This is a genomic window from uncultured Mailhella sp. (assembly GCF_944324995.1).
Taxonomy (GTDB): domain Bacteria; phylum Desulfobacterota; class Desulfovibrionia; order Desulfovibrionales; family Desulfovibrionaceae; genus Mailhella.
The window spans coordinates 1-57,671 of sequence record NZ_CALUYL010000016.1 but is presented as its reverse complement, the minus strand read 5'-3'; the positions used below and the strand labels follow the sequence as shown (position 1 = coordinate 57,671).

42 protein-coding genes and 1 tRNA gene (1 of these 43 running past the window's edge) are annotated in these 57,671 nt (G+C 63.4%); 21 read left to right on the top strand and 22 right to left on the bottom strand.

Going from position 1 to position 57,671, the window contains the following annotated elements; genetic code table 11:
• The 9 genes from dsrK to Q0K02_RS07840 all read left to right on the top strand — a co-directional run.
• Window positions 1–621: the end of a sulfate reduction electron transfer complex DsrMKJOP subunit DsrK gene (gene dsrK, locus Q0K02_RS07880; RefSeq protein WP_294487086.1), read on the top strand. The gene continues 1,014 nt to the left of window position 1, outside the view; the window shows 621 of its 1,635 coding nt (coding positions 1,015–1,635); its start codon lies off the left edge, out of view; it ends in the stop codon at window positions 619–621.
• A complete protein-coding gene (dsrJ, locus tag Q0K02_RS07875) occupies window positions 622–1,038 on the top strand; it encodes a sulfate reduction electron transfer complex DsrMKJOP subunit DsrJ (RefSeq protein WP_294487083.1) in 417 nt (138 codons plus the stop codon).
• A complete protein-coding gene (gene dsrO, locus Q0K02_RS07870) occupies window positions 1,025–1,783 on the top strand; it encodes a sulfate reduction electron transfer complex DsrMKJOP subunit DsrO (protein WP_294487080.1) in 759 nt (252 codons plus the stop codon). Before dsrJ ends, dsrO begins: the two co-directional genes overlap by 14 nt.
• A gap of 9 nt (window positions 1,784–1,792) precedes the next feature.
• Window positions 1,793–2,971: a sulfate reduction electron transfer complex DsrMKJOP subunit DsrP gene (gene dsrP, locus Q0K02_RS07865; protein ID WP_294487077.1), complete on the top strand. Its 1,179-nt coding sequence runs from the start codon at window positions 1,793–1,795 to the stop codon at window positions 2,969–2,971.
• An 801-nt stretch (window positions 2,972–3,772) separates the two neighbouring features.
• The gene (upp, locus tag Q0K02_RS07860) at window positions 3,773–4,399 is read left to right on the top strand and encodes a uracil phosphoribosyltransferase (RefSeq protein WP_294487073.1); all 627 of its coding nucleotides are present in this window, start codon (window positions 3,773–3,775) and stop codon (window positions 4,397–4,399) included.
• 516 nt (window positions 4,400–4,915) lie between these two features.
• Complete coding sequence (locus tag Q0K02_RS07855) at window positions 4,916–5,944, top strand: glycosyltransferase family 9 protein (RefSeq protein WP_294487071.1); 1,029 nt, start codon at window positions 4,916–4,918, stop codon at window positions 5,942–5,944.
• Between the two features lie 571 nt (window positions 5,945–6,515).
• Window positions 6,516–7,466, top strand: coding sequence for a hydrogenase small subunit (locus tag Q0K02_RS07850; RefSeq protein ID WP_294487067.1), 951 nt, complete (start codon window positions 6,516–6,518; stop codon window positions 7,464–7,466).
• 14 nt (window positions 7,467–7,480) lie between these two features.
• The gene (locus tag Q0K02_RS07845) at window positions 7,481–9,160 is read left to right on the top strand and encodes a nickel-dependent hydrogenase large subunit (protein WP_294487065.1); all 1,680 of its coding nucleotides are present in this window, start codon (window positions 7,481–7,483) and stop codon (window positions 9,158–9,160) included.
• A 680-nt stretch (window positions 9,161–9,840) separates the two neighbouring features.
• Window positions 9,841–10,320 carry a HyaD/HybD family hydrogenase maturation endopeptidase gene (locus Q0K02_RS07840; protein WP_294487064.1) on the top strand — a complete coding sequence of 160 codons (480 nt, stop codon included), beginning with the start codon at window positions 9,841–9,843 and terminating at the stop codon, window positions 10,318–10,320.
• A 762-nt stretch (window positions 10,321–11,082) separates the two neighbouring features.
• Here Q0K02_RS07840 and Q0K02_RS07835 read toward each other — a convergent pair.
• On the bottom strand, window positions 11,083–13,755 hold the full coding sequence (locus Q0K02_RS07835; protein ID WP_294487062.1) for a ComEC/Rec2 family competence protein: 2,673 nt from the start codon (window positions 13,753–13,755) through the stop codon (window positions 11,083–11,085).
• A gap of 128 nt (window positions 13,756–13,883) precedes the next feature.
• Window positions 13,884–15,146, bottom strand: coding sequence for a UDP-N-acetylglucosamine 1-carboxyvinyltransferase (gene murA, locus Q0K02_RS07830; RefSeq protein WP_294487059.1), 1,263 nt, complete (start codon window positions 15,144–15,146; stop codon window positions 13,884–13,886).
• 74 nt (window positions 15,147–15,220) lie between these two features.
• Between murA and Q0K02_RS07825 the strand changes: the two genes are divergently transcribed.
• Window positions 15,221–15,296: transfer RNA gene (locus Q0K02_RS07825), tRNA-His, on the top strand.
• A 228-nt stretch (window positions 15,297–15,524) separates the two neighbouring features.
• Here the strand turns inward: Q0K02_RS07825 and xth are convergent.
• The 6 genes from xth to lptD form a co-directional block, all read right to left on the bottom strand.
• Entirely contained in the window at window positions 15,525–16,316 is a 792-nt protein-coding gene (xth, locus tag Q0K02_RS07820) for an exodeoxyribonuclease III (RefSeq protein WP_294487057.1), read from the bottom strand.
• Between the two features lie 167 nt (window positions 16,317–16,483).
• A complete protein-coding gene (locus Q0K02_RS07815) occupies window positions 16,484–16,759 on the bottom strand; it encodes an HU family DNA-binding protein (protein ID WP_294447199.1) in 276 nt (91 codons plus the stop codon).
• Window positions 16,760–16,907: 148 nt separating this feature from the next.
• Window positions 16,908–18,021 (bottom strand): peptide chain release factor 2 gene (gene prfB / locus Q0K02_RS07810; protein ID WP_294487054.1). Its coding sequence is split into 2 segments (ribosomal slippage): window positions 16,908–17,945 and window positions 17,947–18,021, totalling 1,113 coding nucleotides; the frame shifts between segments, so codons are not numbered across the junction.
• A 50-nt stretch (window positions 18,022–18,071) separates the two neighbouring features.
• Window positions 18,072–19,760 carry an apolipoprotein N-acyltransferase gene (lnt, locus tag Q0K02_RS07805; RefSeq protein ID WP_294487051.1) on the bottom strand — a complete coding sequence of 563 codons (1,689 nt, stop codon included), beginning with the start codon at window positions 19,758–19,760 and terminating at the stop codon, window positions 18,072–18,074.
• Complete coding sequence (locus Q0K02_RS07800; RefSeq protein ID WP_294487047.1) at window positions 19,757–21,277, bottom strand: YifB family Mg chelatase-like AAA ATPase; 1,521 nt, start codon at window positions 21,275–21,277, stop codon at window positions 19,757–19,759. Before Q0K02_RS07800 ends, lnt begins: the two co-directional genes overlap by 4 nt.
• Before the next feature lie 7 nt (window positions 21,278–21,284).
• Window positions 21,285–23,600: an LPS assembly protein LptD gene (gene lptD / locus Q0K02_RS07795; RefSeq protein ID WP_294487042.1), complete on the bottom strand. Its 2,316-nt coding sequence runs from the start codon at window positions 23,598–23,600 to the stop codon at window positions 21,285–21,287.
• A 228-nt stretch (window positions 23,601–23,828) separates the two neighbouring features.
• Between lptD and alr the strand changes: the two genes are divergently transcribed.
• Window positions 23,829–24,944, top strand: a complete 1,116-nt coding sequence (gene alr / locus Q0K02_RS07790) for an alanine racemase (RefSeq protein ID WP_294487040.1) — start codon at window positions 23,829–23,831, stop codon at window positions 24,942–24,944.
• Between the two features lie 247 nt (window positions 24,945–25,191).
• Here alr and Q0K02_RS07785 read toward each other — a convergent pair whose 3' ends face one another.
• From Q0K02_RS07785 to Q0K02_RS07775, 3 genes are all read right to left on the bottom strand, one after another.
• The gene (locus tag Q0K02_RS07785; protein ID WP_294487038.1) at window positions 25,192–26,109 is read right to left on the bottom strand and encodes a dihydroorotate dehydrogenase; all 918 of its coding nucleotides are present in this window, start codon (window positions 26,107–26,109) and stop codon (window positions 25,192–25,194) included.
• Complete coding sequence (locus tag Q0K02_RS07780; protein WP_294487035.1) at window positions 26,109–26,960, bottom strand: dihydroorotate dehydrogenase electron transfer subunit; 852 nt, start codon at window positions 26,958–26,960, stop codon at window positions 26,109–26,111. The genes Q0K02_RS07785 and Q0K02_RS07780 overlap by 1 nt, the downstream gene beginning before the upstream one ends.
• A gap of 88 nt (window positions 26,961–27,048) precedes the next feature.
• Entirely contained in the window at window positions 27,049–27,654 is a 606-nt protein-coding gene (locus tag Q0K02_RS07775) for a manganese efflux pump MntP family protein (protein ID WP_294487032.1), read from the bottom strand.
• 87 nt (window positions 27,655–27,741) lie between these two features.
• Between Q0K02_RS07775 and Q0K02_RS07770 the strand changes: the two genes are divergently transcribed.
• The 3 genes from Q0K02_RS07770 (at window position 27,742) to Q0K02_RS07760 (ending at window position 32,499) form a co-directional block, all read left to right on the top strand.
• A complete protein-coding gene (locus Q0K02_RS07770; RefSeq protein WP_294487027.1) occupies window positions 27,742–29,424 on the top strand; it encodes a ribonuclease J in 1,683 nt (560 codons plus the stop codon).
• Window positions 29,425–29,630: 206 nt separating this feature from the next.
• A complete protein-coding gene (locus Q0K02_RS07765) occupies window positions 29,631–30,953 on the top strand; it encodes an alkyl/aryl-sulfatase (protein WP_294487024.1) in 1,323 nt (440 codons plus the stop codon).
• Window positions 30,954–31,086: 133 nt separating this feature from the next.
• A complete protein-coding gene (locus tag Q0K02_RS07760) occupies window positions 31,087–32,499 on the top strand; it encodes an alkyl/aryl-sulfatase (RefSeq protein WP_294487022.1) in 1,413 nt (470 codons plus the stop codon).
• A gap of 175 nt (window positions 32,500–32,674) precedes the next feature.
• On the opposite strand, the gene Q0K02_RS07755 is transcribed toward Q0K02_RS07760, so the two are convergent.
• The 3 genes from Q0K02_RS07755 to Q0K02_RS07745 all read right to left on the bottom strand — a co-directional run bounded on the left by Q0K02_RS07755 (window position 32,675) and on the right by Q0K02_RS07745 (window position 36,578).
• On the bottom strand, window positions 32,675–34,120 hold the full coding sequence (locus Q0K02_RS07755) for an aryl-sulfate sulfotransferase (protein WP_294487019.1): 1,446 nt from the start codon (window positions 34,118–34,120) through the stop codon (window positions 32,675–32,677).
• An 809-nt stretch (window positions 34,121–34,929) separates the two neighbouring features.
• A complete protein-coding gene (gene dctP / locus Q0K02_RS07750; protein WP_294487016.1) occupies window positions 34,930–36,018 on the bottom strand; it encodes a TRAP transporter substrate-binding protein DctP in 1,089 nt (362 codons plus the stop codon).
• A 383-nt stretch (window positions 36,019–36,401) separates the two neighbouring features.
• Entirely contained in the window at window positions 36,402–36,578 is a 177-nt protein-coding gene (locus tag Q0K02_RS07745) for a transcriptional regulator (protein WP_294487013.1), read from the bottom strand.
• A gap of 304 nt (window positions 36,579–36,882) precedes the next feature.
• Here Q0K02_RS07745 and Q0K02_RS07740 point away from each other — a divergent pair, with 304 nt between their 5' ends.
• The 7 genes from Q0K02_RS07740 (at window position 36,883) to Q0K02_RS07710 (ending at window position 50,541) form a co-directional block, all read left to right on the top strand.
• Window positions 36,883–38,730 (top strand): hypothetical protein, encoded by a 1,848-nt coding sequence (locus Q0K02_RS07740; RefSeq protein ID WP_294487011.1) that lies wholly within the window; start codon window positions 36,883–36,885, stop codon window positions 38,728–38,730.
• Window positions 38,731–38,868: 138 nt separating this feature from the next.
• Window positions 38,869–41,232, top strand: a complete 2,364-nt coding sequence (locus Q0K02_RS07735; RefSeq protein ID WP_294487008.1) for a glycosyltransferase family 39 protein — start codon at window positions 38,869–38,871, stop codon at window positions 41,230–41,232.
• Between the two features lie 78 nt (window positions 41,233–41,310).
• The gene (plsY, locus tag Q0K02_RS07730; RefSeq protein ID WP_294487005.1) at window positions 41,311–41,913 is read left to right on the top strand and encodes a glycerol-3-phosphate 1-O-acyltransferase PlsY; all 603 of its coding nucleotides are present in this window, start codon (window positions 41,311–41,313) and stop codon (window positions 41,911–41,913) included.
• A 164-nt stretch (window positions 41,914–42,077) separates the two neighbouring features.
• Window positions 42,078–42,413, top strand: a complete 336-nt coding sequence (raiA, locus tag Q0K02_RS07725; protein ID WP_294487002.1) for a ribosome-associated translation inhibitor RaiA — start codon at window positions 42,078–42,080, stop codon at window positions 42,411–42,413.
• 150 nt (window positions 42,414–42,563) lie between these two features.
• A complete protein-coding gene (locus Q0K02_RS07720; protein WP_294486999.1) occupies window positions 42,564–43,850 on the top strand; it encodes an ATP-dependent 6-phosphofructokinase in 1,287 nt (428 codons plus the stop codon).
• Between the two features lie 234 nt (window positions 43,851–44,084).
• On the top strand, window positions 44,085–47,555 hold the full coding sequence (locus Q0K02_RS07715; protein ID WP_294486997.1) for a UvrD-helicase domain-containing protein: 3,471 nt from the start codon (window positions 44,085–44,087) through the stop codon (window positions 47,553–47,555).
• Window positions 47,548–50,541 carry a PD-(D/E)XK nuclease family protein gene (locus Q0K02_RS07710; RefSeq protein ID WP_294486994.1) on the top strand — a complete coding sequence of 998 codons (2,994 nt, stop codon included), beginning with the start codon at window positions 47,548–47,550 and terminating at the stop codon, window positions 50,539–50,541. The genes Q0K02_RS07715 and Q0K02_RS07710 overlap by 8 nt, the downstream gene beginning before the upstream one ends.
• 132 nt (window positions 50,542–50,673) lie before the next feature.
• Here Q0K02_RS07710 and Q0K02_RS07705 read toward each other — a convergent pair whose 3' ends face one another.
• The 8 genes from Q0K02_RS07705 to rpsF form a co-directional block, all read right to left on the bottom strand.
• Window positions 50,674–51,120 carry a C-GCAxxG-C-C family protein gene (locus Q0K02_RS07705; protein ID WP_294486989.1) on the bottom strand — a complete coding sequence of 149 codons (447 nt, stop codon included), beginning with the start codon at window positions 51,118–51,120 and terminating at the stop codon, window positions 50,674–50,676.
• A gap of 119 nt (window positions 51,121–51,239) precedes the next feature.
• Window positions 51,240–52,610 (bottom strand): helix-turn-helix transcriptional regulator, encoded by a 1,371-nt coding sequence (locus Q0K02_RS07700; RefSeq protein WP_294486986.1) that lies wholly within the window; start codon window positions 52,608–52,610, stop codon window positions 51,240–51,242.
• A gap of 132 nt (window positions 52,611–52,742) precedes the next feature.
• On the bottom strand, window positions 52,743–53,393 hold the full coding sequence (locus Q0K02_RS07695; protein WP_294486983.1) for a TrkA family potassium uptake protein: 651 nt from the start codon (window positions 53,391–53,393) through the stop codon (window positions 52,743–52,745).
• A gap of 14 nt (window positions 53,394–53,407) precedes the next feature.
• Window positions 53,408–54,751 carry a potassium transporter TrkG gene (locus Q0K02_RS07690; protein ID WP_294486980.1) on the bottom strand — a complete coding sequence of 448 codons (1,344 nt, stop codon included), beginning with the start codon at window positions 54,749–54,751 and terminating at the stop codon, window positions 53,408–53,410.
• Between the two features lie 284 nt (window positions 54,752–55,035).
• Window positions 55,036–56,475: a replicative DNA helicase gene (dnaB, locus tag Q0K02_RS07685; protein WP_294486977.1), complete on the bottom strand. Its 1,440-nt coding sequence runs from the start codon at window positions 56,473–56,475 to the stop codon at window positions 55,036–55,038.
• Window positions 56,476–56,523: 48 nt separating this feature from the next.
• Window positions 56,524–57,042, bottom strand: a complete 519-nt coding sequence (rplI, locus tag Q0K02_RS07680) for a 50S ribosomal protein L9 (protein WP_294486974.1) — start codon at window positions 57,040–57,042, stop codon at window positions 56,524–56,526.
• A gap of 16 nt (window positions 57,043–57,058) precedes the next feature.
• Window positions 57,059–57,322 carry a 30S ribosomal protein S18 gene (rpsR, locus tag Q0K02_RS07675; RefSeq protein WP_294446488.1) on the bottom strand — a complete coding sequence of 88 codons (264 nt, stop codon included), beginning with the start codon at window positions 57,320–57,322 and terminating at the stop codon, window positions 57,059–57,061.
• On the bottom strand, window positions 57,322–57,636 hold the full coding sequence (gene rpsF, locus Q0K02_RS07670; protein WP_294486971.1) for a 30S ribosomal protein S6: 315 nt from the start codon (window positions 57,634–57,636) through the stop codon (window positions 57,322–57,324). The genes rpsR and rpsF overlap by 1 nt, the downstream gene beginning before the upstream one ends.
• Window positions 57,637–57,671: the final 35 nt, after the last annotated feature.

Genomic DNA, 57,671 nt, shown 5'->3' with positions numbered 1-57,671 from the left:
GCCACCTACAACGGCCCCACCCCGCCCAACATGGAAGTGCCCGTCTCCCCCATCACCGGCACGGTGTTCAAGAACGCCGCCGCCACCAAGATGGTGCACATCGCCGAATTCACGGCCGACCTCATCAAGCACAACAAGCTCAATCTGCGCCCCGAGCGCAACAACCACATCATCACCACCTGGCACGACTCCTGCAACCCGGCCCGCGCCATGGGTCTTCTGGAAGAGCCCCGCTACATCCTGAAGCACGTCTGCAACAACTTCGTGGAAATGCCCGAGCACACCATCCGTGAGGAAACCTTCTGCTGCGGTTCCGGCTCCGGTCTGAACGCCGAAGAAATCATGGATCAGCGTCTGCGCGGCGGCTTCCCCCGCGCCAACGCCCTGCGCTACGTTCACGACACCAAGGGCGTGAACTGGATGGGCTGCGTCTGCGCCCTCGACCGCGCGGCTCTGCCTCCGCTCGTCGACTACTGGGTTCCCGGCGTCACGGTGAGCGGCCTGCACGAACTCGTGGCCAACGCCCTGGTGATGAAGGGCGAAATTCCCCGCACCATGGACCTGCGTCAGGAAGATCTGCCCTTCCCCGATGAAGATCCCGCCGCCTCGGAGGAAGCATAAATGTACAACGCAAAATTCGTCATCCCCGGCATCATCGTATTTGCCGGGCTGTTCACCGCGCCCTTCTGGATCAATATGCTTTCTTCCGGTCACGAAGAGGTCAAGGTGGAGCTCCCCACGGAACCCGTCACCTTCTTCGGCGAAGAACGCACCCAGTGCATCGAGCCCAGAGAATGGATGGCCGCCAACCATATGGAGCTGCTCCTTGAGTGGCGCGACAAGGCCCTGCGCGAAAACAAGCGCATCTACGTCGCTTCCGACGGCAAGAAATGGGAAACCAGTCTGCAGAACACCTGCATGGCCTGCCACAGCAACAAGGCCGAATTCTGCGACAAGTGCCACAACGCCAACAGCGTGAACCCGTACTGCTGGGACTGCCACGTCGTACCCCAGGGGAACAATCATGAATTCGAGTAGACGTTATTTTCTCAAGGTCGCAGGCCTGTCCACCTTCGCCCTGGCTGCGGGAGCGGCCCGCGCGGAAGCGGCCAAGGCCTCCTATGAAGCCTATCCCGAGGAACGGAAGGCAAAGCGCTGGGCCATGGTCATCGACACCCGCCGCATTCAGACGGTGGAAGACATGCGCCCCATCGTGGAAGCCTGCCACAAGGTGCACAACGTGCCCACCATTCCCGGCAAGCACGAAGTGAAGTGGATCTGGGACGACACCTTTGAACACGCCTTCGCCAACGATCCCGCCCCGATGCTTCCCGAAAACATCGAGGACCGCCGCTTCTTCCTGCTGTGCAACCACTGCACCAATCCTTCCTGCGTGCGCGTCTGCCCCGCCGGCGCCACCTACAAGACGGAAGGCGGCCTCGTGGCCATCGACTATCACCGCTGCGTGGGCTGCCGCTTCTGCATGGCCGCCTGCCCCTACGGCTCCAGAAGCTTCAACTTCCAGGATCCGCGTCCCTTCATCAAGGACCTGAATCCCGCCTACCCCACCCGCATGCGCGGCGTGGTGGAAAAGTGCACCTTCTGCGCCGAACGCCTGGAAAAGGGACTCATGCCCGCCTGTGTCGAGGCTTCCAACGGCGCCATCATGTTCGGCGACCTCAACGACCCGAACTCCATCGTCCGTCGTGTCCTCGCCAAGAACTTCAGCATGCGCCGCAAGCCCGATCTGGGCACCGATCCCGGCGTTTACTACATCATCTAGGAGGGAACCATGGTTGAAAAAGTTCTCAAGGGTTCTCCCAAGTATTATCTGTGGATTCTCTTCCTGCTGGCCATCATAGGCTATGCCTTCATCGTCTATGTGTTCCAGCTCATCTACGGTCTGCAGATGACCGGTCTTACCCGCAACACCTCGTGGGGCTTCTACATCGCCCAGTTCACCTATCTGGTGGGCGTGGCCGCCGCGGCCGTGATGCTGGTTCTGCCCGCCACCTTCCATCACTATCACCCCTATCACCGCGTGATCGTGTTCGCAGAATTCCTCGCCATCGGCGCGGTCATCATGTGCATGCTCTTCATCGTGGTGGATATGGGCCAGCCGCAGCGCGTGCTGAACATCATTCTGCATCCCACGCCGAACTCGGTCATGTTCTGGGACGCCACGGTGCTTTGCGGCTACCTGCTGCTCAACGCCGTCATCGGCTGGACCTCCCTCGAACATGAAAGCCGTCACGTGCCCGTGCCCCGCTGGGTCAAGGTGCTCGTGGTCGTGTCCATCTTCTGGGCCTTCTCCATCCACACCGTGACCGCCTTCCTGTACGCAGGTCTGCCCGGACGCCACTACTGGCTCTCCGCCATCATGGCCGCCCGCTTCCTGGCTTCCGCATTCTGCGCCGGTCCTTCCATCCTGCTGCTCGCCCTGCTGCTCCTGAAGCGCCTCACCGGCTTCAATCCCGGCAAGGACGTGGTGAAGTCCCTGTCCCTCACCATCGCCTACGCCATGGGCCTGAACATGTTCTTCTACGTGCTCGAACTGTTCACCGCCTTCTACAGCGGCATTCCCGGCCATCAGCACCCCATCACCTTCATCTTCAACGGTCATGAAGGCCTCAACGTGTGGCTCAACGGCTGGATGTGGGTGGCCGTGGTGCTCGCCTTCGTGAGCATCTTCCTGCTGGCCATTCCCAAGTTCCGCAACAACATGAAGATTCTGCCCTGGGCGCTCGTGATGCTCGTCATCGCCTCCTGGATCGACAAGGGCCTCGGCCTGCTCATCGGCGGTTTCGCTCCCACCCCCTACGAGACCTATGAAGTCTATACTCCCACCTTCTGGGAAGTCTCCATCGGCCTCGGCATCTTCGCCGTGGGCGCCCTTGTGGTCACCCTGCTGTGGAAGATCGCCATTGAAATGAAGCGCGAGGGCGGCGAGCCCTTCGAACTCGCCGAATAGCGGGTCGTCGGGCAACCGGCCGCCTCATCTCTGCGGTTTCAAACGCCCGGACGGTTCGCCGTCCGGGCGTTTTTGCGCTCCGGGGAAAAATCCGCCCTGCTGCCTCTCTGCCGAGAATTCCGGGAAACGACTTTCCCCGTTCTCTCGCGCCTGCCGAATGCTCCAGAGAAAAACGGCCTTTCTCCCCGCTTGTCCGCCGCCCTGCCCCATGCGCCGAAGAAACAACGTTCCCCACTGCCGTCCGATGCAGAGCGAGGGGCGCGACGTGAATTCATGCCGAGGAGCCTTCGCCGATCTTCCATACTGCGCCGTGGGATGCAGGGATGGAACGTTTCCGGAGCGACGGGCGTCGAAGCGCGGGCAAAGTTCGCAAGGTCAGCTTCCCACAGGGAAGACATCAGAGGGCGCATTCAGCAAGGCGAGCCACGCAAGGAGCCTCTCGCAGGGAAAGAGCTCCTGATGGGGTCGGCTTTTCGCGAAGAACACGCGCGAGAGCTGCTTGCCGATGATTCTTCCGGGCGAGACTTCGCGGCGATGCTTCCGCCCCGACGAACGGCCTCTGAAAAAAACGCCGCCTCCGTGAAAACGCCCTGCCATTGAACGCCGACCGGCCTCCGAAACGGCCGCCTTGTCCCGGAACAAAGCACGAGAACAAGCCCTCAGCCCTTGCCCCGCAACGACATTCCCGAAGGCGTCGGCAGAAAAACGTCCGCCTTGACGGCGCGGGGAAGCCCCGGCTATAACGAGAAAATAATCTGTGTACCCTGCGCATCCGCGCTCCTTCAACAAAGGATTCACGCCATGGCTCTTCATATCGTCGATCATCCTCTCATCCGGCACAAGCTCGGTCTGCTCCGCAAGGAAAGCACGTCCACCAGCGAATTCCGCATGCTCTCCAAGGAAGTGGCCCGCCTTCTCACCTACGAGGCCACGAAAAACCTCCCCACGGAAAAGAAGACGGTCAAAGGCTGGGCCGGACAGGTGGAAGTCGATTACCTCGCCGGCAAGATGATCACCATCGTGCCCATTCTCCGCGCAGGACTCGGCCTCATGGACGGCGTGCTCGACATGGTTCCCGGCGCGAAGATCAGCGTGCTCGGCATGTACCGCAACGAAGAAACCCTGGAACCCGTGGAATACTACAAGAAGCTGGCCCGCCGCATCGATCAGCGCGTGGCCATCATTCTTGATCCCATGCTGGCCACCGGCGGCTCGCTCATCGCCGCCATCGACGTGCTCAAAAAGGAAGGCTGCAAGCATATCTGCTCCCTCAACCTCGTGGCCGCTCCCGAAGGCGTGAAGGCCGTGCTCGACAAGCATCCCGATGTGGAAATCTACGCCGCCGCCCTCGACGATCACCTCAACGAAAACGGCTACATCATTCCCGGTCTCGGCGACGCCGGCGACCGCATCTTCGGCACCAAGTAGCGCCGATTCCCGGCGCCGATGTTCTCATCGTCCGCTCGTCAGGCCCGAAGGGTTCGCCCTCCGGGCCTTTTTTCGGCGCGGCAAACAACGATCCGCCGCGCCGACTCCGACAGGTGTCCGATGTCATCAACTCCCCGACGGCGGCGCACGGGAACCCGCCGTTTCCAGCGGCCCCACCGCGTTTTCCGGGAGCACCCCTCCGCGCCGCTGCGGAAAAAGCGTTTTCCCTGCGGTTATTCCCGGCGCAGAACAGCCCCGCAACCTGCGCACGCCTCGACCGACTCGACCTCTTCTGCGCCCGCAGGCTTCGGCCCTTCCAGGGACGCGCCCTTTCTGCGGCCGGAGCAAGGCAGCCACCCGTTGCCGCGCCCGCGGTTGACGCGCGCGCCCCTGAAAACTACAAAGAAGTCACGGCGTCCGAAATGTTCGGGAAGCGCCCGACGTTCGCGCGAGCCGCGTCCGCCGACCGCATCCTTCGCCCGGCGGACGGAAGTCTCATTCCACAGGCAGGTCAGTATGGCACGTTATTCTTCCAAAATAAGCAACAAGCACATGGTGGCCGTGCGCTTCAGCTCCCTGGGCGACGTGGCACTCACCACGGGCGTTCTCCTCGACTGGCACGAAAAGCACGGAACCATGTTCACCGTCATCACCAAAGAAGCCTTCGAGCCGCTGTTCGATCACAATCCCGCCGTGCTCAACGTCATCGGCTTCGACGACAACGATCTGCACGGGCAGACGCAGGCCGTCATCTTCCGCGGCATCATGGAAAAATATCGCGACTCCCCGCTGCTTGACCTGCATCGCAATCTGCGTTCCGCCATGCTGGCGCGCATTTGGCGCGACGCCATCATCTGCTACAACAAGATGGCGCTGGCCCGCCGCATCTTTCTGTGGAGCAAGGGGCGCTTCTTCGGCGAAGCGCTGCGCCGCTACAACGTGCCCCAGCGCTACGCCATCGGCCTGTACGACAAGGAAAACGTGCCCTCCGCCGCGGAACTCCGTCCCCGCGTCTTTCTTACGCAGGACGAAATCACCCATGCGGAAGAACTGCTCGCCCCCCTTCAGGCCGAAGGCGCGCCCATCGTGGCGCTGCACCCCTTTGCCACCCACGAGGCAAAAACCTGGCCCATGGAGACCTGGCTGCGCTTTGCCGCGCTGCTCCGCAGCGAGGGCATCAGCTACTTCTGGGTGGGCCAGGGCGACGACATGCCCGAAGAGGAACACCCCCGCAGCTTCGTCAACAAGACCGGCCTGCGCGAACTGTGCGCCCTGACGTCCGTTGCCGACGTGCTCGTGACCGGCGATTCCGGCCCCATGCACCTCGCCACCGCCGTGGGCACGCCCGCGCTTGCCATGTTCGGCCCCACCTGCAGGGAATGGGGATTCTTCCCCTCCGGCGAGCACGACCGCGTGGTGCAGCTCGACATGCCCTGCCGCCCCTGCTCGCTGCACGGCTCCGGCACCTGCCCCAAAGGCAACGCCTGCATCACGGGCATTCTGCCGGAACGCATGCTCGAAGAACTGAAAACCATGCTCGCCTAGCGTGATTCCTGCGGCGGGCGGGAATAAAGACCATCACGGACGCGGCCTTGCCCCCCGGATTGTCTTTTCCGTGCGCGGGCGTGAAAGCGCAGCGCTGATGACGACGCGCGCCCGTGCGGTCCGTTCTGCGGACGGAGGCGGCGTTCAAAGACCGGCGGCCGCCGCTTTCGGGCATGGACTCTTCTGCGGGCGAAGACAGGAGCTTCCGCGCCGCCCTTCGTTTTCGCGGAGCGCGGCCTGCGGCGAGGCAGACGCGGCAGGGCGCGACACGCGCGAATTTTCCTTCCGCTCTTCCCTTCGGCTGGCGGGAAAAAGGCTGTCATCTCCCACACTTGCCGAACTCGCCGGGCAAAAGACGGAACCATGTGATTTTTATGTCATTTCTTCAAAGAAAAGATTCTCGTCGGTTGACCTGCCCCTTCTCTGATGTTAGAGTCGGATATAAAGTAATATCAGAAGAAGATCATGCCTCAGCGCATGACTTGTTCCCTTATCGGCAAAAGCCGCGACCTTCCCGCCGCCATGGAAGCCTTCGCGGAAAATTCCTGTCTATCAGCGCCAGGAGGGCCTTATGCAAATCTCCATTGGTCTGGGGAAAGAAGGCGCGGAAGAACGCCTTGAAAAACGAGGCGTGTCGCGCCGCGAGTTTCTGAAATTCTGTTCCACTGTGGCTGTGGCCATGGGCCTGGGCCCCACGTTCGCGCCCACCATGGCAAAGGCTCTCACGTCTGCCGCGCGTCCTGCCGTCATCTACCTGCACGACGCGGAATGCACCGGATGCACGGAAGCGCTGCTGCGCTCGAGCAAGCCGTTCATCGACGAGCTCATTCTCGACACCATTTCCCTCGACTATCAGGAAACCATCATGGCCGCCGCCGGCGAAGCCGCGGAAGACGCTCTGCACCTGGCCATGAAGAATCCCAACGGCTACGTGTGCGTCGTGGAAGGCGCCATTCCCACCGCCATGGACGGCCTCTACGGCACCATCGGCGGCAAGACCATGTACGCCATCAACAAGGAAGTACTGCCCGGCGCCAAGGCCGTCATTTCCTACGGCACCTGCGCCTGCTTCGGCGGCATCCCTTCCGCCGCGCCCAATCCTTCCGGCTGCAAGGGCGTCAACGACTGCTTCGCCGATCTCGGCGTCAAGGCCGTCAACGTGCCCGGCTGCCCGCCCAATCCCCTGAATCTCATCGGCACCATCGCCGCCGTGCTTTCCGGCGTCAAGCTGGAACTCGACGCCCTCAATCGTCCTCTGGCCTTCTACGGCCACACCGTTCACGAACTGTGCGAACGTCTGCCCCACTTTGAAGCCGGTGAATTCGCTCCCTCCTTCGATTCCGAAGAGGCCCGCAAGGGCTGGTGCCTCTACAAGCTCGGCTGCAAGGGCCCGGTGACCTACAACAACTGCCCCAAGGCACTGTTCAACGACGTGAACTGGCCCGTCGCCGCCGGACATCCCTGCATAGGCTGTTCCGAACCGAACTTCTGGGACAAGCTGACCCCCTTCTATGAAAACTAGCGAGTAATGCCACCATGAGCGAAGCAAAAACCACTCCCCAGAGTTCCTTTACCGGGCCCATCGTGGTGGACCCGCTTACCCGTATCGAGGGCCATCTCCGCATCGAGGTGGAAGTCGAAAACGGACGCGTCAAAGACGCCAGAAGCTGCTCCACCCTGTTCCGCGGGCTGGAAACCATCCTCAAGGGCCGCGATCCGCGCGACGCCCAGTTCTTCACCGGCCGCACCTGCGGCGTGTGCACCTACACGCACTCGCTCGCGTCCACCCGCGCGCTCGAAGACGCCATGAAGATCGAGATTCCCGTGAACGCCACGCTGATCCGCAATCTCGTGCTCGGCATGCAGAATCTGCACGATCATGTGGTGCATTTCTATCACCTGCACGCCCTCGACTTCGTGGACGTGGCCGCCGCCCTCAAGGCCGATCCGGCCAAGGCCGCCAAGCTCAACGCCTCCATTTCGCCCCGTCCCACCAGCGAGGACGAACTGCGCGCCGTGCAGGCCAAGGTGAAGGCCCTCGTGGAAAGCGGCCAGCTCGGCCCCTTCACCAACGCCTACTTCCTCGGCGGACATCCTTCCTACTATCTCGATCCCGAAGCCAACCTCGTGGCCACGGCCCACTATCTGGAAGCCCTGCGCGTTCAGGTGGAAATCGCCCGCGCCACGGCCGTGTTCGGCGCCAAGAATCCGCATCCGCAGTTCCTCATTGCGGGCGGCGTCACCTGCTACAACGCCCTGCGCCCCGACACCATCGCCCAGTTCAAGGCCCTGTATCAGAAGGCCCGCGCCTTCGTGGAACAGGTGTACATTCCCGATCTGCTGCTCGTGGCCGGCGCCTACAAGGACTGGGCCGCCATCGGCGGCGGCGTTTCCGACTACATGGACTTCGGCGAATTCCCGGGCAAGGAACGCGATCTCACCACCCGCTGGCTCAAGCCGGGCGTCATCTACAACCGCGACCTCAGCACCGTGCTGCCCTTCGATCCCTCGAAGATTTCCGAACACGTGCGTCACAGCTGGTTTGAAGGCGACGAGGCCCGCGCTCCCTATCAGGGCGTGACCGATCCGCGCTTCACCCGCATCGGCGATCCCGACCGCTACTCCTGGATGAAGGCCCCCCGCTACGACGGTCACGCCGTGGAAACCGGCCCCCTCGCCCAGATGCTCATTTCCTACGCGCAGGGCGACAAGCTGGTCACCGACACCGTGAACACGGTGCTGAAGGCCCTGAGCGTCGGCCCCGAAGCCCTCTTCTCCACCCTCGGCCGCACCGCCGCCCGCGGCGTGGAAGCCGTGGTGGTGGCCAACGGCATCGGCGAATGGATTCAGCAGCTTGAAGACAACATCGCCAAGGGCGACAACAAGATCTGCATCAACACCGAAGTGCCCAAGAACGCCGAAGGCGTGGGCTTCGTTCACGCGCCCCGCGGCGGCCTGTCGCACTGGCTCGTCATTGAAAACGGCAAAATCGCCAACTTCCAGCTCGTGGTGCCCTCCACCTGGAACCTCGGTCCCCGCTGCGCCGAAGGCAAGATGAGCGCCGTGGAAGCCGCCCTCGTCGGCACGCCCGTGGCCGATCCCAAGCGCCCCGTGGAAATCCTGCGCACCGTGCATTCCTTCGATCCGTGCATCGCCTGCGGCGTTCACGTCATCGACGGCCGCACCAATCAGGGTTACGACTTCAAGGTTCTGTAATCCGTCATGACGACAAGGGGGGAGGATGTCCGATCCTCCCCCTTTTTTTCATGGTCGAACATGGACGCCGAAAACGCTGCGCCGGACGGCAACGCGCGTTGCGGCTCCTGCCGCATCTGACGCCAGCCCCGCACGAGCGGTTTGAACTCCGGTGCTGCCGCCTTTGCAGGGCCGGCTCCCGACCGATGCTGCCGGAGGCAGAGGGCGATATTTCGCCGGACGGGACAGGCAAAACGGCGTTCGTCCGCAAGGGCAAACACCTGCGCGGCGGCGATGTTCACCCGGCCCGCGGGTACGGGGTACGGCATGCCCCCGGCCCGCCTCTGCGCCGCGAAAACAGACAGGGGAAACTTGCCTCGCGTGCTTTGAGCATGTTCCGCGCCGGGCGGCGAGCCTCTCCAGCGCTCCGCCGGGGGAGACCAGGCCGGGCACAGACGCAGCGTCGCCCTCTTCCGCATTCCGGCGCAGGACATGAACTCGCCCTGCCGCAGCAGGCCGCGCCTTCCCCGACGCTTCCGGCGCAGCCGCGGACGATAAAAAATGTGTTTGGGCTTCCCGCAGACGTTCCGCGTCAACACGTCTCCTTCCGCAGCATCTTCCGATCACCATTCCGGGAAACACGCGCCGCACTGTGGCGGCCCGCCGATTTCCCCGCCACCTTTCCCGATTTTGAGATCACCATGGACCGCATTCTCATTCTTGGCGTAGGCAACATTCTTTTCACCGACGAAGGCATCGGCGTGCGCGCGCTCGAATGGCTTCAGGAACATTACGCCTTTCCCGAAAACGTCACGCTTGTGGACGGCGGCACGCTGGGCATGGGTCTCATGGACGCCCTTCTGCAGTGCGACCGCGTCTATGTGCTCGACGCCGTGCTCGGCGGCGACGCGCCCGGCAGCATCTACCGCCTCACGGACAACGATCTGCGCAAGAGCATGAGCTTCCGCGACTCGCTGCATCAGACCGACCTCGTGGACACGCTCATTTACTGCGACATTCTCGGCCATCGCCCGGAAGGCGTGGTGTTCGGCATGGAACCCGCCGACTACAACACCATGGAACTCGGTCTCTCCCCCGTGTGCCGCGACGCCGTGCCCGCGCTGGCGCAAAAGCTCGTGGATGAACTGCGCGAACTGGGCATTGCCGTGAGCGACCGTTGACGCGCCTTCGCGAACATTCTCCTCACCGACAGTCGATGCGCTGATGATGCGCGGGCAGGCGCGGCGGATGCGCAGCAGATGAGCTCTTCCCGCCATGCGTTGCCTGCGCCCGGCGCTCCCTTGCGTTGCGCCCTTGCCGACTCCGCCGAATCTTTGCCGAGGATGCCTGACCGCACACGCAGCGCATCGGACAACGGTTCTGCGGGGCAACGCCGATGACACGCCTCTCTTGCGCCCCGCGCACAACTCCCCGCCGCAGGCCTTGCCGACAACGGCAAGCCGATGCATCCCCGCAACAAAGACAGGAAGCCGCCCCGGCCTCGTCAGGCCGCGCTTCCCCGACGCTCCTATGCAGGCCCGCCGCCTTGCCCTTCAAAAGGCTGACGCTCCTAGAAAAGCCGATCCGCATCCGCGCGGCGTTCCATGCTCAAGTATTCCCGCTCGCGCAACGCCCGCAACACCCCGGAATCTCAAAAGAAAACGTGCATGCTGCGGCGGACCGCTGTGCCGCGCGAAAAGCGCTCCTCTTTTCTCCATCTCTGAAAAATTTTTGCGTCAAACACGCCCGGGGCCGATTGCTCTCCCGCCGAGCTGTCGGCAACCCTGATTAAACGTCTCTCTCAGGCGTTGTGAGGCTCTTTTCTTCTAAATCCTACAGAACTGCTCGGAATTGTCCTTTTTCGCAGCCGACGACAGTCTCAAGCCTCTTTTCCGCCGTATCGCATGGCACTGTTCCGCGCTGCCCTCCGACCGGCGCGAAGTTCAGGGCAGCGTCATGCGCCCGTCCTTTCCCGACCACGTCACGGTGAAGCCTCCGAGCATCGTGGTGCTGTACAGAGGAATCAGCCGCCGGGCCATCTCCGCACGCACCTTTCGTCCGGGAAAGCCGTAATGATTGAACGCCGCCGCCGAAGCCGCGGCCGCTTCCGGCGACACGGCATCGTAAAACTTCCGCTGAAGGCTCGACGTTGCGCCGTGATGCGGCAGCACAAGCAGTTCGGCCCGCAGATCCTGTCCGCTCTCTGCAAGACGCCGCAGCGCCGGAGCCGTCATGTCGCCGCACAGAATGGCCAGAGGCACCTCGTCGCGAATCACGCGAAACGAGAGCGACGCATCGTTGGGCGACGTTTTTCTGCCCGGCCGGGGCGCTGCCTTGTCCGGCCAGACCATTTCCAGCCGTATGCCCTCGGCAAGCTCCATCACGTCGCCGCGGCCCAGAATCCGCTCGGGAATACCCCGCCGCGCCGCTATCTCGCGCAGCGCCCTGCCGTCGGCGGAATCATCCCGCGCTGACAGCGACGACCAGCAGAGGCTTCCCACCTCGAAATGTTCCAGTATCCAGCGAAGGCCGCGCGCGTGATCCATGTCCGTGTGACTCACGATGACCGCGTCAAGGCGCGGCATGCGTCCGTATGTCAGGGCCGGAGCAAGGATGCTGCGCCCGCAGTCGAACGTCGGCGAGGCGCTGCCGCCGCCGTCCACAAGCACGCGTCCGCCGGGATAGCTCAAAAGCACCGCCTGCCCCTGTCCCACGTCGAACACGGTCAGCGCCACTTCCCGCTCCCGCGCCGCCCGCCAGTCGTCGAGCCAGACGGGAATCTGCCCTGCCGGCATCATCAGAAGCCCGAGGCACAGCAGCCTGCGCGCCGCCTCTCCCGCCGGAAGGCCGTTCAGCTTCCGGCCCATCATCAGCATGCCGCCCGTGAGCGCCGCTCCGTAGCCGAGCGCGCTCAAGGACAGGGGGCGCATAAACTGCACGAGCGGCAGGGCTCCGGCTTCGGCCATGCGCTCCAGAATATCGAGCATGATGTCGGCAGGGAGCGTAGCCGCGGCGAAAAGCAGCGTGGAGCAGCTCTGCGGCCCCAGACACGCCAGAAGCAGCATGCCGAGCGCCGCCGCTGGAAGCGTGACAAAGGTGAGCGGCGGCAGCCAGATAAGATTCGTCCAGACCTGCACGCTCGTTGCCCCGAACACGGAAACGATCACGGGCAGCACGGCGAGCTGCGCAGCAAGCGAAAGAATGAGCATGGCGCCGCTCCAGCGTATCGCCGCATGAACTGCGCGACGAAACCGGGAGCGGGAGTCGCCGCCCGGACGACGGGCAGGAGGAAAGCGCCTGCGCAGCGCCGAAACCAGCGGCATGGAAAGCAGTATGCCCGCCACGGCAAGCACGGAAAGCTGTGCGGAAAGATCGAAGGCCGCGCGCGGCCAGCCGATAAAGAGCAGAAGGCACGCGGCAAACAAGGCGTCCAGCGGAGCCGTGCTGCGGCGCAGGCACAGGTACACGGAACCGGCCAGCATCATGCACGCCGCGCGGATGAGGGAAAACGGCGCGCCGCCGAGAAAAAGATAGGCCAGCGCAAAGGGAACGCCTGCCGAAACCACGAGCACGCGCCTCGGCATCACGAGGAACAGGCCGCGAAACGCCCGCGACGCAAGAAAAATCAGCGCCGCGCCCGCCATGGCCGCAAGCGCCAGATGCTGACCGGAAAGAGCCAGCGAATGCACAAGTCCCGCCCGGTTGAAAAGATCCACGGTGTGCGGACTGAGAAAGGAACGATCGCCGAAAAGCAGCGCCGGAAGCATGGCCCTGCCCTGCGGCGGGACTTCCTCCGCCCGCGAGTCCGACGCTCGCCTGCCGCCGGACTTCCCGTCCGCGGGCTCGTCTTTGAAAAGTTCTGCGGAGAGCGCCTCGCGCCAGCTCTCCCTCAGAAGCTGCGCCCGGTACGCCAGGCCTTCGCCCTCGGCAAGCTCGAGATACAGCGGCCCCGCGGCAGTTCTGTTCAGCCGCGCATTATGCCAGACGTCGCGATCCGCCCAGTACCTGCCGAGATCGGAAACGCCGGGATTCACGCTGCCCACGGTGGGATACAGGCGCATGAGGGCCCGCAGCGTTTCTCCGGCCACCGGCCTGCCCGTGTGCGCCATGTCCCGCTTCTGCAGCGTCAGGCTCACGAGCCCCGGCACGGGAGAGGCGTCGTCCTCCACGATGCGGCCGGGATACCCCTTTCTGCCGCCGGAAAGCTCGGGGCCGATCTTTCTGTCCAGCGCCTTGCGCACCCGCGCTTTCGTCTCTTCCGCAAGCGGCGGCATGTCTTCCATCGGACGCACGTCTTCCAGCAGCACGCGCACGCGGCCTCCGGGAAGTCCGGTCACGGACGCCACGCGCCCCTCGACAAGCACGCTTTTGCGCGGAACCGACGCCCACGAGGGACAATCCGGCGCATTCGGCGAAGCAAGAAAGGTAAGTCCCAGACCGAGCAGGAAAAACACGGCCGCCGTCAGCGCCCGACGCGCGCCCGCGAACCGCGGAACGATAATCACAAGAACGAACAGCGCCACGCCGAGCACCGCATCGCGAAGCGACACGGAACCGGCCAGCACGGCAAGAAGAAGCCGCTGGCGGAAAAGAAGCGACGGAAGTTCGCCCGGCATGGCGCGATCCGAAATTTCCGGCGCGGCGTTTTCCGCGCCTGTCCGCTGTTGCAAACAAGGCGCGCCGACTCCTGCCGAAACACTCCGGCGGCGACGACGCGCCTTCCCTTTCCGAAAAGAAAAAAAGTCTAGTCGGGATCCTTCACTCGGCGGATATTGGCTCCCACGGCCGAAAGCTTGTCCGCCAGATGCTCATAGCCTCTGTCCACGTGATAGATGCGCTGCACGCGGGTCTCCCCTTCCGCCGCAAGGCCGGCCAGCACCAGCGCCGCGCCCGCGCGAAGATCCGAGGCCATGACCGGCGCGCCGGTCAGTCTGCGGCCGCCGCGCACCAGCGCCGAAGAGCCCGTCACGTGGATGTCCGCGCCCATGCGCACCAGTTCCTGCACGTGCATGAAGCGGTTCTCGAAAATGTTTTCTTCCACGAGGCCCGAGCCCTGCGCGCAGCACAAAAGCACCATGAACTGCGCCTGCATGTCCGTGGGGAATCCCGGGTGCGGCCGGGTGCTCACGTCCACGCCCGCAAGTCCGCCTTCGCCCACGCGGGCCAGCACGCCTTCCGGCGTTTCCTCAATGACCATGCCCGCCGCGCGCAGCTTGTCCACCACGGCGGCCATGTCGCCGATGGGGCAGTTCTTCAGCAGAAGCTCGCCGCCGGTCACGCCCGCGGCAATGAGAAAGGTGCCCGCTTCAATGCGGTCGGGCATGATGGCGTACGTGCAGCCGTGCAGTCGCTCCACCCCCTGCACGCGGATCATGGTGCTGCCGTGCCCCTCGATGCGCGCGCCGCAGCGGATGAGAAAATTGGCAAGATCCACGATTTCCGGCTCGCGCGCCACGTTTTCCAGCACCGTTTCGCCCCTGGCGAGGCAGGCGGCCATGAGCACGTTTTCCGTGCCGCCCACGGTGGGGAAGTCGAAACGGATGTGCGCGCCCTTCAGCCCGTCGGGGCAGCGGCCGTGAATGTAGCCGCTTTCCAGATCGAACACCGCGCCCATCTTTTCGAGCGCGGAGAGGTGCTGATCCACGGGGCGCGCGCCGATGGCGCAGCCGCCGGGCAGAGACACCTTGGCCTCGCCGAGTCTCGCCAGAAGCGGGCCCAGGCAGAGCACGGACGCGCGCATGGTCTTCACAAGATCGTACGGAGCCTCCATGCCGAGCTTGCCGTTCTTCACGCGGACCACGCCGTTTTCCAGCGAGGATTCGCGTCCCAGAATATTGAGCAGCTTGATGGTGGTGTGAATGTCCCGCAGATCGGGGACGTTGGTGTAGGTCACTTCGTCGTCCACGGCGATGGATGCCATGATGATGGGAAGCGCGGCATTCTTGGAGCCGCTGACCTCTATGACGCCCTTGAGCGGCGTGCCGCCCTCTATGATGAAACTGTCCAAACTCTTCCTCCGCAGGGATGACAAAAAAATGCTTGACTATTCCCCGGCTATCGAATAATAACTCTTTCTGCACGGCGAATATAGCTCAGTTGGCAGAGCACCTGGTTGTGGCCCAGGGGGTCGCAGGTTCAAACCCTGTTATTCGCCCCATATTTTAGCCCCGATTTCATCGGGGCTTTTTTTGTGGCCAACGTGCCGATTCCGCTTTCGCTTCTCTTCATTTCCGTACCGCTCACACAAGAAACGGGCTCCGGCGCGCCGGATCTTTCCCGACGCCTCCGCGCCCCGTTCCCTCTTTTTTCTTACAGGCGAAGAGCCGGAATTTCCCGGCTTCCGCTTTCACCTTGCCCATTCAGCACCGCATCGCGGCCTTTTCTTCTACAGCTCCAGCGCCAGCCCCACGGGGCAGTGATCGGAACCGTACACGTCGCTTTCTATCCACGCGTCGCGGATATTGTTGCGAAGTTCGGACGACACGAAGAAGTAGTCCAGCCGCCACCCGATGTTCCTCTCCCGCGCGCGGGTCTTGTAGGACCACCAGCTGTAGGCCCCCTCTTCGTCGCCGTGTACGTGCCGGAACGTGTCCACGTATCCGGCCTGCACGAAATTATCCATCCAGGCGCGCTCTTCCAGAAGAAAGCCCGTGTTGCACACGTTCTCCTTCGGACGGGCCAGGTCTATTTCCCGGTGGGAAATGTTGAAGTCGCCGCACACCACGATGGGCTTTTCCTGCCTGAGCTCTTCGGCGTAGTCCAGAAAGGCGTTGAAGAATCCCATCTTGTACGGCACCCGGCGGAACACGCCCTTCGATATCTCCTCGCCCCCGTTGGGAAAGTAGATGTTGAAGAAATGCAGCTCGGGAAATTCCAGATGCAGCACCCGCCCCTCCCCGTGATAATCGGGATCGGGCAGTTCGTGCTCCACGTTGATCGGCTGCCGGCGGCTGAACACCGCCACGCCGGAATATCCCTTCTTCACCGTGGACGCCGACCACCAGGAATGCCAGCCTTCCGGCTCGCGCTGCGCCTCGGGAATCTGCTCGGGAGAGGCCTTGGTCTCCTGAAGTCCCACCACGTCGGCCTGCGTTCTGGAAAACCATTCCCAGTCCGCCTTTTTGCTGACGGCGCGAAAGCCGTTCACGTTCCACGATACAAAACGCATGAGTGACATAAATAATTCCGTCCTTCTTCCGGGGGAGAAGTTACGCGACAACTCCCGCAATCTCAAGAAAAAAAGCCGATTCTCCGCAAGCGGCGGACTGTCTCCCCGTCGGGCATAAAAAAGGCAGGTTCGCTGAACCTGCCTTTGTCCGTGCATGAAGCATGCCGGAGATGTCGCTAGTCGTTGAGGAATTCCTTGAGTTCCTTGCCCGCGCGGAAGAACGGAAGACGCTTGGGGCTCACTTCCACTCTGTCTCCGGTGCGGGGATTGCGGCCGGCATAGGAACCGTACTCTTTAACCTTGAAACTGCCGAAACCGCGGATCTCCACGCGATCGCCAGCAAGAAGCGCCTCTTTCATGCAATCCACAAAAGTGTTGACCACAAGGGTGGCTTCATCCAGCGACACATTGGACTGTTCGGCAAGATTCTTGATCAGTTCACTCTTGTTCATGACATCTCCGTCATACGGTGTAGCCTGCCATGGCCTCGCAGGCAGGGAGAAGGATTATCGACGGGGGTATTCCCCCTGAAAGCTCACAACGTGTCAAGTAAGACATCTATAACCCTAAATCCGTTGCCTTGCAAGGAAAAACGGCCTCCTATCCCCGACTGTGCTCGTGCTGCCAGAGAAGATAGTCCCGCAGGAAGGAATCAATGCGACCGTTGAGCACGGCGTCCACATCGCCGCATTCGGAACCGGTGCGATGATCCTTGACCAGCCGGTAGGGCTGAAGCGTGTAGGTGCGTATCTGACTGCCGAAGGCAATGGCGTCCTTGCCGGCGTAGTCGGCCTGACGGGCGGCGTCGCGTCTGCTCTGTTCCAGAGCGTACAGACGCGCCTTGAGCACGCGCATGGCGCTCTCGCGGTTGCTCTGCTGCGAACGCTCGTTCTGGCACTGCGCCACGATGCCCGTGGGAATGTGCGTGATGCGCACGGCCGATTCCGTCTTGTTGACGTGCTGGCCGCCCGCGCCGGACGCGCGGTACACGTCGATGCGCAGATCGCTTTCCTTGATCTCGATGTTCGAGATCTCGCCCGCGTCGGGAATGAGATCCACCGAGGCGAACGACGTGTGCCGACGTCCGGAGGCGTCGAAGGGCGAAATGCGGATGAGCCGGTGAATGCCCTTCTCGCCCTTGAGCAGTCCGTAGGCGTTCTCGCCCTGCAACCGGATGGTCACGGCCTTGATGCCCGCTTCTTCGCCGGGCAGAAAGTCCACGATTTCGGCCTTGATGTGATGCGATTCGGCCCAGCGCAGATACATGCGTTCCAGCATTTCCGCCCAGTCCTGGGCCTCGGTGCCGCCCGCGCCGGGATGGATGTCCAGAAGGGCGTCCATGTGATCGGATTCGCCGCTGAGAAGCACGGTCATTTCCGTTTCCGTCAGCAGCTTTTCCAGAATGTCGGCCTGTTCGCTCAGCGTTTCCAGCGCGTCTTCCTCGCCCTCGGAAACAAAGCCGAGCCATTCTTCCATTTCGTCATAGCTGGCCTTCAGTTCCCGAAAACGGGCGACTTCGGCTTCAAGACGACTCTTTTCCCGCAGCACCGGCGTGAGCTTTTCCTGATCGGACCACGCGTCGGGGCGGGAAATGATTTCCTCTATTTCTTTGAGGCGCGCCTCCCGCGTGGGCAGGTCAAAGACGCCCCCAGAGGGAAGTGAACTGTTCGGAAAGAGTATGGCAGCGGGAACGAAGTTCGGCCAACTGAATCATGACGATATCCTTTTTTACGGTATTTCCGCAGGGATGCGGAGTGTCTCAGGTCAAACGGAGCGCCTGCGCCACTGCCTGATCAGCGGCAGACAAAGCAGCGCAAGCATGACGAAGCCCGCGGCGGGCAGCCACGGATGCAGATAAAAGTAAGGCGTATGCCCCTGCAAGGCAAGCGCCGTCGCGGTAAGGCTGGCGGGCTTGAACAGGGCGTAGTGATCATTTTCCGAACCCAGGGCGTGCATGCCGCCCAGAGGATCGAGCACGGCGGTGATGCCGCTGTTGGTGGCGCGCACCACATAGCGCCCCTGCTCCACGGCGCGCATGAGCGAAAGCTGAAGATGCTGCATGGGCGCGGAGGTGTAGTCGTACCACGCGTCGTTGCTGATGTTGAGAAGCAGTTCCGCGCCCTCGGCCGCGCGCTCGCGGGCCAGTTCCGGGAAAATGGCCTCGTAGCAGATGAGCATGCCCATGTTCACGGTCTTCCTGTTCGCAAGAGGCACGGCAAAGAGCGGCTCCTGCGTGCCGGGCTCGAAGCCGCCGAGCCCCTGCAGCAGGCTCTCGAAGATCTTCCAGTCGAGCACGGGCGGCAGATATTCGCCGAAGGGAACCAGATGCTCCTTGTCGTAGTGGCCGCCGTCGCCTGCCGGAGTCAGCAGAAAGGCCCGGTTGTAGAGCAGCGTCTTTCCTTCCGGCGAGCGCTCCACGCCGGGCGCGCCGAAGAGCAGCGGAAGGCCCATTTCCCGCACAAAGCCGCGCAGCTCGCCCGAAAGAGGCCCGGAAGGATAGGCAAAGGGCATGGCCGTTTCCGGCCAGAGCAGCACGTCGGGCAGCGCGGGAGTGAGCGTGGCGTCGCCTTCAGGCGCAAAGCGCCCCATGAACGGCGCAAGTTCCGCGGCCTGCGGTCTGGCCTCTTTCGCGCCGGAGAGAGCGCCGACGTTCGCCCTGACGCCGTCCAGCGTGAGGCGCATGTAATGTTCCAGGGTCTGCCTCTGATACTCGGGCGACCATTTGACGTCCTGCCGCACGCTGCCCTGCACCAGCGTAAACGACACGGGCACGCCCTCGGCGGCAAGACGCCCGGGCATGACGGCAAGACGCCACGAGCCGAAGGCGGCGCCCATCATCAGCATGAGCGCGGCGCTGCCCGCAAGAGCGAGCCCCGCCTTGCGGGACGAGGCTCCGCCGAAAAGTCGTGTCAGCCCCTCGCAGGCCAGACAGGCCGCGGCGGCCAGAAATCCGGAATAGCCGTATTCGCCGAGCACGCTCAAAGGCTGCACGAGCGTCGGCCAGGCGGACAGTCCCGAGGAGAGCGTGAGCCAAGAAAAACCGGTGCCGAACCAGCCCCGCGTCCACTCCAGAAGATACCACACGCATCCCGCAATCGCGGCGCGCCGCCACGGAGAAACATCGCGCGCTCTGGCCATGATCCACGAAAACACGCCGCCCCAGAGCGCCACGTACATGCCGAGCAGAATGGAACAGGGCGCGGCCAGAAGCCAGGGAAAATAGCCGTACTTGTGCGCGGCCACGGCAATCCAGTAGAGGGCCGCCGCCGCGCCGGGAATGCCCGCCGCCCAGCCCGTGCGGAACGGCGCGTCCGTGCGGGAGGCCAGAAGCAGCACAGCCGGATACACCAGCATGACAAACGGCAGATGCACCGCCGGATTGGGAGTGCCCAGAAATACGGCCAGCGATCCCGCCGCCGCAAGCGCGGCGCAACGCCGCAGAGAAATGCTCATGGCTGTCCCCTGTCAAGCACGCGGCAGCTGATGGCTTCCGCAATGTGCGTGAGCGAAAGTTCCGCCGCGCCTTCAAGATCGGCGATGGTTCTCGCCACGCGAAGAATACGGGTGTACGCCCGGGCCGAGAGCGCCAGCGCGTTCACGGCGTTGCCCAGAAATTCATGTTCCTCCCGGCCGAGACGGCAGTACTCGTGGAGCATGCGGCCGGAAAGATCGGCGTTGGTGCGGCAGTTCGTGCCCCGGTAGCGTTCGCGCTGAATCTCCCTTGCGCGCACGACTCTCTCGCGCACCTCGGCCGACGACGGCCCGGCGTGCGTCGAGCGGATGTCCTCATAGGACACGGCAGGCACCTCCACGTGCAGATCGATGCGGTCCAGAAGCGGGCCGGAAAGCCTGGCGCGATAGCGGGCCACGGCCTGCGCGGAACAGGTGCATTCATGACGCGGATCGGTGCTGTAGCCGCACGGACAGGGATTCATGGCCGCAAGCAGCATGAAGTCGGCAGGATAGGAGACCGCGTAGGTGGCGCGGGAAATGAACACTCTCCCCTGCTCCAGCGGCTGGCGCAGCACCTCCAGCGCCTGACGCTGAAACTCGGGCAGTTCGTCCAGAAAAAGCACGCCCCTGTGGGCAAGGCTCACTTCGCCGGGATGCGGCGGCACGCCGCCGCCGATGATGGACACGCTGGAGTCGCTGTGATGCGGCGTGCGGAAAGGACGCTTCGTCACCAGACCGCGCCCGTCCAGCATGCGGGCCACGCTGTAGATTTTGGTCACTTCCAGCGCCTCTTCCCGATCGAGCGGCGGAAGTATGCCCGGCATGCGCCGCGCAAGCATGGTCTTGCCGCTGCCCGGAGGCCCGATGAACAGCAGATTGTGAGCACCGGCCGCCGCCACTTCCATGGCGCGCTTGGCCTTTTCCTGCCCCTTCACATCGGCCAGATCAAGGAAAGACTCGTCCTCGTCGCCGGGCGGCACGGGTTCCACGGGAGAGAGTTCCGCCCTGCCCGCCAGAAAGGCCGCCGCCTCCGCCAGCGTTCTCGGCGCAAACACGTCGAGTCCCTCGGTCATGGCGGCTTCCTGCGCGTTGTCCGGAGCCACCATGAAGCCCTTCGCGCCTGCCGAGCGGGCCAGCATGGCCAGCGCAAGCACGCCGGGCACGGGCTTGAGCCTGCCGTCCAGCGAAAGTTCGGCTGCAAAAAACCAGCCCCGCAGGCATTCGGCGGGAAGTATGCCCGCAGCCGCCAGAAGTCCGAGCGCCAGAGGCAGATCGTAGGCCGAACCTTCCTTGCGCCGGTCGGCCGGGGCCAGATTCACCGTGATGCGCCCCGGCGGAATGCGGAACGAGGAATTCTGAAGCGCCTTGAGCACGCGCTCGCGCGATTCGCGCACCGCGCCCTCGGCCAGTCCCACCATGACGAACGAAGGCATGCCCTGCCTGCCGTAGTCCACCTCAAGATCGACCCGGAAGGCGTCCACCCCCAGAATCGCCCCGCAGGACAGCTGCACTACCATGAGGACCTCAGAAGCTCAGGCCCGGCAGTTCGAGAATGAGCCGGTAGGAATTGTCCCGCGCCTTGCTGTACACGGCGCCCAGAATGTGGAAGCACTGATGGTAGTAGCCGATCACGAAGCGGCGCTCGTAGTTCTTGCCGGTTTCGATGTTGTCCTGCGTGCGGTAGTACAGCGAGATCTTGCTGGTGGGCCGGAACGTGAACGTGTTCGTGAGCAGACGCTGCCTCGGCGTGAAACGAATGTCGCCCAGGTTGTCGCGCTTCATTTCATCGAGATAATTGTAGAACTCGTTGCGCGTGCTGTACGACATGCTCCACGAACCCCAGCGGGCGTTGGAGAGCGTCATGCCGGTGTCGCTGCGGGTGATGCCGTCGCCGTACATGGAAACGTACAGCCGGTTCCACAGGCTCAGCCAGTTCAGAGGTCTGAACTCCAGGTAGGAATAGGTGTCCATGACGGGCTTGCGGGAATACCGGTCGAGGAAGTTGTTTCGATTGGCTTCGTCGATGTCGTAGCCGGTGGCGACTTCCCAGCGCACGGGATCGAAATAGTTTTCCGTGGTCTTGTAATTGCCCTTGGCTCCCGAAACGGTCTCGCGTTTGGCCGTGAGAATGTTGGTCAGGGAAAGGCGCACGCGCTGCGAAGGCTTGAGACGGTCGGTCTCCTCGAAAATGGGATTGTCGGACTGATCCCTGTCGGGCGTCCATTCATAGGTCACGCGGGGCTGCAGTCTGTGCCGGACGCCGGTCCAGCTGGTCTTGCCCACGTTTTCGGCCACGGCTTCCAGATGATTTTCCGGCATGTCCCACACGCGGGAGAGCTGCGTGAAGGTGGTGGCGCTCACGTCGGGAATGAAGCGGTCCTTGGTGCCGCCGCCGCGCGTCCAGCGCTGGGAATCGTCGAAGGGCACATGGTTGCTGTTGTAGTAGGTCTGGCGCACGCCGCCGGACACGATCATGGACGCGCCGGGCAGGTTCACGGGCACGCTGAGCTCGGGATGAATTTCCGTGCGCAGGCCGCGCACGCCCTTGGCGCGATATTCGTAGGTGCTGGAAACCTCGCCCTGCAGTTCAAACGGCAGGCCGGGAATGAGGCTGCCCTTGAAGAGGTAGGCGTTGACGGGAATGCGCTGCACCGTGGTGTCTTCGCTGTGAGGCTGGTTGCCGTGCCCGAAGGCAGGGTTCTCCTCGTAGCGGAAGCCCGCGGACACCATGAAGCGGTCCCAGTCGCGATAGATGAAGCCTTCGCTTATGCGGTTCTTGTCCACTTCCTGAAGGTCGCGGCCGAACATGTCGTAGAGGGCGTCGCGGGAACGGTTGAAGCCGGTGCGCATGTCGCGGAACTGGCGCAGAAAGTTCTGATCGGAAACATAGTCGAGGTTGTAGCGGTAACGCCAGCCGGAGTCTCCCAGAAATCCGTCGCCCATGCCGCGCAGCCAGTAGCGCTCCTCGTTGGTGTTGATGAGCCTGTCGGTGTCATTGACGGGGTCGGAGGCGTCGGAGCGGAAGGTGTGCTTGTCGTAGAGCACGTCGAAGGCCAGCCAGGTCTTGTCCTGATCGCGGGTGTGGGCGCGGTATTCAATGCCGGGCATGAAGCCCGCCTTGCTCATGTAGGAGCCGTAGAAGGTCAGGTCGCGGCTCTCGTCGATGACCTGAAAATAGGGCTGAGAAAAGAAGGTTCCGTTCAGGCTGCTGTAGCCGAAGTCGGGCATGAGCAGACCGGACTGCCGGGTGGTCTTGGCGGGCAGCACCAGATAAGGCGAACCGACAAGGGGCACGTCGAGAATGTTCAGCGTGGAGCGCGTGAGCTTGGCATAGCCGTCGATTTCCACGTCGGCCTGATCCGCGGAAAGCGACCAGGCGGGACGATCGCCGTCGCAGGCCGTGACCTTGGCGTTCTTGAAGCTGTAGCGGTCGCCGAAGAGCTTGTCCACCTTTTCGCCGGTCACGTACATGTGCGGCCCGGCAATGAAGATGGAGCCGTCCTTGAGCCAGCCCGTACGCGAGGTGAGGTCGAATTCGGCCTCCGAGGCGTTCAGCATGTCGCGTCCCATGCGGGCTTCCACCTTTCCCTTGACGAAGATCCAGTTGGTCGTGGTGTAGTAGCGGGCGAAATCGGCCTTCATGTAGTCTTCGCCGCGCTGGAGCAGCACGTTGCCGGACGCCTCGACAATCACGCCGTCGTCGAGGCTGACGAGGTTGTCGGCATTAAGCGTCCAGGGCGAGTCGCCGCGGGTGCTCAGCGAACGCTGACCTGTGCCCGGGGAAGCGGCAAAAGCGGACGAGGAAAGACACGCCAGCGCCGTAAGCACGGTCAGAAGCATGCGACACAACGATGAAAAGGAAACGGAAGGAAAAAACACGGCACATTCCGGGTTGCAAGACAGAGAAAGAGGCGGTAGAGGCAGAAACGGAACAGGAGAAAAGACAACCGCCGGACGTACCGGGCGGCTTTTCAGCTGGAAGCTGATTTTCCATAGCATACAACTTGAGCGAAAAAAAGCCCCTGCACGGGGCTTAACGCCGAACGCCTCCAAGGATCGGGAACCGTCATGATTGAGCCTTCATGCCATGTACGCGTCAACTGGGAACATTTCCGCCGCAACATCGAAGAACTGCTGAAAAGGGAGCATGATCTCATGCCCGTCATCAAGGCGGACGCCTACGGGCACGGCGTTCGTAAGGCGGCGGCCGTGCTGGAAGACATGGGCATAGGCTGGGCGGCCGCGGGCACGATTCAGGAAGCCGCGGAAGTGAGGGACGCCGGATTTTCCGGCAACATCGTGGCGCTGCTCAGCCGCGCGCCCGAAAAGGAGGACGTGCGCCTTGCCTGTGAAAAGAGTCTCTCCCCCCTCATTCACAACCGGGAAGGACTTGAAGCCGTCGCGCGGGCCGTGCGCGACCTCGACGCGCCTCTCGGCATTGCCGTGAAGGTGGAAACCGGCATGGGACGGCTCGGCTTCCGCCTGGAAGAGATGGAGGCCGTGGCCGACGCCATTGCCGCCGAGCCCAGGCTTTCGCCCATCGTGCAGATTTCGCACTTTGCCGTGGCCGACGATCCTGCGGAAGAAGAGTACACGAAGCGCCAGTGCGACGTGTTCTACCGCGCGGCCGACATCATGCACCAAAAATTTCCCGACATGCGCTGCTCGCTCGGCAACACGGCCGGGCTGCTGGAAGGCGTCACCAGAAAGGACGACATCTGCCGTCCCGGCATTGCGCTGTACGGCTACGATCCCATGTACGGCACCGCGCACGAGGGTGCGTGCGGGCCGCTTCTGCCCGTGATGGAAGTCGTTGCGCCGCTCATCAGCGTGCATCCGCTGCACAAGGGGGAAAGCGTGGGCTACGGTCGCACCTACACGGCGGACTCGGAACGTCTTGTCGGCTGGGTGGCCATAGGCTACGCCGACGGCTACCGCCGCAACCCCGCACCCGGAACCTGCATGTGCATCAACGGCGTGCGCGTGCCCGTCATCGGCAGAGTCGCCATGCAGATGACCTGCGTGGACCTCACAGACCTTGCCGAAAAGCCTGCGCCCGGCGACGCCGTGTACGTTCTCGGCGGACCGGGCAACGCCGTGAGCGCGCAGGAACTCGCCGACTGGTGGGGCACCATTCCCTACGAAGTGACCTGCCTGCTCGGCAGGAACAGAATCGAAGAATAACGCAGAAGGGGGCCGCGGCCCCCTTTTCTTTTGCCTTCCGCCGAACGAAGCCCCGCAGATGTGCGCCCGACGCGCGTCCGGGCCATGTTCCGCCAGGGCGCACAGCAACAATCACACGCCTTCTGCCCTGCCGCGCTCCCTCATGCCGGAAAAAAAACGCAAAAAAGCCGCCGAAGTATGCTCCGGCGGCTTTTTTCTTCCGAAATTTCGGTCAAAGGCTCAGATTCTTGAGGGGCGGCTCACAGACTCAGGCTTTCAGCGAGCCGCGAAACGCCGCGAGATCGTCGATGCCGAGTTCCTCGCACAGGGCGGGCAGGTCGCGGATGATGCGGAAAATGGTGCCGGGATCGCTGAAGTTGGCCGTGCCCACGGCCACGGCGCGCGCACCGGCAAGAATGAATTCCAGCACGTCGCGGGCCGACCTCACGCCGCCCACGCCGATGACGGGCACCTCCACCACGCGCGAAATCTCCCACACGCAACGCAACGCGAGCGGCTTGATGGCCGGTCCCGACAAGCCGCCGATGACGCTGCCGAGCATGGGACGACGCGTCACCACGTCCACGGCCATGCCCTGCACCATGCCGATGCAGGAAATGATGTCCGCGCCGGCGGCTTCCACGGCCTTGGCCACTTCCACGATGTCCATGATCTGCGGAGAGAGCTTGGCAATGACGGGCTTGCCGCCCGCGGAACGCTTCACTGCGTTCACGGCTCGCGCGGCCGTCACGGGATTCTGACAGAACGGCTGACCGCCGCGATGATCGTTGCGGCAGGAAAGATTCACTTCCAGGGCGGCCACGCCGCGCTCTTCCGCGAACACGGCGGCCAGCTCGGAAAATTCGTCCACGTTGGAGGCGTTGAGGTTGGGAATGATCGGCACTTCCTGCCAGGGCAGTTCCGGCAGCACCATGCGCACGAAATGTTCCGCGCCGTCGTTCTGCGTGCCCACGGCGCTCAGCATGCCGCCGGGCGTTTCCGCCACGCGGGGCATGGGCGCGCCCGCGCAGGGGCGCAGCGTCAGGCCGTTGACAATGATGGCTCCAAGCTGGGTGATGTCGCCGTACGGGCGATATTCCAGGCCGCTGCCGAAGGTACCGGCGGCGCTCAGCACGGGATTCTTCAGTTCGAGCAGGCCGTCAACAAGAGAAACGCGAAAATCCATTACAGGCTCCTTTCGTCCGGCTGAACGGCATGAAGATCAATGTCCGAGGCCCAGAACACGGGACCGCTGGTGCAGGTCTGCACGGGCAGTCCGGCCCGCACGGGATCGGGCCAGTGCTTCGAGGTGATGGTGGTGCAGCCGAGGCACGCGCCCGTGCCGCAGGCCATGCGCTCTTCAAGAGAGAGCTGCGTGGGCAGATCGAGCTCAAGCGCCCTCTCCCACACGCGCTTCAAAAACGGCATGGGGCCGCAGGCCAGGCAGATGCCTCCGTGTTCCTTGTATTCCAGCATCTTGGCGCGCACCACCCTGTGGAACTGTTCCAGCTCCTCGGGCGTGCGGTCGCGCATGTTTTCCATTTCCATGCGCGCGGCCATGGCGTCGGTGGGATAGTTGTTGCTCGGCAGACCGTGGCCGAACAGCATGAAAAGACTCGCCGGAGCCGGATGCACGTCGGCATAGCCGGCAAAGGGCGCAATGCCCACGCCGCGGGCAAGCAGAAGCGTGGGCGTGTCGGGACGCATGTCGAAACTGGTGCCGAGAGGCCCCCACACCACCACTCTGTCGCCGCTCTTGAGGCGCGAAAGGCGATCGGTTCCCGTGCCGACCACGCGGAAAAACAGCACAAGGCTCTGCGAGGTCACACGGCAGATGGACAACGGACGGGCCCATGTCGTTCCCTCGCTGTCCTGAACGGGCCGCAGCATGATGAACTGGCCGGGACGCCAGCTTTTCCACGCCGGACGTTCCAGGGTAAGAGCGTAGAAACGATACACTCCCGACGGGCCGGACACCGGCTGTCCGAAGGGCACGTTATCCGTCACTGTCAGTTCTGTGCGAACAGGGGAAATCATGGAGGGCCTCCGCAAGTGTTTTTCTTTATATGTATCCTATCAGGCTCCCGGTCAAGGGCGAAGGACCTTCCGAGCCGATTAAAGTTTTCTACAACACCCCGTGTTCATAAAGAATTTTCACGCCTATGCCGATAAGCACCAGTCCGCCGAGCACGGAAACCTTGTTGCCCAGAATATTCGAGCCGCCGAGCAGCCGCCCCAGCTTCACGCCCGCCGCGGTCACGGCCGCGCACACGAGTCCTATGACGATCGCGGGCCCCCACACCGAAACGCCTATCATGGCGAAGGAAAGTCCCACGGCCATGGCGTCTATGCTGGTGGCCACGGCCAGCATGACGAGCTGCCACCCGCGCGAGGGATCGCCGGAAGAAGATTCCTCTTCTTCCCCGGACCAGGCTTCGCGCAGCATGTTGACCCCGACGAGCGCCAGCAGACCAAAGGCTATCCAGTGATCCCAGGCCTCGATGTAGCTGCGCACCGACACGCCGAGAGCCCAGCCGACGACCGGCATGAGAAACTGAAACAGACCGAAATGAAACGAGAGACGGAAATAGTGTCTCCAGGTCACCACGGGAAGCGTGGCCGCGGCGGACACCGAAACGGCAAAGGCGTCCATGGCCAGCGCGAGAGCTATGGCTAAAACGGTAAGAAAAGTCACGGGAGTTCTCCGGGTTTTGTCTGGCGCATTATACATATCCGCCGCTCCGGCACAAGAGCTTGTGCTGGGCTCCGGTCTGGGATAGGATGAAACGTATCCCAAAGAATCAAAGGACCTTCCTACATGTCTGAATCGTATCTCACCATAACCCCGCTGGGAGGTCTCGGCGAAATCGGCATGAACTGCCAGAAATGGCAGACCGACCAGGGCGTTGTGCTGATCGACTGCGGCCTGATGTTTCCCGACGACGCGCTGCTCGGCGTGGACGTGGTCATTCCCCGGCTGGAATCCGTGTTTGCCGAGGGCGAAAAGGTGCTGGGCATCGTGCTCACCCACGGCCACGAAGACCACATAGGCGCGCTGCCCTGGCTGCTGCTTCAATACAAGAGCCTGCGCGGCATACGCATCTACGGCTCGCCCTTCACCATCGCCCTTGTGGAACACAAGCTTGAGGAACACGGCCTGCTCGACCGCGTGGAACTCATGCCCATGCCTGCTCACAGCTCGGTCACGCTGGGCAGCCTCACCTTCCACTTCATTCCGGTCTGCCATTCCATTCCCCAGTGCTACGCCCTGGCCGTGGAAACGCCCGTGGGCAAGATTCTCCACACCGGCGACATCAAGCTCGACGCCGCCCCGCTCGACAGCGAGGAAGCCTGCGATCCGGTGACCGAATTCGCCCGCTTTGCCGAAGAAGGCGAACACAAGGGCATACGCCTGCTGCTGGCCGACTCCACCAACGTGGAAAATCCCGGCCATTCCCTGCCCGAACGGCAGGTACACGACGACCTCGACGCCATTTTTTCCGAAGTGAAGGGCCGCATCATCATTGCGCTCTTCTCCAGCCACATCCGCCGCATCCGCACCGTGCTGGAACTGGCCAGAAACTACCGCCGCTCCGTGCTCGTGAGCGGCCGCAGCCTCTCCACCAACATCGAAAAGGCCGTGGAACTCGGCCTCCTCGAACAGCCGGACAACCTCTACAGCGAAGCCGCAGGTTTTCCGGAACTCGATCCCGGTCAGACCGTCGTGCTCGCCACGGGCACGCAGGGCGAAGCCCTCTCCGCGCTGGCCCGCATCGCACGAGGGGAACATCGTCAGCTCTCGCTGCACGAAGGCGACACCGTCATCATGTCGTCCCGTGTGATTCCCGGCAACGCCCGCGCCATTTCCAAGGTGCTCAACCAGATCTACCGCCTCGGCGCCGAAGTGTATCACCACCCCGGCCGCACCGTTCACGCCACCGGTCACGCCTGTCAGGCCGAACTTCGGGAAATCATTGAGGCCGTGAAGCCGGAATACTTCATTCCCGTCCACGGCGAATACCGCCACCTCGCCCTGCACGCGCGCCTTGCCGAAGAGTGCGGCGTGGCGCACGACCACATCAAGATCATTGAAGACGGGCAGCCCGTCACCTTTCTTGAAGACGGCATACGCATGGAAGATCCCGTGTCCGTGGAATCCGTCATGGTGGACGGCAAGGGCGTGGGCGACGTGGGCCGCATGGTGCTCAAGGAACGCCGCATTCTCGGCGGCGAAGGCCTCGTGGCCGTGGTGCTCGTCATTGCCGAGGAAACCGGCGAAGTGCTGCACGGCCCGGAAATGATCTCCCGCGGATTCGTGTTCGAGCAGCAGTACAGCCACCTGCTGGAAGACGCCAAATGCCTGGTGCTCGATCAGCTCGAATCCACCAATCCCAACGACATTCCCCGCCTTTCCGACCGCATCCGCTCAAGCCTGCGCCGCTTCTTCCGCGACGTGCTGGGGCGCGACCCCATCGTGGTGCCCATCGTCACGCAGATCTGACGCCACAGCTTCCTTCGTTTCCCGAAGGCCCGAAGCCCTTGCGGCTCCGGGCCTTTTTTGCGCCGAAACCGTTTTTTCCTTCATGATTGCCGCCGTTGCGCAAAAATATGCCTTGTCCGCCATTTCCGCTTGACTAAAATTCGATATCGTACTATCAATTTTTTAGTTCGATATCAAACAAAAATTTCATCTCTGCGGAGCACCTCATGATCAAAAGTCCCGCCTCTCTCGCTCTGGAAAAAAGACGCGCCGAACTCGTTCCCCACCTTGTGCGGCTCAGCGAACACGCCTGGCTCAGCGTGGCTGAAGACGTTTCCAACGTGGGCATGATTGTCGGCAAAAACGGCATCGTCATCATCGACACCGGCATGATGACCGACTGCGCCGCCCGCACGCTGGAAAAATTCCGGGAAATCGCCCCGGCGGACAAGTACCCCATAAAAGCCGTCATCTACACGCACGGCCACGGCGACCACACCGGCGGCTCCTCCGTCTTCTGCTCGGAAGGCGAAAAGCCCGAAATCTGGACACGGAGCAATTTCGGCGCGGAAACCGCGCCCTTCGAGCATGCCGGACTCATGCCGCTGTTCAAGGCCCGGGGCGCGCTTCAGGGCGGATTCCGACTGCCGCCGGAAAAACGCATCTGCAACGGCATCGCTCCCGTACGCTACCCCTCCGCCGGCGGGGCCGCATTCAGCGGCAGAACCGGGGCCGTGCCGCCCGATCACTTTTTCAGCGGCGACAGCACTGTTCTTTCCGCGGGAGGCCTCGAGCTCTGGCTTTTCGCCACGCCCGGAGAAACAGACGACGCGCTCAGCGTGTGGTTTCCGGAAGAAAAGGTGCTCTTCTGCGGCGACGATCTGTACCGTTCCTTCCCCAACGTGTACCCCGTGCGGGGAACGGGCAACCGCGACATTCCCGCCTGGTGCTCCAGCCTGAAGCTTCTGGACTCGCTCGGCGCCGAAGCGCTGGCCCCCGGCCACACCGATCCCTTCCTCGGCCGCGAAACCGTCCACGAAGTTCTCTCAAACTACCGCGAAGCCCTCACATACGTGCATCGGAAAACCATTGAAGGCATGAATGCGGGCAAAACGCCGGACGAACTCGCCGAATCCGTTCGTCTGCCCGAGCACCTGACCGGCCTCGACTATCTCGGGGAATACTACGGAAACGTCGCCTGGACGGTGCGCAACATCTTCAACAGCCTTGTGGGCTGGTTCGACGGCAACCCCCTGCATTTGTACACGAACTTCACCACCCGCGACGAGGCCGCGCACACGGCGGCCCTTGCGGGCGGAGAAGAGGCGCTTCTGAAAAACGCCCGCGCCGCCCTGCAGAACAACGATCCCGCCTGGGCCGCGCGCCTTGCCGATCACCTGCTGGCCCTGCGGCCGGACGACGCGCAGATTCTCGAACTCAAGGCCGACGCCCTCGACGCCCTCGGCGAAACCATGCTCACGGCCACCGGCCGCAACTACACCCTCTCCGTGGCCCAGAATCTGCGGCAGAAGGCCCGCGGCAACGCCTGAAGATCAATCCCCGCCGTCTTCAATCCGCGCAAAAGCGACTCTCCGCTCTTTCCTTTCGCGCCCTCGATGTCGGCATCGAACGCGCCCGCCCCGACGGGGCTTTCGCCTCACACAACCTTTCTCTGGAGATTCCATGAAACGCACTCTTGCATCTTTGATTCTGTCCATATCCATGCTTTCCCTCTGCCCGGACGCCTCTCCCGCCCGAACTGCGCCTCCCGATTCCCCGCAGAAATCTGCGGCCACGCTCGCGCTGGAGAAAAAACGCGACGAGCTGACTCCCCATCTTGTTCAGGCAAGTCCCCATGTCTGGGTCAGCGTAGGCGAAGACGTGGCCAACGTGGGCATGATCGTCGGCAAAGACGGCATCGTCATCATCGACACCGGTCAGAGCACCGAATGCGCGGCCGCCACGCTGAAAAAATTCCGGGAAATCGCCCCGGCGGACAAATATCCCATAAAGGCCGTCGTCTATACGCACGGCCACGGCGACCACACCGGCGGCTCCTCCGTCTTCTGCTCGGAAGGCGAAAAGCCCGAAGTCTGGGCCCGGGACAACTTCGGTTCCGAACTCGTTCCCTTCCAGAGCTCTGGGCTCACGCCGCTGTTCACCATACGGGGAGCCATGCAGGGCGGTTTTCAGCTTCCTCCGGAAAAACGCATCAGCAACGGCATCGCTCCCGTGCGCTACCCCTCCACCGGCGGAGCCTCATTCAGCGGCAAGACCGGGGCCGTGCCGCCCGACCATTTTCTCAAGGGCGACAGCATGACGATACGCGCAGCCGGCCTGGAGCTCTCGCTTTTCGCCACGCCCGGCGAAACCGACGACGCGCTCAGCGTGTGGTTTCCGGCAGAAAAGGTGCTCTTCTGCGGCGACAATCTCTACCGCTCCTTCCCCAATCTCTACCCCGTGCGGGGCGTGGGCAACCGCGACGTGCCGGCCTGGATCGACAGTCTGAACCGCATGCTTGCGCTTGACGCCGACGCGCTGGTGCCCGGCCACACCGATCCCTTCCTCGGCCGCAACGAAGTGCGCACCGTCATCACCAACTACCGCGACGCCGTCCGGCACGTCTTCGACAAAACCATTGAAGGCATGAACGCGGGCAAAACGCCGGATGAGCTCGCCGCTGAAATCAGGCTTCCCGAGCATCTGGCCGGACTCGACTATCTTGGGGAATACTACGGAAACGTCGCCTGGGCGGTACGTCAGATCTTCGGTCAGTATGTGGGCTGGTTCGACGGCAATCCCCTGCATCTGTACGCGAACTTCACCACCCGCGACGAAGCCGCGCGCATGGCGGCCCTTGCGGGCGGAGAAGAAGCGCTTCTGAAAAACGCCCGCACCGCTCTGCGGAACAACGATCCCGCCTGGGCCGCGCGCCTTGCCGATCACCTGCTGGCCCTGCGACCGGACGACGCGCAGATTCTCGAACTCAAGGCCGACGCCCTCGACGCTCTCGGCGAAACCATGCTCACGGCCACCGGCCGCAACTACACCCTCTCCGTGGCCCAGAATCTGCGGCAGAAGGCGGCGCAGCGCTGACGGCGGCGCGGCGGATCCTCCGGCGGGAACGCCGGTCGCGTTCCGCAAGGCCGGAGGTCTGCCGCTCCGGCCTTCCGCCCGGCTCCCCGCCCCCGACCATTAAACGACGAAACGCGCCCGGAAAAGCTCCGGACGCGTTTTTTCATTGTCGCGCGGGAAGTTCCCGCACGATCAGTTATTCGGTAGCGGCAATGCAGTCGCCGGCGTTGGCCACGTAGCCGAGGGTGCCTTCCACTTCCACTTCGCTGGTGCGGCTGCCGAAGGGAGCGGCGCCGGGCATGCGGAAGGTGGCGCAGTTAATGCGCTCGATGGCCACTTCGGGAGTGTGCTCGGCCTGCGGAACCCATTCGTAGGGCACACGGTAGGCGCGATACACCATGTTCATGTTGCGGCCGTCATGGTAGGGGTTGATGAACTCCCACACGATTTCATGGTCGGCGGTCACTTCGATGAGACGGCCGTCGGAACCTTCGGTGATGAGGGTGTTGCCGTTGGGCAGACGCTGCGCGGAGCTGATGAAGGGGCTGTAGAAGCGGCTGGCGTCCAGCGGAACCACGAAGCCGGCTTCATGAGGCGTGTACTGCCACACGATCTTGAGGGTGGTGGGATCGAATTCCAGAATACGGGTGTAGTCGCGCTGAGCGGCCTTCACGCCGATGGGCGCGCCGGGGTTGGGATTGTCGTAACCGGCCCAGCCGCCGTTGTCGAACACAAGGATGTTGCCCGCGCCGGGGAGACCGTCGGGGATCATGTGCGCGTGATGCTGACCGATGATCCAGCCGAGGGAGTGTTCGGGATGACCGATGCTGTAGTCGGGGCCGACCTTCCACACGATCTTGCCGGTTTCCTTGCTGATGATGAAGATGATGTTGGTTTCGCGGCCGTCCATGATGATGTTGTCGGGATGGAAGCGTTCGTCGCCGGCATCATACCACTTGTTGGGTCCGAGGGTGGACATGGAGTTGATGTGCATCCAGTCGCCGAGGCCGGGCGCGCTGTCGATGAGGGAGCCGCCGCGATAGTTGGGGTTGCGGGCCATGGCGTTGCGGGCGGCTTCGGAGAAGCCCATTTCCTCAACGTGGTCGGAAGCCTGCCATTCCCAGATGATTTCGCCGTCCCAGTTCACTTCATAGACGACGTCGTCGAGCAGGGGCTTGTCGGAGATGTATTCGCAGTGCGCGTCGCGGTGGCAGAGCACGAGGGTGTTGCCGGAAAGCGACTGGGGTTCATGACCGGGAGCGTAGTAGCCGGTGGTGCTGCCTTCGCGCTGGAAGTCGTGATGCTGACGGGCCATCCACTGGGGCTTTTCGCCCGGATCCTCAATGAATTCGGCCTGATTGAACTCCCAGACCACATTGCCGTCCCAGTCCACCTGGATGAGGTCCACCTGATCCTGAAGGCCGTACTTGGGGTTGCGGATGCCGCGGCTGCCGAGCAGATAGCCGCCGGGGAAAATCTTGTTCGGGAAGCCGTGAACGCCCTTCCAGAGCTTGATTTCCTGGCCGTTCATGTCGATGAGCATGGCGCCCTGTCCCTTGACGGGCATGACGGTATAGCCGTTGTATGCCTTTTCAGGATTGTAAAGCGTGACGCCGGTAGGATAAATTGTAGGATGACCCATGATAACACTCCTTAAGAGTTGAGGGTAGGCTTCCGGAGGCTGAGCTCCGGGATCCGTCTAAAACGTTACCGGACTTCGGGCCTCATACGCCTGTCAGACGGCCGGAGGGCGACGTTCGGAAAAATGCATCGGAAGAGTTCAAAAACCTCTTTCATTCATTAGAGTGCTAATAAATTAAATAATACTATTAAGTCAATGGAGAAAATCTTGCAGCATTGTTAACTATCAAAGATTATTAATATTTTTCTTTTTCGGCCTTCATGACTGCTTCAGAAATTTCCGGCGCACGATTCACCGCTTCTCCGGCCCTTTCGGGGAAAAGATTGAGACTTTTCCCAGAGATAAGCGGAATCGGGCATCTGCAACCGGCGGCAACGGACACGCCGGACCGCCCGCGATCCCGGGCCCATGTCCGGCGCGTCGCCGATTCCCGACCAAAAAAATCACGCTTTGACCGCGAAAAGAACGCCGCCCTAGCCGGACCTGCGCTCAGCACTCCGCCCCTCGGCTACGCTCTCCCGCACAAAGAAGCAGGACGCGCCGCCCTCTTTCTCCGCGAGAGAAAACGTGCGTCGAGGCTCGCCTCCCATGTTTTTCCCCTCCCCCCATCAGATTGCGGCATGGCCGACCGCCCTGCGCGCATCCGACGGCAACACCAAAGCGCAGCGGATCTGCGCGCAGCCGCCCCGGCTGCGGTTCTGCGACGGCGCCCGGCCCCAAAGCGCCCTCCCGGAAGCAAAGGACAAAAAAAAGACGATGCCGAAACACCGTCTTTTTCTGTTCAACACGCCGGGAACCCGGCGAAAACATCAGAGTCCGTAGTTGCCGTACTTTCCGGCGTGTACCTGCTCCGCGTAATATTTGCTGCGCTCGCGGGCGTACTTGTACACCTTGTCCACCAGCTGCGGATTCACTTCCGTGCAGACCTTTTCCTTCCAGCTTTTGATCAGCGCATCCAGCGGCGCGAGGAATTCACTGCGTTCCTCGTCGTTCAGCACGGTGAACACATGTCCCTGCGACTTCATCCAGTCCACGTCGGCCATGGCTCCCTTTTCCAGCGAACGACCGATGGCTTCGGCCATCTTCATGCCGCCCTGATCGGCCATCCACTTGCGCATGTCGGCGGGCATGGCGTCCCAGCTCTTCTTGTTGATCTCCTCAACAAAGGTGTTCACGCCGAGTCCGAGAATGAGATGATACTTCGCGTCGTTCGTGAGCTTGTAGGAACGCAGCGGAGCCGTGGGGCAGAGCACGCCGTCCACCATGCCGCGGGAGAGCGCAAGGAAGGTGTCGGTGGAGCTCATGCGCACGCCGTGCGCGCCGAGCGCCTCCACGATTTTCAGCGTGGGATTGTCCCACACGGCAATCTTTTTGCCCTTCAGATCCTCGCGGGTGCGGATGGGCATGACGGAATGAATCTGATACGAATCGGACGCCCACGCCGTGAAATGCACCGTGTTGCGGGGAAGTTCGGCGCGCACTTCGGGGAACTTGCGGATGAGGTCTTCCGCCACGAGACTGCCCACCAGAGAGTTGGGGCACATGCCGGGCAGGGCCACCACGCCGAGCAGCTTCATTTCCCGGGGAAAGAGCGCGGGACGAACCTGCCCGAAATCCGCACGGCCGTCGGAAATGGCGGAATAGGCCTCGCTCTCGGAATACAGCGAATTGGTGGTGAAGTAGGAAAAATCAATCTTGCCGGCAAACTTTTTTTCCGCAGCGTCCATGAAGGGCTCGAACACTTCCTTGACGGTGGGATGGCTTTCCAGATACCCGCCGAGGAAGGACAGACGCGTCGGCTGCCCGGCTCCGGCGTCGGCGGCCAGCGCAGTACCGGAAAGAGAAAGCAGACAGCCAAGAGCGAGCGCAGCCGCGCCGATACTCCATTTTTTCAACATGACAATACTCCTTTTCAGCTCGGAGACGGCCGTCAACAACGACGGTTAACAGCGCCAAAAAATTTTTCTAAAGGGATTTTGCCTGTTAAGTCAACTGAAAGAACAAGGAATTGACGCGTTGACCGGTGTCGAGAAAAAAAGCGCATATTTCTTACAAGAATGACGTTGCCGCAATGAAGCAACACGGAAAAAAACATCGGAAAAAGAAAGAAAACGACGCAAAAAGCAAAAGACGCGCCCGCCCTTTTGCCCAGGTGTTACAGAGAAAAGACAATCGCTCCTCTGCGCTTCGCGCGCCGCCGCCCGCATCGGTGAAACAGGAAATGACCGCTGAATACAAAAAAAACCGGCCGAAGCCGGTTTTTTTTGCGTCACACGCGGCGTTATTCCGCCACGGGTTCGTAGTAACAGCGCTTGGGAGAATAGATCTTGCCCGCCTTCTTCAGTTCGGCGCAGGCCTTGGACACTTCCTTGGAATCCACACCGAGCACCTTGGCGATGTCTCCGGGACGGACGGGCTTTCCCGCTTCCTTCATGGCTTTGAGAACCTGTTCTTCCATGGTAAACTCCTTTCTTAGGACGTCGTTTGCATTCTCGGGCGTCGGATGCTCCGGCAGCCTCCGCAGGACGGACGCCTTGCCGGGCGCTTGAAATACACCGGCGCTTCACGGGCTGCTTGTATCCTTTCGTCCGGGGAAAGGCAAGCATTATTAAGAACAATTCCTGATAAATTTTGATTCATCTTTCTCTGCCATGAAAACGTTCTCCGTTTTTGCGCTTGCGGTCGCGCTGGCGGCTGCGCTTTTTTCCGGCTGCGCTCCCTCCGGGGCGGACGCCCCCCGACCTTCCGGGAGGCCCGGGCCCGTGTACATTCAGTGGCTGGAGGAGCAGGCCTGTCTGCGTCGGGCCGTTTCCGTCACGTCCGTGGTGAGCGGCTCGTCGCTGAACTGGCGGCGCGGCTCGCGCGCGTCTCTTCTGCCTGAAGATACCCGAACCTGGTTTTTCGCCTCGCCCGCGCTCACGGCCTGGTCGGGCTATGACTCGCTCACGGAAGCGCTTGTCGGGGAACATGCAGAAGCGCGCCTTGCCGGGCTCGGCGTGCAGGGCGTTCTGCTCGCCGATCTTGCCGACACCGGCGACGAATGGGCCGGGCGCTCGCCCGCCGCCGGGCTCGGCACGGACGGCGTCGGTCTTTCCCTCGGACGCCTGGCGGGCACGGAAGAAAACTTTTCCCGCTGGAAGGCGGCGCTCGCCGGCAAGGGACTTCTTTCCGGCGGCACGCTTCTGCCCGCCGACACCGGTGCAGGGCCGGATTTCTTTCTGTCGCTGCGCGGGGTGCGGGACTATCCCGGGCTGTACGCCATGACCGAAATTTCTCCGCGGCTCTGGCCTCTTCTTCCTTCTTTAAAAAAGGAGGAAACGGCTCCGCTTGACGCTGGCGCAGTCGCCGCGCTTGCCGCGCAGGGGGAGCTGCCTTCCGCGCTGGAGCAGGACGCCGTTTCCGAGCCGCCGCGCGGCTGGGCGGTCACGGGGCCGGTGGACGGCGTGGACGGCGTCAAACGGCGCTGGGCCTACCGCTGGCACGGCCGCTTCGACAGGCCGGTGCTGCACTGGGACGATCCGTCCGGCGCGGCGCGGCGCGTCATGGAAGCCGGGCTCATCGATCAGATAGGTCTGCGTCACGAAGCCCTGATCGGGGTGAGCGTGGGCGCGTGGCTGGGGCTGGACGGGCCGAACGACGTCACCGGACGCGACGCGGCAGGAGCAGGCCTTGAGCCCGGACTTTCGGCGCTGCGCGATCTTACGCGCAACGCGCACCGCTACGGCGCGGCGGTGCTGGTGCGGGACGCGCTTCCGGCTCCTCTTCTTGTTCCACTTGCCGACAGCGGCGCGGACTTCTTTTTCGACAGCGTGCTTTTTCCCGCGCTGGAGCAGTCGCTGCTGACGGGCGAGGCGCGCTACGCGCGCGAAAGCCTGCGCAGGGCCAGAGCCGCGGGCGTGGATCAGCGCAGGCTCTGGCGCATGGCGCCGGAAGGCCTGCCGAGGCCGGGCAACGCCCGCCTTGCCGCCCTCATGCCCGAGGGCTGGGCCTCTCTGCTCACGCCCTTCCCGGACGCCTCTCCCCGTCTCAACGCGCCGACTCTGGCGGCCGCGGCCTGCGGACTTGCACCCGGGGCCAGGCCGAACGCCGAGGACGCTCCCGCCGTGCGCGACGCCCACGCGCTTCTTCTTGCCGCGCGCGCCTTTCTGCCCGGCCTCTTCATGCTTTCCGGCACGGATCTCGACGGCAGTCTGCCCGAAGGCGACGACTGGCCCGGCACGCCGCCGCTCTGGCAGCCGAACGGCTCGCCGTCCAGCCGCCGGGGCCTGCCTTCGGGCTATCCGCTCTACCGCCGCGCGCCCGGATGCGCCATGGACGACCTCCTTTGCGCCATGCTCGCGGCAAGAGCCTCGTGCGGCATCGCCTCGGGCGAATTTCTCGACGCGCCAGACTGCGAAGAGCCGGGCGTGCTCACTCTCGTGTCCGCGCTGCCTGGCGGCGGAACGCTGGCGTTTTTCGGCAACGTTTCCCGGCAAAGCGCCACGTTTTCCCCGCGCTTTTCCCGCTGGACGCAGGCTTCGGAGCGACGCGATCTTCTCTCCGGCAGCGCCGTGCCCGAAAAGCGCATGACGCTGACTCCCCGCTCCTGGCGCGCCGTGCTGCTGCGCTGACGCAAAAGGGATCCGAGCGCGATGAAAAATCGCCCGAAACACGGCGCGGGGCTTGCGCCGTCACGGATATTTTGGGATACTCGCCACACTGCCGGTCTTGCCGGTCATCTCTTCTTGAACCCCCAGCGGGAGCCTTCCATGGACGAGAACATAGAACGCACGGACAAAAACAAGGAAAACATGGCCGCCGAATCCGACGCCGCAAAACAGCATCAGCCGACGCCGGGCCCGGAAGACGAAGCGAAAAAGCCGGAACCTTCCGAAGAGAGCGAAGCGCCAAGCGCCGCTCCCGAGCAGAACGGCACGGAAGAATCTTCCGCACAGAACGCCGACAGCGGTCCGGAATCCGAAGAAACATCGGAACCCGAAGAAAAAAGCGTTGAGCGCGACGCGGACAACAAGGACGCGGAGCCGGACGACGCGCCGATTCTTCTCGACGCTCCCGCCGAAGAAGCGAAAAAAGATCACATCCGCATGCCGGACGTGCCCGCGCCCGAGCCTCCGGCTTCCGGCGCAGCGGCCAGGCTGTTTGAGGCGCTTTCCTACGCCGGGCTGCCCGTGCTGCTGATTCTCGCCGCGGCCATGACCTTCCTGGAAGTGTGGCAGGTGCGCGACCTGTGGTTCTCCGACGAAGTGCGTCTGGCCGACGCCTTCATGAATCTCAAGGGCGGCGACTGGCTCATGCTCACCATGAACGGCCTGCCCTACCCGGACAAGCCGCCGCTCTACTTCTGGTTCATGGACGCCCTGACAAAGATTCCCGGCGTGGGCGCGCCCATGGTGCTGTTCCTGGCCGTGGCGCTGTCCCATCTTCTTTTCATCGGCTCCATCTGGCTGCTCGCCCGCGGAACCGGACACGACCGCCGGGAAGCCTTTGCCGCCGGTCTTGTGGCGCTCGGCTGCGCGTACATCAGCGGCGCGGCCTGCTATCCGCGCATGGATCTGCTTTTCGCCGCCGTGGTCACGCTGGGCATGACCTGCCTGTATCGCGGCTGGATCAAATCCTTTGCTCCCTTCTGGCTCGCCGCGGGCTTTCTGCTCGTGGGCGCGGCCACGCTCATCAAGAGTCCTCTCGGCATTGCCTTTGCCGTGGTCACCAGCGTGATCTTCCTGTTCTGGCGCGGCACGCCCGGACGCCTCAACGGCCGCGACGGCCTGCCCGGCTTCGTGCTCATGCTGCTCATGCTCATGGCCTGGGCGGGCGCGCTCTACCTCGGCGGGCATCAGGACTATCTGCGCGACATGGTGGGAACCCAGCTCGCGGGCCGCGTGCTGGAAGGCGGACGTCACGTCCAGCCGTGGTGGTACTATCTGGCGGCGCTGCCCATCATGTGGCTGCCGTGGATTCTCGTCATTCTTTTCGTCAACTGGTTCGCCGCCCTGCGCGGCATTCCCGCGGCATGGAAAACCCGCAGGGAACGCGGCGGCTCAAGCTGGCTGTGGATCTGGCTCGTCACCGGCGCGGCCATGCTCTCCCTCGTGCAGGCCAAAATGAGCGTGTACGCCCTGCCGCTGCTCGCGCCTCTTGCCGTGCTCACCGGCCGCTCCGTCATGCGCCTCACCCCCGGCCGCAGCCGCTGCTTCTTCAGCCTCGTTTCCGTGGTGATCGCTCTGGCCGGCCTCGCCCTCGTGGCGCTTGAAGTCTTCCCCGTCGTGCGGCCCTACATCGGTTCCTACCTGCCTGCCGTGCCCGCCGTGGCCGATCCCTGGCTGGACGCCCTTCACGGCACCATGTACATGGGCGGCGTGCTCATTCTGCTCGCCGTGGCGCTGCTCTTCTTCACGCGCCTTGCACTTCCGGGCGGCGCGCTGCTCGTCACCGCGTTCGGCATGATCATCATGCTTCTGCCCTATCAGGCCTTCGTGGCTCCTTCCATGAACAAGATTCTGAGCCCCCGCGCTCAGGCCGAAGTCATGGCCGCCAAGGTGAAGGAAGGCTACGCCCCGGCAGCGTTCGACGTGTACCCCGGCGCGTACGCCTGGCATCTCAATCTGCTGCTGCCCCAGCAGCAGGGACGCCTCGCCGTGCCCGATCTCGCCACGCCCGCCGAGCGCGACGCCTGGCTCAAGGCGCATCCCATGACCGTCATGGCCATGCCCGCAGACGACTGGAACGCCTGGACGAACAAGCCCGCCGACGCCGCCGTGCTGCTCACCTCCTGGATGGTTCACAAGCCCTACGTGGTGGTGGCCGTGAACGCAGGCGCACAGGCGAGCGACGAAGCCGCGCCCGCGGAAACCTCCGCCGCCAGCGGCGCGGAATTTTCCGCAGAAGCGCCTGCCGAGGCGCCCGCAGAAACGGAAGCCTCGCCTGCCGAAGCGCCCGCATCCTCCGCGGCTCCCGCGAGCCCCACGACCGAACCCGCCGCAACTCCTGCGGCCGAACCCGCCGCCGAAGAAGCGCCCAAGGCGCCCTCTGCCCCCGCGCCCTCCGCGCCCGCCGCTCCCGCCGAGCCCGAGCAAACGCCCGCAGGCAGCGCAGACAGCGCCGCCCGTTCGTAATCTCACGCCCGGCGCGAAGCTGTCGCGCCGGGCTTTTTTCCGCCCTCCGCTCCTGAACCTCAACCCGGACACGATCTCATGACCTATCTTGCCCTCATTCTCTGCGTCGCCCTGGCCTTTTTCCTCGGCTCCATCCCCTTCGGACTGGTCATCGCAAAAACCTTCAAGGGCATTGATCCCCGCAAGGCCGGAAGCGGAAACATCGGCTCCACCAACGTGGCCCGCCTGTGCGGTCTTCCCTGGGGCATCATGACGCTCTTTTGCGACATCATGAAGGGCCTGCTGCCCGTGCTGCTCGCCGTGAACGTGCTGCCGGATCCCTGCATGCAGAGTCTCGTGGCGCTTGCCGCCGTCACCGGGCACATCAAGTCGCCCTTCCTGGGCTTCAAGGGCGGCAAGGGCGTGGCCACCACCATCGGCGCGCTCATTCCCCTGGCCTTCTGGCCCCTGCTGTGCGCCGTGCTCTGCTGCGTGGCCGTCATTGCCGTCACCCGCTACGTTTCTCTGGGCTCCATGGTCATGGCCGCCTCTCTCGTGGTGTTCTACGCCCTGTTCGGATACTTCCGGCTCGAACCTCTGGCCGTCGTGCTTCTGATCATGATAGTGTGGGCGCACCGAGCCAATATCGGCCGTCTCATGCGCGGCGAGGAAAGCAAGTTCCTTGCGAAAAAAAAGAGCTGAGCTCCAAAACAAAGTTCCGACTTTCATAACTGCCGACTACTGGACCTTCGTTTCGTTCTATGCTAGCTTGTTTCTAAGAGCAGAAGACCGTACGGTTCGAGGTCTTTGCATCCCATGAACGCGGGTTTGCCCCGCTCCCGGCCCGGCCGGGGAAGGAATTGCTTATGCAGATCGAAGTCGTTTTCCGCAATCTTACCCCTTCCGATCCCCTGAAGAGCTACGCCCTCAAGCGTTTTCAGAAGATAGAGCGCATGGTTGGCGATGAGGAAGCAAAGCTGCTCGTCACGCTTTCCATGGAAAACAATCGTCCCAAGGCCGACCTGCTGCTTACCGGTCAGAACCTGAACTTCGCCGCCAGCGAGAAGAACGACGACATGTACGCCGCCATCGACCTGTGCAACGACCGCATCGGACAGCAGCTGCGCAAGGCCAGCGAACGCCGCAGTCAGATCAACCGCGACACCATGGTCGACTCTCTCGGCAACGGCGACAACGCGTAGCGCCCGACCAGAACTTCCAAGAAATCCAGCCTCCGGCCGCATCCGCGACCGGAGGCTCCGTTTTTTTCTCAGAGCCTGTCCCCCAAAGTTTTGCGTGACAAGCGAAATCAAAAAAAGTAACCTTTCCGCTCTAGGATTCCGGAGGCGCAGATGACTCATGAAATAGATACGCATATCATGACGGTGGGAAAGGCAAAAATCGACAACCCCGCCATAGGCCCCTACATCGACGACACTCCCGTGCCCTTCTACCTCGACGCCGAACACGGCGGCGAAGACGTCAAGGGCCTGGAAGATACGCCCATCTATATCGAACAGGCCGGTCCCCGCGAACACGTCTATTACGATCCCGGCAAGACCAAGGCCGCCATCGTCACCTGCGGCGGGCTCTGCCCCGGACTCAACGACGTCATCCGCGCCGTGGTGCTCGAATCCTACTACGGCTACGGCGTGCGCTCCATTCTCGGCATCCGCTACGGCCTCGAAGGCTTCATTCCCAAGTATCACCACGACATCATGGAGCTCACCCCCCGCAACGTGTCGGAAATCCACACCTTCGGCGGCACCATTCTGGGTTCCTCCCGCGGCCCGCAGAGCCCCGAGGAAATCGTGGACGCCCTTGAGCGCATGAACGTCAACATGCTCTACATCATCGGCGGCGACGGCACCATGAAGGCCGCCTCGGCCATTCAGGAAGAAATCTTCCGCCGTCAGCTCCACACGTCCGTCATCGGCATTCCCAAGACCATCGACAACGACATCAACTTCGTGCCCAAGTCCTTCGGCTTCGACACCGCCGTGGACGTGGCCACCTCCTCCCTGCGCTGCGCCCACACCGAGGCCATCGGCGCGCCCTACGGCGTGGGTCTCGTCAAGCTCATGGGCCGCGAATCCGGCTTCATCGCCGCGCAGGCCACGCTCTCGCTCAACATCGTCAACTTCGTGCTCGTGCCCGAGGTGCCCTTCAAGCTCGAAGGCGAAGGCGGCCTGCTGCCCGCCCTTGAGGAACGCCTCAGAAACCGCTCCCACGCCGTCATCGTGGCGGCCGAAGGCGCAGGTCAGGACCTGCTCACCGCAAGCGGCAAAACCGACGCTTCCGGCAACCGCGTGCTGGGCGACATCGGCCTCTTCCTGCAAAAGGCCATCAAGAACTATTTCGCCAACAAGGACATGAACGTCACGGTCAAGTACATCGACCCGAGCTACATCGTGCGCTCCGTGCCCGCCAACACCAACGACCGCGTTTACTGCGGCCTGCTCGGGCGCAACGCCGTACACGCGGCCATGGCCGGCAAGACCAACATGGTCGTCGCCCGCCTGCTCGACCGCTTCGTGCATCTGCCGCTCCAGCTCGTCACGCGACGCCGCCGCCAGATCGACATCAAGTCCAACTACTGGCGCTCCGTCATCGCCACCACGGGCCAGCGCCTCGCGTAGCGCGCAAAGCGCCCGCAGAAAGCGCAGGCGTTTTTCTCGCCGAAACCGGCAAGGCATCGTCTTTTCAGGGCAGGCAGGAGCCGCCCGGCAAGACCTCCGCACCATTCGTGCGGAGGTCTTTTTTTATGCTTCAAAAACGCCGCCCCGCAAGGAAACAATTTCCGTCTTGCGAAGTTATGCGGAATGGCCGATGATGACAAAGGAAGAATGCCCTTCCCCCAAACCCCGTCCGACATGAGCGAATTCAGACAGATCAAGGCTTCCGCAGGTTCCGGCAAGACCTACACCCTGACCAGCAGCTTTCTTTCCCTGCTCGCGGGCTCTTCGGGCGCGTCCTGGAGCCGTCCGCCCTCAGGCTGCGCCGTGCCGGACGGCGACGCCTACGGCTGGCAGGAAATTCTCGCCATCACCTTCACCAACAAGGCCGCCACCGAAATGCGCGAGCGGCTGCTCTCGCGGCTGAAGGGCATGGCGCTCGCTTCTCCCTCCGCCGCGGCTTCGGAAAAGTTCTGGAAACCGGCAAAAGCCCGCGACGCCGTCAACATGCTCATCCGCAGCTACGGCTCCCTGAACATCCGCACCATCGACAGCCTGCTGCACCTCATGGTGCGCCTCTCTGCGCTGGACTTCGATCTTTCCCCGGACTTCGAGCCCCGCTTTGCCGACAGCGACATCACCGGCCCCATTTTCGACGACATGGCCGAGCAGGCCCGCGAAGACCCCGAACTCGGCGATCTGTTCCGCCGCGCCTGCCGTCAGATGCTCCGCTCGGAAAAGACCCGCGGCTTTCTGGCCGGAGAGCGCATCCGTGAACGCGTCACGGCCATGGTCTCGCTCATGCTCGCAGGCGACGGCTGGAACATCCGCGATCTCGCCTCGCCGGAAGAGGCGGAGGATCATTTTCAGGCCGTGCTGCACGGCATTGAAAACGACGCCAGAGACATGCGCGCCCGCATCGAACAGGAGGAGATCAAGGCGAGCAAGCATTTTCTCAACGCGCTGAACGCCTGCATCGAATGCGGCGGACGCGCCACCAAACTGCCTCTCTCCTCGGCCATGTTTCAGAAGGAAAGCTTCGACGAGTGCCTGCTCAAGGCGTCGAAGGGCGCAGCCAGCCTTTCGCTGCACGCGCTCTACGAAAGCCTGCAAAGCGACCTCAGGGAAGTGCGCGTGCTTCTCGGCGCGCGGCGGCTCATGCCCTTTGCCGAGCTTGCGCAGGCCGTCTATGCCAGGCTGGAGCACTACGAGCGCAAAAACGGCGTCATTGCCGCCTCGCAGGTGCCGAGGCTCGCCATACGCGCCGCGGACGACAGCGAAGGCGTGAACGAACTCTTCTGCCGCCTCGGCGCGCGCATCACCCACATGCTCATCGACGAATTTCAGGACACGAGCCGCGATCAGTGGCTGGCGCTCCAGCCGCTGGCCGAGGAAGCGCTCGCCAAGAACGGCTCGCTCACCATCGTGGGGGACGTGAAACAGGCCATCTACGGCTGGCGCGGCGGCGACGCGGCGCTCTTCGATCAGCTCGTGCGGTCGGGCTCGCCTCTGCTTGCGCTTGTGGATCATCCCACGCTGGAAACGCTGCCCTGCAACTGGCGCAGCCGTCAGCGCATCGTGGCGTGGAACAACGCCCTGTTCTCCCCGCTCGGCAACCCGGACGTGGCCAAAGAACTGCTCGCCCCGCTGGCCGAAGGCGACGAAGCGCTGCTGCAAAGCGAGGCCGCGCTGCTCAGCGAAGCTTTCGACCGCGCCGCCCAGAGCGCGGAACACTGCGCGCCCGGCGGATTCGTGCGCCTGCGCGCGCTCGACAAGGGCCGCGAAGAGGAAGAGCTTTCCGTGATGCTGCCGGACATGGTGGAAAAGATGGGGCGCACGCGGCCGTGGGGAGACATCTGCATTCTTGCGCGCAACAACGATCAGGCCGCCAAGGCCGCCTCGTGGCTCATGAGCCGGCGCATTCCCGTGGTCACGCAGGGAAGCCTGCTGCTCGCCGAACAGCCGGTCATTGCGGGACTCGTGAGCCTGCTGCGCTTCATGAACGATCCCGACGACGACATCGCCTTCTGGTCGGCCCTGTGCGCCGGAGAGCTGCTGCCGCCCATGACCGCCCCGGACGGCTCGCCGCTTGACGAAGGCGCGCTGCTCGACTGGGCCGCGCGACGCTCCCGGCAGAAAAGCATGGCGCGTCAGTTCGCCGCCGACTTTCCCGAAGCCTGGCAGACCGTATTTGCGCCCCTGCACGACAACGCGGGCCTGCTCACGCCCTACGACGCCGTCATGGAAGTGCTGGAGCGCTGGAACGTGTTCGAGCGCTGCGGCTCGGCCGAAGGCTTTGTGCGCCGCTTTCTGGAGGTGCTGTTCTGCGCCGAGGAACAGGGCGTGTCCGACCTTTCCGGCTTTCTCGATCTGTGGGATTCGAGCGGCAGTCAGGAAAAGGCCCCGCTGCCCGAAAGCATGGACGCCGTGCGCATCATGACCATGCACAAGGCCAAGGGGCTGGAATTCGAGGTGGTCATTCTGCCCTGGCTCAATTTTTCCCTCGGCCGCGCCACGGACGACAAGTCCGTGTTCTGGAACAGCCGCGGCACGGGCCTGCTTGCGCCGCTGTGCCGGGAAATGGGCAGGCCGTGGCTTCAGGACCGCATGGACACGGCGCGCGAATCGCTGCACCTCATCTACGTGGCCATGACCCGCGCGGTGTCCGAGCTGCACTGCTTTCTGTCCGATCCCGACGAAGGGCCCATCCCCTTCATGCTCGACGCGCTGCTCTCCCGGGTGAGAAGCTCGATGGAAGAGAAGGACGGCGCGCTCGTGTGGGGCGAGACGCCCGATCTGCCGCCTTCCGCGTCCGCTCCGGCGGGCGACGCGCCTTCCGGCGAAGTCCCGGCCTGCGGCGAAAAACGCAGCGCCGAAGAAGCGCAGGCCGTCGGCGAGAGCCCTCGCGGCGGCAAGACGCAGGCCTCAGGCAGCGCCCCGGCGTCCGCCGCCCCCGCGGACATCACCGCGGCAGACGAATCCACAGCCGCCCGCACGGAAACCGAATCCGCAGCAACCGCTCTCACGGCAGGCAATCCCGCCTCGCCCGAGGCAGCGTCCGCCGCTCCGCCCGACTCTGCGGATGCGCCGCCCGCTCCGGACGGGCAGCCGGGCGAAGACTGGCGGCCCATGGGCTGGCTTCCGCGCCTTCGCATGTTCCGCAGTCCGCTGGAAGACTGGACCTTCACGCCCAAAAGGCGCGGCACGCTCATTCATCACTGTCTGGAAAGCCTTCAGGTATCCGGCGTGGGCGAGGCCTCTGCAAGACGCGACGCCGCGCTGGCGGCCGCGCGCGGCATTTCCACATTTCCGCTGCCCGTGCCGGACAGGGAAAACGTGCAGAAGCAGGTGGAAGACGTTCTTTGCTGGTACGCGCTCCAGCCGGAAACGCCGCACTGGCTGGCCTTCGGCACGCCGGAGCACGCCCTGCTCGATGCAGACGGGCGTCAGTTCCGCGTGGACCTGCTGGTGGACGACGGCCGGGAGCTCGTGGCCGTGGAGTACAAGACCGGCACTGCGGGCCATCTGCCCGCGCCCGAGCACAAGGCCCAGCTCATGCGCTATCTGAACCTGCTTCACGAGGCGAGCGGCGCAAACGTGCGCGGCGCGCTGGTGTATCTCGACCGCCGCGAAATATTCCCGATTCTTCCCGGAGACGACCATGAGTAGCCGCACCCGTACTTTCAGCCCGTTCCAGATCGTGCCCTGGGACGACGACTTCATGCTGCGCGTCCACGACCTTGTCCGCGACATGACGGGCGGCCGTCCCGGCAAGGCGGTCATCGTGTTTCCTCTCAATCGTCCGCGGCGCTACCTGCTCGACATCTACCGCAGAGAGGCGGACAGGCCCATGCTGCTGCCGCACATCATCAATTCGGGGCAGCTCGTGCAGACCTGCCTTGAAAGCTGGACCCGTTCCGTGCCGCGCATGGCGGGCACGCTGGATCAGGTGGCCGTGCTCAAGGAATGTCTGCTGGAACTAAGCAGTCAGGAAGAGGAAGGAAGTCCGCTTGCGAAGCTCGCCAAAAGTCTGGATGACGACGACGGCATGGCCCGCTTCTACCCGTGGGGCGTGCGCCTTGCGCACCTTCTCGACGAATGCGCCGGGCACATGGTGGAAGCCTCGGACCTGCTCCACGTGGACGACATGGTGGCTCCCTACGCGGCGGCCCTGCTCGGAAGCCTCAGCCGCATTCAGGAACGCTACCGCTCCGCGCTTCGCAGCCGCGGCCTGAGCACGGCGGGGCTCGAAGCCCAGCACGCGGCCCAGCTTGCCGGGGCCTCGCCCGATCTGCCCCTCAAGCTTCAGGGAAAGTGCGTGGTTCTGGCCGGATTCGTGCGGCTCACCCGCGCGGAAGACAGGCTTTTCCGCTACCTGTGGGAACACGGGGCGCGCGTGTGCCTGCACACCGATCCGGAAATTCTCTCCGGCGCGGGGCACTGGAGCTGCGCCGAACACAGGGAATGGCTTTCGCGCTGGAAGGCCCGGGGCGAAGTGCTGGGCGAGAGCCGCAGCCGGGAACCGATCATCCACTTTCACGCGGGCTACGATCTGCACTCGCAGCTTCTGGAACTCAAAAAGGAACTGGAAACGCATCCGCACCCGGAAGAGAGCCGCGCCGTGGTCATCACCCACGATTCCCTACTCATGCCCACGCTGCACCACATTCCGGAAAAGAGCATCAACATTTCTCTCGGCTATCCGCTGGAACGCTCGCTGCTGGCCCAGCTTGCGGAACGCCTCATGGAAACGCGCCGCGGCATGAACGCCGCAGGCCTCGTTCACTGGAAAAGCTTCATGGCGCTCATCCGTCACCCGTACGTGCGCATGCTCGGCGTGCCCGCGTCCGAAGAAGGGGGAGAGACCGTGCCGCTTCGCCCCTTTCTCTCCCGTCTGGAAGCCAGACTGCGCACCGGCAGCCGCATGGTGGACGCCGGAGCCTGCACCTCCGATCTCGTGGACGACATTCTCGGCGATCTGGACGGCAGGCCTCCGGTGGAAGAGCTCAACGAAGCGACCGGCCAGCTTCTGGAAAAGGTGGTGGACACGCTCGTCACGAAGTGGCGTAATCTGGAAACGCTGGAAGACATGGCCGCAAGGCTCCGGGAACTGTGTCAGCTTCTGCTGGAATACGGCGCGCACATCTGGCCGCGATTTCCGCTGGATGCGGAATGCCTTGCCCGCCTCATGCAGGGCGTGATTCCCGAACTTTCCGACAACGCCATGTCCGGCGAATATCTGTCCCTGGAATCCATCTTTTCCATCGTGCATCAGAATCTTGCGGAGCAGCGCGTGCCCTTTGAGGCCGATCCGCTCACGGGGCTGCAGATTCTCGGCACGCTGGAAACCCGTCTGCTGCACTTCGACCGCGTGTACCTGCTCGACATGACCGAAGACGCCCTGCCCGGCGCGCCCGCGCGCGATCCGCTGCTGCCCGACAATCTCCGTCCGCTGCTCGGCCTGCCGGACAACAGCCGCCGCGACATGCTCGCCGCGCACACCTTTCACCGGCTCATCGCCGGGGCCCGGGAAGTGTTTCTCTACTGGCAGGAAGGCGTGCAGACCGGCGTCATGGACGGCAAGAAACTGCGCTCCCGGCTGGTGGAAGAAGCCGTCTGGCGGGTGGAACAGCAAAAGGGCGCACTGCTGCGTCCGGGCTCGGAGCCGCTGTTCGCCTCGGCCTTTCCCATGGCGGAGCCGCCGGTTCCAGAGTACGCGCCCATTCTCCGCACGGACGCCGTCAATGAACGCATGCGGGACGTCATGGAGCGCAAGCTCTCGCCCACGGGGCTCGACACCTACATTTCCTGCCCGGCGCGATTCTTCCGCAAGTACGTGTGCACACTGAAGGAGGCGGACGAAGTCGTGGAAGGCGACGACTATCTCGGCGTGGGCAACCTGCTGCACGCCGTGCTTCAGCGCGCCTTCGAGCCCTTTGTCGGGCTTCCCGTGGGGCAGGGCTCCCTGCAGCCCGAACAGCTCGAAGCGCTGTTCCGGGAAGAGCTCGACGCCAGCGGCCTTGCCGTGAATCTGCCCGCGCAGAGCCGCTTCATGCTGGAAGCCGCGGGCCCGGCCAGACTGCGCGCCTTTGCCGCCGCGCAGCCCGAAGTGCTCGAACTGCTCCAGCTTGAGCACAACGTGTCGGCCGTGTTTCAGGAAGGAAAGCACCGCTTCACGCTGGAAGGAAAAATCGACCGCCTCGACCGCCGCGAGCAGGGACTCGTCATTCTCGACTACAAGAGCGGCAGCACGAGCCGGCAGCCGCACTCCTCCTTCTGGAACGACGAGAGCCTCTGGGACGCCATGATGGAATGGCGGCCCGGCAAGGCCGATCCGCTGCCCGACCTTGCGCGCGCCCTGCCCAGCATTCAGCTGCCCGCCTATCTCTACATGTGCGGCAACGACCCGCAGAACGCGGAATCCCTGCGCTTTGCGCCGCTCTACGACGCCGCCCTCGTGCAGCTTGCCGACCGCGGCGACGAAATTCCCCTGCTCGGCGCAAATATAGACGAGATGACGCGCGAGAGCATCATCACGGAACGCATTCCCGCCCTGCTCGGCTTCGTGCTGCGGCACATGGCCACGGCAGAGAGCTTCGCGCCGCGCCGCACCGACCGCTGCGATCGCTGCCCCTACCGGAACTGCTGCCGCTGAAAGGAGCGAAGCCCGACGCGACCTTGAACGCCCCGAAAGGACAAAAAACGCTCAGAGCAACGCATGGAAAAGCGCTCCCGAAACATGGTTCCGGGAGCGCTTCGACCTCTGCTTCGTCCGCCATTTTACGGATTACGCCTCGGCGCGGGAATCCTGTTTTTCGTCCTCGGCAAGCATCTCGTCGAGCACCGCACAGGTCTGCACAAGCATGTCCGCGCACACGGTGGAAAAAAGTCCCTTTTCCGCGGCGGCCTTCATCACGCCCGGCTGCGTGATGTCCATGCCGAGAATGTCCCGGCAGGAACGGAACGGCTGCTTTTTCGACAGACGCCTTTCAAATTCCGACACCTTTTCCACGAGCAGCGCCTTTTTGCCCTTGCCCTCCTCCAGCGTGTCCGCCCTGCCGTAGCGAAGCCCGAGCACCATGTGCGCGCCGCAGATGCAGCCGCAGGTGTCCGCATGCCCCATGCCCGTGCCGAACGCCGAGGCCATGCCCACGGCCAGCGAATCCTCAATACCGAGGCGCGGCGCGCAGTGCAGGCACACCTTCTGCGCGCACAATCCGAAACGTGATACCATAATGCCTCCGAAATACTGTTGGCTCTCCGGGCAGGCCTCCATGACGAGGCTGCCGAAGCGCCGTTTCTTCGCTAAACATCCGGCTTTGAGCCGGAAACGATTCCGTGACGCGCCCCGATTTACGCGCCGCCCACGACATAGCCGTGACGCAAAAGCAGCGCGCGGGCGTCATCCATGGAAAAGCCCCGCCATTCCGCCGCGGCTTCCTTTTTGTCCCGCGGAATGGCCCCCGTTTCCACCACAACCACGTTGGCTCCCCAGGCCACGGCCTGCGACACCGGCGGATGCACGCACACGTGCGGCGTGTTCACGCCCCCGCACAGGCGGATCACCGCGGCCACCTGCGCAAGGCGCGCGTCGGACACGGATTCCGCGCCTCCGTAGGGCGTTCCCGGCACATTGCTGCGCGCCATCACGCCGCACACCTTCGCCCCGGCTTCGAGCGCCGCAAGCAGCACGTCGGCAATCTCCTCATCGGAGTGTTCGGGCCCGAGCGGCTCCACAAGATGCGCAAGCTCCATGCCCGCCTCGCCGATGCGCCGCAAGGCCTGCCTGCGTTCGGCAGGATCAAAGGGCGTATCCCGTCCCTCGCCGAGCCGCAGCGCATGATACATCATCTGCACGCCGGCCCTGCCGAGGCTCCGAATCTCCTCCACGGTCATCTGACCGGTGTTGGCCACAAGCGCGCAGGATGGCGGCAGCACGGCGCGCACGGCTTTTGCCAGCGCTTCCAGACGCTCCCTGCCGTAATGCTCCGTGGTGCGGAGCACGATCCACGACGCGCCCTCGGCGGCGTAGCGGCGCGCCGCGGCCACAATCTCCTCCTGCGCCCACTCGTGCGACTCCCGCACCACGCCCCACGACGCGCCGAACGCGCAAAAGGCGCAGCTCATGGAACAGGGCGCGGCATCCACCCCGAAGGCCGCCCACACGCCCGCCCTGTCGCCCGCAACCTCGCGGGCCGTCTGCCGGGCCAGGCGTCCGAGAAAGGCCGTCTGCGCCGAATCCGGCGCGTAGGAAAGAAGACGCAGCACGTCTTCCCGCCTAGGCAGCGCTCCGGAAAGCGCCCGCCGACGAACTTCTTCCATGAAGGCGCGATCCGCCTCCGGGCACGGGTCCTGCGCATCCGCATCCCGCGCGGACAGCAGCAGCGCAAGCACCCTGTCGAGATGATCGCGATTGCTCGTGAGCGACGATATCCAGCGGTTCAGACAGCGCCGCCCCAGAGCCGTGACGCGGTACTTCTTCCGCGCCGGGCCGTCTCCCCTGTCGTATTCCGTTTCCAGCACGCCGCTGCGTTCCATGTCGCGCAGCATGCGATAGCAGCCCGTCATGTCCGGCGGCTGCGGCCCGAACAGGCCGGTGTCCTCCAGCTTCTGCACGAGCGCATACCCGTGCATGGGCTCGCGAACCAGCAGCCCCAGCAGCACCGGCTGCACGAAACGGGGCAGATTGCCGCCCGAACAGGCGCAGGAATCAAGCTCATCCATGCCTTTTCTCCCGAAAAGAACCGCGCAAACGACGTTCCGAACAACACGGAACGCCCGTCGGCCCCAACTATTGGATTTGCTCCAATAGTAGCACGCTCAAATCGTTGAGGCAAGATACGCACGCCCGCCGCGTCAGTTTTTGCGAAGGAGATTCTGCACGTCCATGTCGTGGCCGAGCACGAACACGTTTTCCCCGGCCTGAAAGCAGTGCGACGGGCCGGGCATGGGCTGGAGCGCGTCGCCCTTCTTCACGCCGAGCACGTTCACCCGGTAGCGCTGGCGCACGGCCAGTTCCTTCACGGTCTTGCCCTGCCATTCCTCGGGCGTGGCTATCTCGTAGATGGAATACTCGGGCGAGAGCTTCACGTAGTCGAAAATGTGATCGCTGCTGTAGCGCATGGCGGCCCAGTCGGCGGTCTGGCGCTCGGGGTACACCACGTCGTCCGCGCCGTTGCGCAGAAGAAACTTGGCGTGAACCTGCCGCGACGCTCGGGAGAGCACAAAACGCGCTCCGTGCTCCTTGAGCAGCGCCGTGGTTTCCAGAGAGCTCTGGAAGTCGTCGCCGATGGCGACCACGCACATGTCGAAATTGCTCACGCCCAGAGAACGGATGAACGTTTCGCTGGTGGCGTCCGCAATCTGGGCGCTGGTCACGAAGTCCAGCGCTTCGTTGACGCGCTGTTCGTTTTTGTCGATGGCGAGCACGTCGTGATTCAGTTCGCGCAGCTTTCTTGCCATGCGGCGGCCGAAACGGCCGAGTCCTATGAGCAGTACGGATTTCATGCGGCACACTCCTTTCAGCCCACGGCCACATCTTCAGAAGGATAGCGGAAGGCGTCCTGACGCAGGCCGGACGACACCGCAAACACGACCGTAAGACTCCCCACTCTGCCGAAGTACATGAGCAGAATGAGAATGCCGCGCGAGGCGTCGGACAGTTCCGGCGTCGCGCCCAGGGAAAGTCCCACGGTGCCTATGGCCGAAGCCGACTCGAAGAATGCCGTCATGAGCGGCAGCTCGTCGAAGGCGGAAATCAGCATGCCCCCGGCCAGAAAGAGCAGAAGATAAAACATGAATATGCCCGACGCCCGGCGCAGGGCCATGTCCGGCAGTCTGCGGCCGAAGCCGCGCACGTCGTTGCGGTGCAGGAAGATGGAGAGCAGTCCCAGAAGCAGAACGGCGAGCGTGGTGACCTTGAAGCCGCCGCCCGTGGATCCGGGAGCTGCGCCCACCAGCATGAGCAGCATGGTGACCAGCTTGCCGAGCGGACTCAGCGCGGCGAGATCCACGCTGTTGAAGCCCGCCGTGCGCGGACTCACGGACTGGAAAAACGCGGCGAGCGCGGCCTCCGGGCCGGACATGCCCCAGCTTTCGCGCCGGAACTCGAAGAAAAAGAAGAAAAGGAAGCCGACAAGAAGAAGCGCGGCGGTAAAGAGCAGCACGAGCTTGCTCTGCAGGCGGTAGCTGCGGAAATCTGCACCGTGCGAGCGCACATCGTCGAGCGTGAGAAAGCCGATGCCGCCCGTGATGATGAGCGCGGCCACCACAAGACACACCAGCGGATCCGACGCGTAGGCCGTGAGCGAAGCGTAGGGATGCGCCTCTCCCATGAGATCGAAACCGGCGTTGCAGAAGGCCGACACGGAATGAAACAGGGCCATCCACAGGCCCCTGCCGAGGCCCATCTGCGGGCAGAAGCGCAGCGCGAGCAGCGCCGCTCCGGCAAGTTCCACGGCCAGCACGGTTTTAAAAATGAAGCCCGTCAGGCGCACAATGCCCGCAAGGTGCGGCGCGGAAATGGATTCCTGCATGACCCAGCGCAGCCGGAAGCCTATTTTCTGCCCCGCGAGCACGGCCACGGCCACGGCCATGCTCATGACGCCGAGGCCGCCCGCCTGAATGAGCATGAGAATGATCGCCTGGCCGAATTCCGACCAGTAGCGCGCGGTGTCGTGAACCACAAGGCCGGTCACGGTAATGGCGGACGTGGCCGTGAAGAGCGCGTCGCCGAATCCCGGCCCGACGCCGTCTCTGGTGGTGAAGGGCAGCATGAGCAGAGCCGTGCCGCAGAGAATGAACAGAAAATAGCCCAGAATGATGATCTGCGAAGGGCTGATGCGCTCTTTGATCCAGAATGACATCTCTTTCTCCGGCTGCCCGCCCTCTCCGACGGACTTTTGACAGCCAGCTTCCAGTAGCACGCCCGCCTCGCGCAGGCAAGACGCGGATTCTGTTCCGGCAGGACTCGCGCCTCGGCGTGTTTCCCGCGCGTCCGATCAAAAGGCGCGCAGACGGTACCTTTTCGGAAAACGGCAGACGCACTTTGCAAGGACGATGAACAAGGCGCTCAGGCCGCCTTCCGGCGCTGCCCAGAGAACGGCGCGAGGCGCGCCACGAGTCGGAGAACTGCGGCCCGGCGAATCCGTCAGGACTGTGCTTCCGAAGGCTCGACATAGGTGGTTTCGAGGTCGTCGAAGGCCGTGAATTCCGGACGGTAGGCGAGCTTCACCGTGCCGGTGGGACCGTTTCTGTGCTTGCCGATGATGATTTCAGCAATGCCGGTCTTCGGATGGTCGTCCTTCTTGTTGTAGGCGTCCTCGCGGTGGATGAACATGATGAGGTCGGCGTCCTGTTCAATGGCGCCGGATTCACGCAGGTCGGAAAGCACGGGACGCTTGTCGGTGCGCTCTTCCACCTTTCGATTGAGCTGGGAAAGCGCAATGACGGGAACCTTGAGTTCCTTGGCAAGCGCCTTCAGGTTGCGCGAGATGTCGGAAATTTCCAGTTCGCGGGAATCGTTGCGCGAGGAGTGCATGAGCTGCAGGTAGTCCACCATGACGAGGTCGAGGCCGTGCTCGGCCTTGAGGCGTCGGCAGCGGGCGCGAAGCGCCAGCGGAGTCAGGCCTGCGGTGTCGTCGATGAATATCTTGGCCTGGGAGAGCGCGTCGGCCGAGGCGGAAAGCTTGGCCCAGTCGTCGTCTTCCAGAAAGCCGCGGCGCACGCGGGAGAGCTCCACCCGGCCCCAGGCGCAGAGCATGCGGTCCATGAGCGATTCCTTGCTCATTTCCAGAGAAAAGATGGCCACCGTGGCTCCGCCGGAGAGCGCGGCGCGCATGGCCACGTTGAGGGCGAAGGCCGTCTTGCCCATGGAGGGACGGGCCGCAAGAATGATGAGGTCGGTAGGCTGAAGACCGGCGGTCATTCTGTCGAGCATCATGTAGCCCGTGGGCACGCCGGTGGTCACGCTCTTGTTGTTGTAGCGGGCGAGCAGCTCGTCGAACACGGAACGCACAAGTTCGCTGCTGCTCGCGAAGGTCTTGCTGTTGGCGCGTTCGGAAATGGAAAAGATGGCGCGCTCCGATTCGTCGAGGAGCGTGGGCACGTCCTTGGAGGCGTCGTAGCAGTTGCTGATGATCTGGGCGGAAGTGTCGATGAGCGCGCGCTGCATGGCCTTGTCGCGCACGATTTTCGCCCAGTGCACGGCGTTGGCGCCGCTCACCACGGCGCGGGAAAGTTCGCCGAGATAGGCCGCGCCGCCTGCGGCCTCAAGCTGGGAATGACTGACCAGCCAGTCGAACACCGTCACTTCGTCCACGGGGGTGTTCTGTTCGCACAGCGCCACGAAAGCACCGAAGATGATCCGGTGCGCAGGAACGTAGAAATCCACGGGACGAAGCTGATCGACGAGTTCCTGAAGCAGGTCGGGCCGCAGGAACACGCCGCTCAGAACGGCCTGTTCGGCCTCTTCGTTGTGCGGCGGAACGCGGCGCAGAAGATCGTCGCGGGCGCGATCGGAGATTTCGCCTTCCCCGCGGGAAGAACGACGAGAGCCGCCGCTCCGCGAAGGAGCGGCGGCTTCATTCATGACGGTATCCGGGCTGTCCATGACTCGTCAGGCTTCCGGGGAAGCTGATTAGGCATTTTCAGCAGGAGCTTCCGCTTCGGCGGCGGGAGCTTCCACGGGGGCTTCTTCTTCAGCGATGTGCTTTTCTTCAGACACGATCTTCACGGTGAAGGAAGGAACCACGTCGGCATGCAGACGGGCGCGCACGCTGTGTTCGCCCAGGGTGCGGATGGAGCCGTCGAGAAGCAGACGATGACGATCCACTTCGATGCCCATGGCGGCGAGAGCGTCGCCGATCATGGCCGGGGTGACGGAACCATAGAGCTTGTCGTTTTCGCCAACGCGCATGGCGATGGTCACCACCACGCCTTCGAGCTTGGAAGCGAGGTCGGCGGCAGCGGCGCGGAGGGCGTCCATGCGGGCCTGCAGCTTCTTGCGTTCGAGTTCAAACACGCGGATGTTGGCGGGAGTGGCCAGGCTGGCAAGCTGCTGAGGAAGCAGATAGTTGCGGCCGTAGCCGGGCTTGACATTGACGATGTCGCCAAGGTGACCGAGCTTTTCAACGTCGGCACGAAGAATAACTTTCATTTTGTCTCCTATGCCGTTAGATGTTGGTCTTCTTCTTGAGTTCGCTGGAATGAGCGGAAGTGTAGAACAGCAGGGCCATCTGGCGGGCACGCTTGATTTCGGTGGTCAGAGCGCGCTGATGCTTGGCGCAGGTGCCGGTAATGCGACGGGCGACGATCTTGCCGCGTTCGGTGATGAAGTCGCGGAGAATGTCGGGACGCTTGTAGTCGAGAGCCAGTTCGGCGTCGGCGCAGAAGCGGCAGAACTTGCGGCGAGGAGCAAACTTCTTACGGAAAGCCATTACGCGACCTCCTCGGTGGCTTCGACGGAGTCGGCCAGCTTGACGGTCATGAACTTGAACACGCCGTCGGTGATGCGGATGATGCGTTCCAGTTCAGCCACGAGCTGAGAAGGAGCGGCATATTCAAGACGAACATAGAAGCCGCGCATCTGCTTGCGGACGGGATAGGCCAGGTCGCGCATGCCCCACTGATCCACGACGAGCATCTTGCCGCCTTCGCGGGTGATGACTTCGTCCATGGTCTTCAGGACGGTTTCGCGCTCTTCCACAGACAGCTCCGGAGAAAGGAGCAGCAGGGTTTCCATTTTGCGCATGTAGGATATCTCCTTACGGTCAGAGGTCCGCCGCT

Excerpts from the sequence above, each read along its gene's own strand:
- dsrJ (WP_294487083.1), top strand. The coding sequence starts at position 622 with ATGTACAACGCAAAATTCGTCATCCCCGGCATCATCGTATTTGCCGGG.
- dsrO (WP_294487080.1), top strand. The coding sequence starts at position 1,025 with ATGAATTCGAGTAGACGTTATTTTCTCAAGGTCGCAGGCCTGTCCACC.
- dsrP (WP_294487077.1), top strand. The coding sequence starts at position 1,793 with ATGGTTGAAAAAGTTCTCAAGGGTTCTCCCAAGTATTATCTGTGGATT.
- upp (WP_294487073.1), top strand. The coding sequence starts at position 3,773 with ATGGCTCTTCATATCGTCGATCATCCTCTCATCCGGCACAAGCTCGGT.
- Q0K02_RS07855 (WP_294487071.1), top strand. The coding sequence starts at position 4,916 with ATGGCACGTTATTCTTCCAAAATAAGCAACAAGCACATGGTGGCCGTG.
- Q0K02_RS07850 (WP_294487067.1), top strand. The coding sequence starts at position 6,516 with ATGCAAATCTCCATTGGTCTGGGGAAAGAAGGCGCGGAAGAACGCCTT.
- Q0K02_RS07845 (WP_294487065.1), top strand. The coding sequence starts at position 7,481 with ATGAGCGAAGCAAAAACCACTCCCCAGAGTTCCTTTACCGGGCCCATC.
- Q0K02_RS07840 (WP_294487064.1), top strand. The coding sequence starts at position 9,841 with ATGGACCGCATTCTCATTCTTGGCGTAGGCAACATTCTTTTCACCGAC.
- Q0K02_RS07835 (WP_294487062.1), bottom strand. The coding sequence starts at position 13,755 with ATGCCGGGCGAACTTCCGTCGCTTCTTTTCCGCCAGCGGCTTCTTCTT.
- xth (WP_294487057.1), bottom strand. The coding sequence starts at position 16,316 with ATGTCACTCATGCGTTTTGTATCGTGGAACGTGAACGGCTTTCGCGCC.
- Q0K02_RS07815 (WP_294447199.1), bottom strand. The coding sequence starts at position 16,759 with ATGAACAAGAGTGAACTGATCAAGAATCTTGCCGAACAGTCCAATGTG.
- lnt (WP_294487051.1), bottom strand. The coding sequence starts at position 19,760 with ATGAGCATTTCTCTGCGGCGTTGCGCCGCGCTTGCGGCGGCGGGATCG.
- Q0K02_RS07800 (WP_294487047.1), bottom strand. The coding sequence starts at position 21,277 with ATGGTAGTGCAGCTGTCCTGCGGGGCGATTCTGGGGGTGGACGCCTTC.
- lptD (WP_294487042.1), bottom strand. The coding sequence starts at position 23,600 with ATGCTTCTGACCGTGCTTACGGCGCTGGCGTGTCTTTCCTCGTCCGCT.
- alr (WP_294487040.1), top strand. The coding sequence starts at position 23,829 with ATGATTGAGCCTTCATGCCATGTACGCGTCAACTGGGAACATTTCCGC.
- Q0K02_RS07785 (WP_294487038.1), bottom strand. The coding sequence starts at position 26,109 with ATGGATTTTCGCGTTTCTCTTGTTGACGGCCTGCTCGAACTGAAGAAT.
- Q0K02_RS07780 (WP_294487035.1), bottom strand. The coding sequence starts at position 26,960 with ATGATTTCCCCTGTTCGCACAGAACTGACAGTGACGGATAACGTGCCC.
- Q0K02_RS07775 (WP_294487032.1), bottom strand. The coding sequence starts at position 27,654 with ATGTATAATGCGCCAGACAAAACCCGGAGAACTCCCGTGACTTTTCTT.
- Q0K02_RS07770 (WP_294487027.1), top strand. The coding sequence starts at position 27,742 with ATGTCTGAATCGTATCTCACCATAACCCCGCTGGGAGGTCTCGGCGAA.
- Q0K02_RS07765 (WP_294487024.1), top strand. The coding sequence starts at position 29,631 with ATGATCAAAAGTCCCGCCTCTCTCGCTCTGGAAAAAAGACGCGCCGAA.
- Q0K02_RS07760 (WP_294487022.1), top strand. The coding sequence starts at position 31,087 with ATGAAACGCACTCTTGCATCTTTGATTCTGTCCATATCCATGCTTTCC.
- Q0K02_RS07755 (WP_294487019.1), bottom strand. The coding sequence starts at position 34,120 with ATGGGTCATCCTACAATTTATCCTACCGGCGTCACGCTTTACAATCCT.
- dctP (WP_294487016.1), bottom strand. The coding sequence starts at position 36,018 with ATGTTGAAAAAATGGAGTATCGGCGCGGCTGCGCTCGCTCTTGGCTGT.
- Q0K02_RS07745 (WP_294487013.1), bottom strand. The coding sequence starts at position 36,578 with ATGGAAGAACAGGTTCTCAAAGCCATGAAGGAAGCGGGAAAGCCCGTC.
- Q0K02_RS07735 (WP_294487008.1), top strand. The coding sequence starts at position 38,869 with ATGGACGAGAACATAGAACGCACGGACAAAAACAAGGAAAACATGGCC.
- plsY (WP_294487005.1), top strand. The coding sequence starts at position 41,311 with ATGACCTATCTTGCCCTCATTCTCTGCGTCGCCCTGGCCTTTTTCCTC.
- raiA (WP_294487002.1), top strand. The coding sequence starts at position 42,078 with ATGCAGATCGAAGTCGTTTTCCGCAATCTTACCCCTTCCGATCCCCTG.
- Q0K02_RS07720 (WP_294486999.1), top strand. The coding sequence starts at position 42,564 with ATGACTCATGAAATAGATACGCATATCATGACGGTGGGAAAGGCAAAA.
- Q0K02_RS07715 (WP_294486997.1), top strand. The coding sequence starts at position 44,085 with ATGAGCGAATTCAGACAGATCAAGGCTTCCGCAGGTTCCGGCAAGACC.
- Q0K02_RS07710 (WP_294486994.1), top strand. The coding sequence starts at position 47,548 with ATGAGTAGCCGCACCCGTACTTTCAGCCCGTTCCAGATCGTGCCCTGG.
- Q0K02_RS07705 (WP_294486989.1), bottom strand. The coding sequence starts at position 51,120 with ATGGTATCACGTTTCGGATTGTGCGCGCAGAAGGTGTGCCTGCACTGC.
- Q0K02_RS07700 (WP_294486986.1), bottom strand. The coding sequence starts at position 52,610 with ATGGATGAGCTTGATTCCTGCGCCTGTTCGGGCGGCAATCTGCCCCGT.
- Q0K02_RS07695 (WP_294486983.1), bottom strand. The coding sequence starts at position 53,393 with ATGAAATCCGTACTGCTCATAGGACTCGGCCGTTTCGGCCGCCGCATG.
- Q0K02_RS07690 (WP_294486980.1), bottom strand. The coding sequence starts at position 54,751 with ATGTCATTCTGGATCAAAGAGCGCATCAGCCCTTCGCAGATCATCATT.
- dnaB (WP_294486977.1), bottom strand. The coding sequence starts at position 56,475 with ATGAATGAAGCCGCCGCTCCTTCGCGGAGCGGCGGCTCTCGTCGTTCT.
- rplI (WP_294486974.1), bottom strand. The coding sequence starts at position 57,042 with ATGAAAGTTATTCTTCGTGCCGACGTTGAAAAGCTCGGTCACCTTGGC.
- rpsR (WP_294446488.1), bottom strand. The coding sequence starts at position 57,322 with ATGGCTTTCCGTAAGAAGTTTGCTCCTCGCCGCAAGTTCTGCCGCTTC.
- rpsF (WP_294486971.1), bottom strand. The coding sequence starts at position 57,636 with ATGCGCAAAATGGAAACCCTGCTGCTCCTTTCTCCGGAGCTGTCTGTG.